This window comes from Brevibacillus sp. AG162, from assembly GCF_006715575.1.
Classification (GTDB): domain Bacteria; phylum Bacillota; class Bacilli; order Brevibacillales; family Brevibacillaceae; genus Brevibacillus; species Brevibacillus brevis.
The window spans coordinates 401638-458381 of the sequence record NZ_VFNO01000001.1 but is presented as its reverse complement, the minus strand read 5'-3'; the positions used below and the strand labels follow the sequence as shown (position 1 = coordinate 458381).

Below are 56744 nucleotides of genomic sequence, written 5' to 3'. Positions count from 1 at the left end.
TGTAACGAGGGTCAGCATTCAATCCCGTTCCTACCGCAGTCGCTCCCATATTGACTTCGTACAAATGCTGACGAGATTGCTTGATACGCTTGATGTCGCGCTCAAGCACACGACGGTATGCTTCGAATTCTTGGCCCAAGCGAATCGGAACCGCATCCTGTAAATGCGTTCTGCCCATTTTAATGACATCATCGAATTCTCTTGCTTTTTGGCCAAATGCATCATGCATCTTATCCATCGTCACGAGCAGCTTTTCCAACAGGGTCAGTGTTGCAATATGAATCGCTGTCGGGAAAGCATCATTGGTCGACTGAGACATGTTGACATGTGTATTTGGACTTAAGTGGAAATAATCGCCTTTTTTCTCACCAAGCATCTCAAGACCGCGGTTCGCGATCACTTCGTTGGCATTCATATTAATAGAAGTACCTGCTCCGCCCTGGATCGGATCGACGATAAATTGATCATGCCATTTTCCTTGCATGATTTCTTCCGCCGCAGCAACAATCGCATTGCCTAACCGCGGATTCAATCTGGAAACTTCCATATTTGCCATCGCAGCTGCCTTTTTTACCATTGCCATTGCATTGATGAGGGAAAAATGAAGACGATACCCGGTGATTGGGAAGTTTTCCGTTGCTCGCATCGTTTGCACGCCATAATAAGCATCTACTGGAATTTGCTTCTCGCCAAGAAAGTCTTTTTCCACTCGAAACGTCTGTTGTTCCATTCTTATCAGACCAGCCTTCTAGGAATAATGGTTGCTACTTCCTCTCCATTCTATCATAGTTTATGCAGGAAGACTCATCCACCTGAAACACTCTTATTTGTTTTTACGTCTTATTATTTGTAGGTACCATTTCATACCAGACAGAATCGAGGGATACCATGAAAAAAATGCTTTTGCTGCTGTTGACGATCGGCTTGCTGCAAGGATGCACGAGTGGCACAGATAGCCCATCCACTCCAACAGAACAACAGAAGCCACCCGTTGCAGCCGAGCCCGAGACACCTGCTTCTGAGCCACCCGCGACCACGCAACCACCTACAACGCCTGAGAAGCCAACAACGGAACAACCAGCTCAACAGGAGACTGTCTATGCCAATGATATTTTCCGCAATGTCACTGTGAAGAAAACCGCCCAAGACACATTCGAAATCAAAGGACAGGCGCGCGTGTTCGAAGCTGTACTCAATTATGTCGTAGAAGATGGACATAACGAGTTGACGCAAGGTTTCGTGCAAGCTTCGACCGCTGCTCCTGATTGGGGAGATTTTACCCATACACTGAAAGTGAAAAAAGCGGAGCCGAACAGCACACTGACACTGATCTTGTTTGAAACAAGCATGAAAGACGGCAGCCGAAGAATGGAACTCATCATCCCGCTCCCGGAATAAGGCCTGCAAAAAAATCAGGCCCTCTCAATTAAAAAGAGAGGGCCTGATTGAAAGGGTCTATTATTAGATAGCAGTAGACAGTCAGTTGCCGTATGCCTTGCTTTACTTTTATTCGCCTTGTTCTTCCTTGAAGCATTCCATGCAGAGCGCACCATTGTTCTCGATTTCATACTCGGTCAAGCGAGCCTGGCAAGACTTGCATTGTTTTTCCGTGAGCACTAAGTTCAAGACTATATCTCCTCTCAATGATGTAACGTAGTCTATTTATATTATAACCAAAGATTTATATCAGAAAAATAGTTATCTGTTAAAATTTCGTGAATTTTCAAATATAAAAAATAATAAACAAAAAGGAGATCATCATGACCTCACCCTATTTGTCACTTTTCCTGACAGGGGAGCCGTTTCGTCTGTTTTCCACTTCACACGTTATCACCTTGATTCTTGTGCTCTGTCTGGTCGTTCTCACCTATTTATTTCGGCAAAAGCTCCAAGCCCCGGCAAATCGACTCGCCACACGTTACGTGCTCGCAGGTGTCTTACTTTTGTCAGAGGCTTGTTATCAGCTTTGGCATGTTTATACCGAGAGCTGGACAGCCGCCTACACATTGCCCTTGCAGCTGTGTAGCGTGACTCTCCTTCTATCTGCCGTGATGCTGATGACGAGAAGCTACGGGCTGTATGAGATTACGTTTTTTGCCGGGATTGGCGGTGCCATGCAGGCATTGCTTACACCCGAGTTGTTTTATCCATTTCCGCATTTTCGCTTTGTGCATTTTTTTGTAGCCCACGCAGGAATCATTCTTGCTTGCCTGTACATGACGTGGGTAGAAGGCTACCGTCCGACTGTCCGTTCGATTTGGAAAACGATGGGCTTTTTAAACCTGCTTTTGCTCGTCGCACTTTTCGTCAACCAATGGACGGGCGGAAATTATTTATTTGTCTCGCGCAAACCGGACAATCCCAGTCTGATTGACTTTTTGGGCCCGTATCCGTGGTACATCCTTTCGTTGGAAGGCGTAGCGCTCGCGTTGTTTTTCTTGCTGTACCTGCCCTTTGTCCGAAAGCAGCCACTGGCGAAGGAAGTCAGGAGCGATTTGTCTGTCTGAATTACGCCTGCTGCTCGTTTACCCAATCGGTTACAAACTGCAAGAAGCGTTTGGCAGCCGGTGATTGCTTGGAAAAAGAGGTTGCTGCCACCCCCAGCGAACGGTAATGCTCCCCTTCAAGCGGGATCATCCGTATATTTGCAGGCAGACGGAACAAAATCATTTCCGGAAGAATGCTGATCCCGAGTCCATTTTGGACCATGGCAATAATCGCGTGATCATCTCCCACTTCATATTTGATTCGGGGCTCGATCTGATACTGGGCCAGCAAGCGCTGTATATCATTGTCACAGCCTGTCTTCGGCATGATAAATATCTCTTCGGCCAATCGGCTCACATGCACCCGCTCCTCTTTGTAGAGCGGGTGTTCCTCTGTCACCAGCAAATACATCTGATCCTTTTTTAAAGGGATACATTCCAAATCCTCTGTTGTTGGTAAGGAGACGAAGCCGAAATCAATCTCTCCTGTTTGAATCCAGCTCTCAATTCCATCGTAATACCCTTCCATCAGCCTAATCTCGATCGCCGGATACTGATCTTGAAACCGCTTGAGGATTCCGGGAAGCCATTGCGTGGATACACTCGTGAACGTTCCAATTCTCACCGTTCCGACCTCCAACCCGTTGATGGCAAACACCTCTTGTTTCATACGCTCATGACAGCGCAGAGTCTCACGCATGTATGGAAGCAGTCGCTCCCCATTACTCGTGAGGCTAATGCCTGATCGTCCTCTGGTCAAAAGTGAAAATCCAAATTCCCGCTCCAGACTCGCAATCGCATGGCTGACCGCTGATTGTGTCAGACCTAATATTTCTCCAGCTTTGGTTAAGCTCCCCGACTCAATAACGGTGATCACTACCTCAAACTTGTTCAAACTCACCTTTCTTCGTCCCCTTTACATGAATCCGATTCATGAAAATCATCACAAACATTCATTTTTCTTATTTAAACGATACTCGTATACTGTTTATGGCGCAACACTGATTAGGACCCGCTTTTTCCCGGGGAAGGAGACTTATCCATCATGAAACCGCAAGTGAAAGCCGATTTGGCTATGATTTTGGTCACCCTGTTTTGGGGAACCTCGTATGTGTTTATGCAAATGGGATTGAAGGATTTGGAGACTTTCAATCTGATCGGCATCCGCTTTGGCATTGCTTTTCTACTGGCAGCCGCCTTGTTCCATAAACGCTTGCGCAGCACGAATCGAAAAACATTACTTCATGCATTCGTACTTGGTGCTCTCCTTTTTGGGGTTTTTGCCACCATTACGAACGGAGTGAAATCAACGACGGCTTCCCAGGCAGGCTTTCTCGTTAGCTTGACCGTTATCTTTGTTCCGCTCTTATCTATTCTTTTAAGAAACCGTCCTGAAAAAAGAGTCTTTGTAGGCGCTGGACTGGCTATGATCGGCATCGGCCTGCTCACACTAAGCGCTGACTTTCGCATCAGCCAAGGAGACCTTTTGTGCATCGTTGGCGCCCTCTTTTACGCTACACATATTACCGTAACAGGTCGATGGGCCAATCAATCGGATACGATCCAGTTGGGGATTTACCAGCTTGGCTTTACGGCTCTGCTGGGCATTGTTTTTTCATTTGCGCTGGAGACTCCTACATTGCCGCAGACGACAGAGGCTTGGATCGCCGTGCTCGCCCTTAGCGTATTGTGCAGCGCAATTGGCTTTGTCGTACAAACGGTGGCCCAAAAATATACGACCGCCACGCACACGGGTGTTATTTTTTCCTTGGAGCCAGTCTTTGCTGCCCTGTTTGCCTTCTTAGTCACAGGCGAAACACTGTCTGTTCGCGGGTACATAGGCGCAGGTCTCGTTTTGATCAGTGTGCTGATTGCAGAAATCGATGTGAAGAGCTTGCTGCGCGGAAAGCAGCTGACCAAAAACCCGACTCACTTGTCCTGAAGGGACAGGAGTTTACTCTAAAACCGGGCGGTACATGGCAGTTTATCATGCACGGTCCTGATGGCGTTGATTTTCCCAACACCAATGTCTTCGTCGAGATCGTTCAACTTGAGCGAATCGATTGAAGAAACTGCCGCAGTATTCGATAAGGTGAAAACATATGCCGTCCCAGGTGCCGAACAGACCATGGATCGTCTTGAGGAGCATCTGGCAAGTACGTCTGAAAAGTAGATCCCACCATAAAACAGCGGCAGTCCAGGACTTTACTTTCTTGTCCAGGGCAGCCGCTGCTCTGATTTTCGGGTTATGTTTTCAAGACGTGTAGCAAACTTTTCCGCCAATGATGGTCATCATGACCTTTGTCGAGAGCAGCTCATCTGGATCGATGGTAAACAGGTCCTTCGAATAGACGGTCATATCCGCATATTTTCCACGAGACAGTGTGCCTTTGACATGCTCCTCATTCGTCACCTGCGCACTGCCCAATGTAAACAGATGAATCGCTTCCTCCATCGTCAGCTTTTCTTGCGGGAAGTATCCATCGTGTGTTTCACCCGGTGCTTTGCGCGTGACCGCTGCGTGTATCCCCAACAAAGGATCGATTGGTTCTACCGGTGTATCCGAGCCCGCAGCGCAAATGATTCCGTAATCCATCATCGTTTTCCAGATGTACGAGTGTTGAATCCGCTCCTGTCCTACGCGATCCATCACCCACGGGAAGTCTCCTGCAAGAAAACGCGGTTGGATATCTGCGATCCGATGAGGATGCTTCAAGCGGTCCAGCAGGTCTGGCCGCAAGATTTGTGTGTGAATGAGGCGATCCCGATAGGCGACTGCCGGGAACTGATCCAAGCTGTCTAGCACCATTTCCAGTGCTTTGTCTCCAATGGTGTGTACGGCAATGGGCATTCCGAGTCCACGCGCTTGTCGAACCAGCTCTGTCAGCTCGTCTTGCTCATGCACAGGATAACCGCTGGTGCTCGGATCATCAGCGTATGGAGCAGACAGATAAGCCGTCCTGCGTCCCAATGCTCCATCTGCGAAAATTTTCACCGCACCAATTTGCACATGAGCGTTGCCGTAACCTGCCGTCATGTTTAAGTCGTGCAGTTCATGCATATGCGGATAGTAGACAAGCAGGTTGCTGCGCAGCGCAAGCTCTTCGCCATTGATGAGCTCATCATAGAGCCGATACGTTTGCGCAAGTCCGCCCAATTCACGCAGATCCTCCGTATGTGCCCCTGTCAATCCATGCGCCATTGCATAGCGAATCGAGCTGCGCAGGCTTTCCTTTAACTGATCGTAGTCAGGTCTCGGAATATGCTTCGTAATCAGGTTGGAGGCTGTTTCTAATAGCATCCCCGTTGGCTTTCCGCTCACAGGATCATGTACAATGACTCCCCCCGCAGGCACCTCCATGTCACGATGATAGCCACATAGCTCCAATGCCTTGCTGTTTACCAGATTCGCATGTCCACATATTCGTGCCAGTAGAATCGGGCAATGCGGTGCAGCTTGATCAAGCTCTTCGATGGTAGGAATGCCGCCCCCATCCGCGAACAAATTCTCATCCCAGCCGTAGCCCTGTATCCACACATTTTCAGGTGTGGCTTGCGCTTTTTCTTTCAAGAGAAACAGCATTTCGTCCTTGGAGCGAGCTTTACTCAAATCCAGCTGCAAAAAGGTGAGACCGAGCCATCCCAAGTGCAGGTGGCTGTCAATCAATCCCGGCGTAACGGTATATCCTTGCAGATCAATGACCGTTGCATCACTGCCTCCGTATTGAAGAAGCATGTCCGCATCGCTGCCCAAGTCATGTACAATTCCATCTCGAACGACCAGTGCTTGTACGAACAAATGCCTGGAATCTCCTGTGTAAATGCGTCCATTTCGGAAAATGGTTGTCGCCATCTCGTGACCTCTTTTCTGTTCGCTTCTGTATTTTCGTATGACTATCCTCTCTTAATTTGTTTGCTGCTAGTCGTTTTCCTCCCTGAAATGAAATAACGTTCAAAAAATTGCGATCTTCGCTTTTCCTCTTGGAAAAACATGGTCTTTACTCACTTCTCTGTTGAAAGCAGCAACGGTAGGGCACGTTATGTTCATGTCCTATTTTTGCGCGGAGGGAACGTATGCAGCAAAAAACAAAAAAACGCCTTCCATCCTTCCTTCAAATTCAGGAGTCCATTGGTCTGAAAGTGTCCCGCCACGAGCCTTCTCAGCAAAAGCAATCAGGTCGTCTGGACAATCAAGCCAAGCTGCTGCTTTTGGTCAACGCTGTATTCATAGCCGCTGGCGCTCTTTCTGGCACGTTTGTAAACGTCTATTTGTGGAAGGTAAAAAGTCAATTTGCTCCGATCGCATGGTTTACTTTTTCTGCCCATCTCGCGGGTGCTCTGACCTTCTGGCTTGCAGGCTGGTATGTAAAGCAACTGAACAAAATGAATGTCTTGCGTGCTGGGATGGCGGTTTCTGCCCTCTTTTATTTGCTCGTTCTTTTGGCGGGTCCCCAAGCTGTTACTTACGCTGTCCCACTTGGTCTTGTTCAGGGCATGGCGAGTGGTTTTTTCTGGCTTTCTTTTAATGTGGTGTACTTCGAAATCACGAATGCCGATAACCGCGACCTTTTCAACAGTTGGGCCGGGTTGCTTGCTTCCATTGGCGGCATGCTCGCTCCATGGATATCAGGTATGCTTATTACGCGGCTTCCGGGCAATAGCGGCTACTCCCTTATTTTCGGGATTTCGCTTGCGCTATTTGTCGTCGGCGTTTTTATCAGCTTTTTTCTGAAAAAACGCCAATCGGAAGGGACGTATTCTTGGAGCTTTTCCTTACGTTGCTTGCGAGAGGAGCCCAAGTGGCGCTGGGCGGCAGGCGCTTTGGCTGGTCAAGGACTGCGTGAAGGCGTATTCGGCTTTGTGATCGGCCTACTCGTTTACATTTCCACGAGAAGCGAGATGACTCTCGGCAACTATTGGCTGACTACATCTGCCGTCGGACTTGTGAGCTACTTCTTGATCGCCAAATGGTTCGCTCCTCGCTATCGCAAGTGGGGAATGCTCACTGGTTCTGTCATTATGTGGGGGATTCTCTTCGTATTTTTTTGGCAGGTGAGCTTTACGACACTGCTTATTTTCGGGATTGCCGTGTCCATCGCGTATCCGCTGTTTTCTGTGCCCATGCTCTCTACGATTTTTGATCTGATTGGCACAAACGAGGAGAGCGCACGCAATCGGGTCGAGTATGTCGTGCTGCGAGAGTTCGCTCTGGACGTTGGTCGGCTGGTGGGGATTCTGGTCTTTCTTCTGGTAACGTCCTTGAGCGTCTCTCCTCTTACGCTGAACTGGTTGATCCTGTGTATCGGAATCGGCCCACTCATCGCGTGGGTGTGCATGACCAAGCTATTCCGCAACGTCCCTGCGACTAAAAAAACGGATACCTGATATGGAGAGTTTGCCCATGACAAAACCCGCTTCGGCTGACTTGCCCCGCGGGTTTTGTCACTGATTTAGGAAGACAGTCTCCAGCCGCCTGTCGCTTGCTGCAGCTTCCACAGCCGTGCATACAAACCGTTTTTCATCACAAGCTCATCATGCTGTCCCGATTCGACGACCGTGCCATTTTCCAACACGTAGATGTTGTCAGCATTACGAATGGTTTTCAGACGATGAGCAATAGCAATAACCGTTCTTCCCTCGATAAGCGTATCGATCGCTTTCTGAATTTGCGCCTCATTCTCGGGGTCTAGTGAGGCTGTTGCTTCATCCAAGAGAATGATCGGCGCATTTTTCAAGATCGCTCGGGCAATGGAAATGCGCTGTTTCTCCCCGCCTGACAGCGTGCTTCCTCCTTCTCCTACGAGCGTATCGTAGCCATCGGGCAGCTTCATGATGAAATCATGGCAGCACGCTTGTTTGGCCGCCTCCTCGATCTCAGCTTGTGTCGCATCCCTTTTTCCGAACCGAATGTTGTTTGCAATCGTGTCCTGGAATAAATACACGTCCTGAAACACCATCGACACGCGGGAGAGGAGTGCTTCCGGGTCCATGTCGACAAGTGGTTGATCGCCTAGCAGAACAGTGCCCTTCGACGGGTCATAAAATCTGGCAACCAGCCGCATCACGGTGCTTTTTCCACTGCCGGACGGCCCGACCAACGCTGTAAATGAACCGACTGGCATGTGCATGCTCACGTTGTTCAATACGTTCTTTTCGATATAGCCAAAAGAGACGCCTTCGAGCTTCACGTCGTTTTCCGCAGGCGGTTGCTGCACGCCTGTCATGATCGGCTCCGCCAGCAACTGGACAATCCGCTCTCCCGCCTGTTCGTGGTATCGGAATTCTGCATAGTTGACGAGTGCAGCTGTCAATGGATCAAAAATACGTGTCCCAACCAGCAGGAACATGACAAACGTGATCAGGTCTATGCTACCTGCTACGAGCAAATACACGCCGACCATGACCATGAGTGTAAGGCCAGCTCGGATAAAAGCGATGGCGGCGAGTACAATCGGTCCCAGCAACCCTTCGATCCGTATACTCTGTCGCATGAACTCCCGAAAGGATTGTTCCAGCCGTACAAAGCGTTCGCCTGTCAAATTGTACGCCTTGATGACACGAATGCCGTTCAAATATTCCTGCAAGCGATTGGCGGCGTCAATTTTGGCCCGCATGTGCTTCGCTCCGAGCCTGCGTTGAAGTCCTGATGTCATCAGCACCAAGAGAATTGCTATGGGAAACGCAGCAAACAAGGCCAGTGCCATGCGCCAATCCATGAAAGAAAGACCTACGATCGCCATGACAGGCATGATGATCGCCCCTAACATTTGTGGTACGAGATGGGAAATACCGTGCTCCACCATCGTAAAATCTCCCATCATCATATTGGCCAAATCCCCTGGGTCTCTTTTGTTCAAGTAACCGAGTGACAGCTTGCGAAGGTGCTCTGCGAGCTTGGTTCGCCCCTCGGCAGCCGTACTGTAGGCACCGCGAAACTGCGAGCGATACGCTGGAATTTCGCATAGAAACAAAAGGAGCAACGAGACGACCATCCATCCGCATACCCACCAGAGTCGCTCGCCGTTCAAGGGGGCACCCGGCTGGGCAAACGGCTCAAAAATCAATCGAGCAGCCTCCACGAGCAAGGCAAACGGCAATATTTGCGCAAGGTTGGCAAGTGTCGTGTAAATAACGGGTTTGATCAGCGCCCGCGGTTTACCTGCTGTGATATTGTTCAACATACTCATCGGCATCCACACTCCCCTTTCCTTCGCCCATTTTCCAGTCTTGCGCATCGGTGTAAGCCTTCCACATCCGGGCATAAAGCCCATTCGCCTCTACCAATGATTGATGCCTGCCTTGTTCGATCAGCTGCCCTTTCTCCAGCACCAGAATTTGATCTGCATCCCGAATCGTTGACAGGCGATGGGCGATGACAATGACGGTTTTGCCCTTCATCAGCTCTGCCAGAGCCAGTTGCATCTCATACTCATTTTCAGGATCGGCAAAGGCAGTCGCCTCGTCGAGGACAAGAATCGGTGCGTTTTTCAGGATCGCCCGTGCGACCGCCACACGCTGCTCTTCTCCCCCGGACAAGTAGACTCCCCCTTCTCCGATCAGGGTGTCGTAGCCTTGCGGGAGCTTTTGAATAAAATCATGGCATTGGGCTGCCTTCGCCGCTGCATAGACCGATTCTGGCGTTGCATCCGGCAATCCGATGGCAATGTTGTTGTAAACCGTGTCGTAAAACAAAAACGTATCCTGAAAGACAAAAGCAACAGTGTTCATCAAATCCGTGCTCGACAGCTCCCGCACATCTACCTGCCCAATGCGAATCGCTCCCTCCGAAACATCCCAAAATCTCGGAATGAGATTCGCTACCGTAGATTTCCCTGCACCAGATGGTCCGACCAGAGCTGTCACCTGCCCTTGCTTCGCCAAAAAAGATAGGCGAGAAAGTGCCTCTCCTCCTGTTCTTCCCTCTGCTGCATAAGAAAAAGAGACGTTTTCAAATGCGACATCAAAGCTCTGTGGACGCTGGGAGCTAATCGGTTCAGCAACGGGTTGCTCTGCCAAAATCCGATCCATGCGCTCCACCCCCTCGCCAATGTCACGCAGAGTAGAGGTCAAAAACAAGAGCTTAAACATCGGTGCAGATACACCTGGCGCCATTACGAGAAAAAAGAGCAGAACTGATGCAAACGCGACATTTTGCGGGTCTTGACTTAGCATGAACACCCCTACCGGGAGAATGAAGGCCGCAAATGAACTCAGGATCACCTTGAACACCAAAAATCCGTTTTGAAAATCATCGCTATGCTTGACGCAATAGTCTCGATAGCTGATCATATCCGCATAAAAACGCCGGAAGGAATGAACCGTCTGCCCGAATACCTTGATCGCTGGCATCCCGCGTACATACTGGACAGCAGATCCGTTCATCCGTTCTAGTGAATCGTAGTACCTCTTGATATTTTCTTTTGTTTTTGTCCCGGAAAAGGTAATGATCTGCACAATCAGTCCTAGGATGATCGGCACGACGCAGGCCAGCGCCAACCAGACGTTCAAGTAAAACATCACGCCGATCATGAGCACCGTCGTCACGACTACATGCACCAAATCCGGAAGCTGATGCGCGACAAACGTCTCGACTTTTTCCACATTTTGCTCCAATGTTTTTTTGACTGCACCGGTAGACGTTCCGTTCAGCCAGCCAAGCGGCAAACGGCCGATATGCGAAGCCAATTTGACCCGCATTCCGTATAAAATGCGAAACGCAGCGATATGAGACACCATCCCGCCTGCATACATCATGACCAGACTTCCCACGAGTCCCAAAAGCGCAATAACTCCCCACCGAATCATGTACGCCCCGTCTGCCATCGCGGGAGACGCTGCATGCGTTAACAGTTCGCGTAAAATGAAGTAGGCGGATGCATAAGGTACCAACATGCCTATTGCGCTCAAGGAAGACAATATTGCCGAGACGACGAGCAATCCGCGCTTCTCATCCGCAATCTCCAGCAAGCGACGCACGCCTTTTTTTGGCTGCATCCCCTCTTTGCTCTCCATTGTCGTCATTCCTGTTCTCCTCTCTCCTGCTTGCTTCTTTTGTCCTACCCCTTATCATAATGTGACCTTCTGCCTTCTACCGCCGATTGCCGGATAGCTCTTGCCCCTAGCCGGAGTATTCTTTTTTTAGGAACAACAAAACGGTCATGACCGTTTTGTTTGACCGCAAGCGGTTGCATCCACCTTTATGAAAAACGTCGAGACGTTTTTCACATAAAAAAACCTTTCCCACTTGGAGGCTAGCTCCCACAGGAAAGGTTGCGTTGGTTTTTCAATTATGGTTGGACTACTTTTTCTTTCGTTTTCGTTACGATGTGGTGACCGAGCGGCAAGCCGCGCTGCTCCAGCTCATCAGCTGTCACAATATGGAGCGTCTCACTTTTACACGGCATGGGCATCAATCCGCCCAATGGACTCATCACTCTTCCGATCGTGTCTGTCTCAATGAGCACGTACAGGCCTTTTTCCTCCAATTGTTGCATGAATTCTCCCCAACGCTTGGAAGTAATTTGATCGGCGTGCTTGGTGAATATGACACCCATTTCTTGTGCTAGCATGCAAAATCTCCTTTGTTCTATCCGTCAAATATATGCTTCAAAAGATAATCTAACAATACAGGGAAACCTCCCTTCTGGCAAAATCCGTGTAAGCCAAAAAAAGACGAAAAACGGTTGTTTTTGACCGCTTTTCGTTTCAGGAATCTCACATCTTCTTCGCACACACCGTTTCAGCATGGCACGCAGTTTTTTGCGACTTGCCTTTTTCAAAGGCGCCTTTTTTTTCATTATAGATAGCTAAGAGCCTGTTTACCCAGTGCTTCCCAGCTCGTTTTCATGGAGGTATGGGGCACCTGCCGCTGTTTGACTCCGGTAAGCGGATCATTGACATAGGCGTATTTTTCGTCATATCCGACCAGAAGAACGGCATGTTCATCAAAAGGAGCGACCACTTTTTTCCCGTCCTTGTACCAGCTCTCCCATTCCGTCGGCAATCTGAAATCCCCGGTAGTCCAGACGACGACAGGATGCCCCCCTGCAACACTATCCAAGAGAGCCTGATACGACCCTCCTGTCAAATTGACCGTCCGTTCGCCCATATACCGTCGCAGCAACTCTTCCAATGGCTTGTTATAAACAGCAAACCCTTTGCGAGCGCCAGTAATGTCTCCGACAAACCCTTTATTCGGATCTCCCCACTCTTTGATGTCACCCTTTGTTTGTACTAATGGCTCCGGATCTTTTTTGACCTGCTCGGCCAACAGCTGCTTATCTACGTTTTGACCCGCATATTGGAGCAGCATCGCCAGGCTCGTTACCTCACATCCATATTTCAGTTCTGGTTTCTGGTTGATGATCGGAACGTCCAGAATCATTTTCGCTGGTCTCGCTTTCTGTTCCGTGTCTAAAGAGGATGGCGTCTTTTCCTGCTGCATGCGTGCATGCGGAACGGAAAGCTGGGATTGTTCCATTCCCTCCTGCGGAGCCGTACAGCCTGAAGACATTGCGAGCAAGGCGGCCAAAAACAGTTTCCCTGTCCTTTCCAATTCGTGACACTCCTTTGGATGTTTGTCAAAGGGTTCCCGACTAGACAGGGTCTCATGTATGGAGCACCTAGAAAACCGCTGCCAGCTCCACATGCAGCAGTCGGGCAAAAGGAACCCAGTGAATCTCGGAGCCTGCCCGAAGTTTGAGGCGTCGCGCTGCTTGATCAATATGGATAACGTGGGCGGACAGGCGTCGCGGCTCTCGCCCGTCATAATAGGTCAGCGTCAGGATGCTCTCTGTCTGGAACGCCTGCCATACCAGCTCGCTCAATGCACTGAGCTGCTCCTGATCCAGCTCGGGCGGTACATAGCGGCGCTCTTCTTCCTTTATGCGCAAATACATTTCCCGATGCTCCGGCAGTACAAACCGACTGGCCACGAATACATTTTCCTTTTTGGACACGCGTTTTTCCCTCATCGCTTGTTCTCTCCTCGCTGTTCATATCGGGTCCACAAATGGACGAGCTCCTGACACTCTGCCCGCAATACCTCAATCGTATAGATCGCTTCTCGCACGTACCCGCGTTGTCGATAGTGGACGACATACATATGTCCCTGACGTCGTGAGCTGACGACTGTGCACCCTCGCTGACTCAAGATGCGACGCAGCTGGTGATGCTGTCGTTCCGCCCACCGCGAAAGCTCATCGAACATCATCTGATAAGAAAACTTCAACGGCACAATCCGCATCTGCCCCAGATCGGCCATGACTGCCCGAAACAAAATGCCAAATAAAATATACTGGCGTATCAATTCCTGCTCGTCTGACACCATGGGCTCCGTCACTTGTAGTGTCCTCCGATCTTACGTGCGCGCTCTTTCGCCTGTCCCGCTTCCATGACAGAGGCAGCACGCAAAATCGCGTCCTGACCGTATCGGCTCCGGATGTCATCCATTGCTTGTGCCAGCGAACGCCGCTTGTGATTATCCGTAAACAGATTCAGCTGAACGACGTTGTCAGGGACAAGCTGCCCCAAATTGACTCCGATACTGCGGACGGGCGTTTCCTGCCAGTGACGGTCAAACAGAAAGCAGGCCGCTTCGTACAAAGTCATGGCATCATTCGTCTGTTCCGTGAGCTTCATCTGCCGTCCAAAGCCCATTCCAGCAGCCAAATCGGCTCCACGACAGCCCACAGACAGAACGGAGCCCATCAGCTCCTTTTTCCGCGCCCGACGGCACACTTCCTCGCACAGCTCGAGCAGCACTACTTTGATTTCCGCTGCGGTATGGTAATCCCGAGGCAACGTCATGTGATGACCGATCCCTTTTTGTGAATCATAGGAATCCAAAGCCACAGGCGAATCATCGATTCCGTGAGCCGTGCGCCACAGCACTTCCCCATTCACTCCCCAATGTCGGGTAAGGATGGCTGGCCTCATATCTGCAAGCTGCCCGATCTGATAGACGCCCATTCGATGAAAATGACGCTTCATGCGTGAGCCTACCCCGAACAGCTTTTCAATCGGAAGCTTCCAGAGCGTATCCGCTAACGTTTCCCGCTTGAGCCAAAAAACGCCTTCTTCCCGTTTCTTGGCGAAATTGTCGCAGGCCATCTTGGCCAGTACCTTGTTCTCCCCGATGCCTACCCGACAGTTGATTCCCGTCTCCATCCAGACGCGCTGCCGAATTTGTGCAGCCATCTGCAACGGATCACCAAACAGATGGACGCTGCCTGTCACGTCGAGAAACTGCTCGTCGATCGAGTACGGCTCCACCTTGTCAGTAAATGCCTCGAATATGCGAGTGATTTGCATGGAGATGCGAATGTACATCTCCATGCGCGGACGAACAACGACGAGCTGGCGACACTTTTGCTGCGCCTGCCACAGCGCTTCAGCCGCGACCACTCCGTATGACTTGGCAATCGGACACGCTGCCAGCACGACTCCGCTGCGCCGCTCTGGATCACCCGCGACGACAATCGGTTTGTTTCGCAGCTCTGGATTGGCCCCTTTCTCGATACTGGCATAAAAGCTCTGCATGTCGATCAAAAACACGATCCGCTTGTTCGCATTGGACACACGATCATCCCCTAAATAAGAACTTATGTTCTCTTGTTGCTTTGTTCTTATTATAGCAAACAAACGTTCGCTTTTATGCCTGTCTCGGGTAAAAAAAAGTTGGTAATTATTTCTTCCCGGATAAGCACACATCGGTAGGGGTTCCGCAAGCGAAAGCGAATCCAATAAGGGGTTACTTTTTCATGACTGGAATCCAAATTTCGCTTCGGAAGGTTGGTGATGAAGTGTCTTTATTTTCGTTCCACAAAATCTCTGGACCCTCAGCCTGTTCATAACCGGAGGACAAAAACCATTCCGAATAAATCCGGGCCCAGACATCTTGCAGCGTGTCGGGGAAAGGACCTACGACTTCGAAGACGGCCCAGGTGGAAGCAGAAACCTCCAGTGCTGTCAAATTTTCCGGACATTCCTTTGTGGTGGCTACGCCAATATAGTGATCGAGCTCGCCATATTCCAGCCGACCTTCTGAAAAGTTCGTCGATGCACTAAGCAATCCTAATGGTTCAACATCGGATAGCGATTTCAATTGATGAATCGTCCCCATATCGAGCGAAGCCCACATGGCCGCAATCTCCGGATTGACCCCGTGATAAATCAACGGGACTCTTTTTTTCAAACCAACAATGCGAAATGCCTCTTTTTCTTCCATACGGTAGTTCATGGCACTGCCTCCTTTAATGGATAGATGAAAGGTCATTCGCGGATAAGCCTTCAAGGAATGGCCAATGTGTCTGGCTTCTGTCGGAGTGACTCCATGCACATTCTGAAAAGCTCTGGCAAAGGAATCAGCCGATCCGTATCCGTATTTGATCGCAATGTCAATAACCCGCTCGTTGCTGTCCGCAAGCTCAAAAGCTGCAAGCGTAATACGCCGACGCCGGATGTATTCGGATAGCGGAACACCAGCGAGAAAAGAAAACATCCTTTTGAAGTGATACTCGGAGCAGCAAGCCACCCGAGCGATTTCTTTGTAGTCAATCTCGCTTGTCAAATGGGCTTCGATGTAGTCCAGAGCCTCATTCAGCTTTGCAAGCAAATCCATGGTAATGACCTCCCTTTCTCCCTCAGAATAGCAGATGCAAAATCGGGCGATCCGACATTTCGTGCACGATTATGACGGGTCGACCTTGTGAAAAACACCTATTGAAAGGAGCTTTATCACAATGACAACCACTTCCCCCCTACTACCCAAAATCGGAGCCATTTTTGTAGCCGTCAGCGACATCGAGCGCGCACGCGACTGGTACTGCCGTCTATTGGGCATTCCCGCAGACGGTGAGATTATGTTCGGGCATCTATACTGCATTCCCTTGCAAAGCGGACTGACACTCATTCTGGACAGCAAAATCTTTCCGAAGCGCATCACAGATGATGCTCCTTTGTTTCATTTCAACACACAGGATATTGAAGCCTCTTATGCATTTCTCAAGGAGAGCGGAGTCGAAGTCGTCGTTCCTATCCAGCATGGCCACTGGTTCAACTTCCGCGATCCCGACGGCAATCTGATCATGGTAAGCCAATGTTAAACGGAAGAGGAGATACACGCATGACCATCCACTTGCGCCGCACTACACCGGCAGACATTCCCTTCGTTTTCGAAGTAGAAAATGCGCCAGAGAATACCCTGTTCATTATTCCGTGGAGCGAAGTTCGGCACCACAACGCTCTTGGCGACCCGGACATCCTCCATATGATTGCCGAAAAAAAAGAAACAGGCCACCCCGTCGGCTACGTCATCATCGCCGGGCTGACCAATCCTCATCAAAGTATTGAACTTATGCGTATTACGATCGCAGCGAAGGGGGAAGGCTACGGTCGCAACATCCTGCGTCAGATCAAGCATTGGGCATTCATCGAGCAAAAAGCCCATCGACTCTGGCTGGATGTAAAAGAAACGAACGACCGCGCCCGCAGCCTTTACCTATCGGAAGGGTTTCACATAGAGGGCACCTTGCGCGATTGCCTGAAATCGGGGGATACTTACGAATCCTTGATCATTTTATCGATGCTGGCAACGGAATATGACGCCTAGGGGGCAAATGCGTCCGGAGTCGTGACATACAGCCATTTTCCGTCGTTGCTAGCTCCCAAAATCGATACACTTGCTGGCAGTCCTTTCACCAGCACAGATTGTTGCTTGCGATCAGCATCGAACAGGAAGAGCGACGACAAAGACTCCGCTCCCTGCTCAGCTTTTTCCCAATCGATATAAACCAAATGGTGAGTGCCTGGAATCCATATCGCTTCTGGCTTCATTTCCATCAGTTTAACGTTGCCCTTAAACACCCCTGCATTCCAATACATTTGATAGGCGCCATCTGTCGACTGGATATAGCCAGACCACGCTTCTTTGGGAACCGGTGGATTCCAGCTGATCACCTTGCCTGACTGCCAATCGTAGCGTTGACGGAGCTCTTCAAAGCTTTCTTCCTCTGTTCTCATTTCAAACGTCGCGTAACGACCATCATCCATAAAACTGACAGGCTGGACTTGCCCATTCATCTCGTCTGTTGGAACCCATCCTTTGATGACACCTGGGAGGCGCCGTTCTTTCCCAGCCGCCAAATCGTACACGACCAGATCGAGATCCTTTTTCTGTTCGGTCTTGCCTACTGCCATCAATACATACTTGCGATCATGGCTAAAGCTGGCTCCGTGTACGTATCCATCTACCTTGACACGAGTGGCAAACTCGCTTTTCGGTACATCTGTCCCTTTCGGTGGATGAGCGAAAAAGAAGCCGCGACGATCTGCCATGAAGTCGCCTGCACCGCTATAATTGTCAGTCAGCTCGACTGGATACGCGGTCAGTTCTTTTGTCTGTGTGTCATAAATCGAATACAGCATGGGGAAACGGGCATCGCACTCACAATATTCTGTAAATCGCTCCAGCAGCACATACCGTTCCTCAGGGTCGATAAACTCCATGGGAGTCCTGACGGCAAAGTCCGTCATTTTTTCTTTCACCTTGCCATCGACTGAGACTCGCCAGATCTGAGACGGAGCAAACACCACCGCCGAGAACTCATTCGTATCGTCAAACACAGTTCCCTTTACCGTCTTCGCTCCTGCTACGTTTACAACATATTCCGTCCAGCTTCTATCTTTGGCAAGTGTATCAGGAAGGGTCGCCAGCAATTGCAGTTGACGGTCGTGCACCCAGTGAAATGTAAAAATCGGCTCCACGAAACCCAAGTCCTCATTTTTGGTCTCTTCCTGAGCATTTTTTCGGATAGCTACTTCGACTGTTCCTCGGTTCACAGCTTCCTTAAAAAAGAGGGTGTATGCCTGTGGTGCAGGTCCCACAACCGTTCTTCGAGGAGAGCGGAGCTGTGGAGCGTCGTTTAGCTGAATGACCACGTCTTCTTTCATCGCCGCGTAGTCGTAAGGCAGTTCCTTTTGCTTCCATTCCTTTGTCGTTTGGCTGGTCGTATGGGATGGGCCAGTCTGAGCAATCCGACTGTCCGTGGAAGTTGCTTGCGCGAAGTCGGATCCTGTCATGATAAGCAATGCGAACACAATGGACATACTCATTCCCCGAATTTTTCGCAAAGACAAAAAACTCGCCTCGCTTCCTAGAAAAATTTACCTTACAGAGGATAGACGTCGATAGCCTGCTTAAGGTTTCACCCCACAAAAGAAAAAACCTCCCCACACGCTTGAAGTGGGAAGGACTTCCTTTCTTTCTTAATCGAAGACGACGCCATCCAGCACGCCCTCATTCTTCAAATAGTCACGCAGCCAGTGATACTTTTCGTCGCGCCAGAAGGAGTCCTCTGCTACCAGCTTGACAGTCTCCTGTCTCGCTACCTCCAGCGCTTTGTAATCACTTAATAGATCAGCGACCTTAAACTCCGGCAAGCCGCTCTGCTTCGTGCCGAAAAAATCACCCGGTCCGCGCAATTCCAAATCGCGCTGCGACAGCTCGAATCCATCCGTTGTCTCGCACATGACACGCATCCGCTCTTTTCCGATCTCGGATTTCGGATCGGCGATCAGCACACAATACGACTGTTCAGAGCCACGTCCTACGCGCCCACGCAATTGGTGAAGCTGAGCAAGACCAAACCGCTCCGCATCATAAATGACCATATAGGTGGCATTCGGCACATTCACACCGACCTCTACGACCGTTGTACTGACCAGGACAGCGTGCTCTGCCGCAAGAAAGGCTTGCATGACTGCATCCTTTTCTTTCGCTGGCAGTCGCCCATGCATCAGGCCTACGCCAAATTCAGGGAAAATGTGTGTGAGCTGAGCATGTACATCAATCGCATTTTGCACATCGAGCTTTTCGGATTCCTCAATAAGCGGACAAATCACGTACGCCTGTCGACCTTTGCGCAGTTCATCCCGCATTTGCTCCAACACAGCCGGAAACTGATCATGCTTTTTCCATGTCGTCTCAATCGGTTTGCGCCCCGCAGGCATTTGATCAATCGTCGAGACGTCCATGTCGCCAAATGCCGTAATTGCCAGTGTTCTCGGAATTGGCGTTGCAGTCATAAACAAGACATCAGGTGACAAGCCTTTATTCCGTAAAATTCGCCGCTGCTCCACACCGAATCGGTGCTGCTCGTCCGTAATCACGAGACCAAGACGGGAGAAAAAGACATCCTCTTGAATGAGCGCATGGGTGCCGACTACGACATCGATTAACCCCATTTGCAGAGAGCCGATGACTTCGCGTCTACGTTTCGCGGTCAGTGAGCCAGATAAGAGCGCGACCTGAATGCCGTAATCGGACAAGAGCTTCGTCAACGACTGCACATGCTGCTCAGCGAGAATCTCCGTCGGAACCATCAGCGCTCCCTGATAACCTGCTTTCACGGCAGCAATCAGCGCGATCGCAGCTACGACGGTTTTTCCCGAGCCTACGTCCCCTTGGAGCAGCCGATTCATCGCATGAGGGGCACGCATGTCGTCCAATATTTCTTTTACCACTCGTTTCTGCGCATCTGTCAGCGGGAACGGTAACCCTTTGACAAATTCCCGTACCTCTTCCATCGGAATCGCCAAAGCAACACCTTCCGTTTGCTGCCGATTAATCTTGCGCAGTGTTTGCATTTTCAATTGGAATAAAAAAAGCTCCTCGAACATAATCCGTCGCCGCGCTTGACGGCCATCTTCCGCATTTTCCGGAAAATGAATCGAATGAAAGGCATGCACCCGCGGCATCAGTCGGTATCGCTCCACAATATCCGCAGGAAGGATCTCAGGAATCTCCTTGCCGTACTGACGCAACGCCTGTTGAATGGTTTTGCGCAGCAGTGTATGCGTCACATCGCCGCCAAGTGGATAGACAGGGGCGAGCTCGCCTCGTTTTGTCGCACGTTCGGAGTCTACTTCTGTCATCTCACTCACAGTGATCTGTAGCTTGTGCTTGTCCCATTTTCCTGTGACGAGTATTTCCTTGCCGGGCGACAGCCTGCTTTTGACAAACGTCTGATTGAACCAGACAGCCGTCACCACGACACGATCCATGACAACCTTGACCGACAGTCGTGATTTTCTTTTTCCATAAAAACGAACAGAGGGTTCGCCGTACACCGTACCTGCCAGCGTGACCCTCTCTCCGTCTTTTACTTCTGTCAAATCGCGCACACGGTAATCTTCATAGCGAGACGGGAAATACTCCAGCAAATCACCAATGCTGTTGATTCCCAGTCCTGCAAATGCCTTCGCCCGCTCTTCCCCTACCCCGTGCAAAAGGGAGACGGGCGATTGATATGCACCAGCCATCTTACTTCTCCATCCGTACGCCGAACACTTTGGCTTCGATCATGCGGCCCGTTTGCGTGGCAGCAAGACCACCCTGTGCGGTTTCCTTCAGCGCAGTCGGCATGGCACAGCCGATTCGGTACATGGCATCGATAACTTCATCTGTCGGGATTACGCTCTTGATGCCTGCCATTGCCATATCTGCGGCTACCGTCGCAATCGCTGCTCCCATCGCATTTCGTTTGACACAAGGTACTTCAACCAGTCCGGCTACGGGGTCACAGACCAGACCGAGCATATTTTTCAGCGCGATCGCCACTGCTTGGGCAGATTCCTCAGGCGTACCGCCAGCCATTTCTACAATCGCCGCAGCAGCCATGGCTGTTGCAGAGCCTACCTCTGCCTGGCAACCACCCGCAGCACCCGAAATGAATGCGTTATTGGCAATGCAATACCCGATAGCGCCTGCCGTGAACAAATAATTGACCATTTCCTCACGGGTCGGTTGCAGCTTGTCGGATACGGCAAACAGCGTCCCTGGTACAATGCCGCATGCTCCTGCTGTAGGCGTTGCGACAATCGTACCCATTGCTGCGTTTACTTCGTTAACCGCCACAGACATCGAGACGGCATTCAAAAGTGTGGGACCGGACAAAAACGTCTTGGTCTCCATATATGTTTGCAGCTTCTTCGCATCGCCGCCCGTCAACCCGCTATGCGAGCGAATATCTTCGGTAAGCCCGCGACGCACTGCTTTTTCCATCACATCGAGGTTGGCGTACATATCTTGCATAATGGCATCCCGACTGCGCTGGGAAACTTCCATTTCTGCTTCAATCATCACCTCGGAGATCTTCTTCCCCTGGGATTCGGCCAACTCTACTAGTTCAGCCACATTACGAAACATCTGGTTGTTCACTCCTCTAATCCTGCTCGTCCTTTTGCTTAGTTCAATGCGAGCAGGGATACGTCAAAGATATGGGGGATTTGACGAATTTCCTCCAGGACTTCCGGCGAGATCGTCGAATCCGTTTCGATTGCCATCAAAGCACGGGAACCGCGTGTGTGACGAGACACTTCCATGAGCCCCACATTAATACTGTGCTGGGTCAGTACTTTTGCCACAGCCGCAATCATCCCAAAGCGATCCTCATGCAAGACCAAGAGCGTCGGTGTATCGAAGCCCAACTGAAAGGAAAACCCGTTCAATTCCAACACTTCGATCTTCCCGCCACCAATAGAAACACCGACGAGTTCAATTTGATGCTCATCATCGGACAGCTTGATCCGCGCAGTGTTCGGGTGTTCTGTCAAAACCTCAGAAGTGGTCAACTCCACTTCCATGCCGGCTTTTTCTGCAATCACCAGCGAATTTTTCAGACGCAAATCCGACGTGTCAAAGTCAAGAATTCCTGCCACTGTCGCCACATCAGAACCATGTCCTTGATACGTTTTTGCAAATGAGCCGTAAAAAACAATTTCTGCTCGCGAAGGCATTCTGCCAAACAGCTTGCGAGCCACACGACCGATACGAGCTGCACCAGCCGTATGGGAGCTAGATGGCCCAACCATAATTGGACCGATAATATCAAATACGCTTTTGTACTTCAACCGGTTCTCCTCCCGAATCACAAGGGGTTCAACAAGATTCACTCTCATTGTATCCTACAGCCTTTGAAAGCGCTACAGAGGAAACTGTACGTAAAGCAATCATAACCGATTTACGCAGACAACATGCGGTCAAATCAAGATAAATGAAAAAACTCCCTCTAAAAAGATGGTGTTCGTCAGGGATCGTCGAGCAGGTATCTTTTGGGTCCCACAACCAACATGTAATCGTGCAAACTTCATGAATTTCATTTTATTTCTTTGGAAGTGAAATTAGGAATACCTTGACGGGATCTAGTTCTCGGTTGAAATCTGCTTGAACATCATTTCCTTCGTTTGCTGTTTCTACTATTGGAATTCCATCATGATAAGGAAAGTGAATAAACTCGTTAATGATTGGTTCAAGCTCATCAAGGATTTCAATCTTTCCGCTAAAAGGGAGTCTTTCATGAATCTGAGATATAAGATTAAATCTTAGTTGCGAAGCCTGCCAATCGAACCAAACATATAACTGCATTCCATGATCACTATTTGATTTTAAAATTTGCTGTTGTCTATTCTCTATCACTTTATGGAAAAAGTTCATGAAATCAGAAACTGTGAACTGACTAGCTAACTGCATACTTAAAGAAATAGACCACCTATTAGCAGAAATTTCTTTGTTCAAATCATCTTTATGACCGCCAATAAATAGAGAATCATACACAATATCCTCCAACTCAATAAGGAAATCATCCTTATTCACCAAAACCTCCCCCTTATTTTTTATGACTTTTAAATAGTTTTAACAGTACCTCTCTATAAAAAAGAAGCCCCCTACCCTCAGGGAAGCTCCTCTCCAAACTATATAAGCTTTACTTATCTTTTACCATGACGATCCCAAGTAGCCCTGGACCTGTATGCGTTCCGATCACGGGACCAATCTGTTCCAACCAAGAATCCGTTACCGTAAACTCTTGCTTGAGTCGCTCCAAGAGCTCAGCCGCTTGATCTGGAACACTGCTGTGCAGCATGGCGACTTTCACAGGCTCGCCTTGCGCGTATTCCTGCAAAGCTTCAAATACACGATTCAGAGCTTTCTTTGTCCCTCTTACCTTGTCAAAAGCAGACACGTACCCGGCGGCATCCAGTGTCAAAATCGGCTTGATGTTCAAGAGCGAGCCGATGACGGCAGATGCTTTGCCAATTCGACCGCCTTTTTGCAGGAACTCCAGTGTATCCACAATAAAGTATACCTGCACCTCATCCAAATAACGATCAATCTGATCCAGAATCTGCTCCTTGTTCTTGCCTGCTTGTGCGGCTTTGGCAGCCTCCACGCAGATCATTCCATGAACAAACGAAGCTTTGCGAGAATCGATCACCGTAATGTCGATATTTTCATCCAACATCGACTTGGCGATCATCGCTGATTGATACGTACCTGACAAGGAACCGGACAAGAGGATGGCAATGATTTGCACGTCCTTGCCATATTTCTCATAGATCGCTTTGTACGCTTCGGCAAATTCAAGCGGAGAAGGCTGCGAGGTCGTCGGCATCACACTCGATTCCTTCAGCTTATCGAAAAACTCCGAAGACGAGATAGTGACTGCGTCCACATACGTTTCCGCCCCAAACATGATTTTCAACGGGACGGCCACGATCCCCAATGACTGCCTCTCAGACGCATCGATATCAGACGCGCTGTCGGTAAGAATCACAATTGGCATTCTCGATCGCTCCTCTCCCTATTCGTTCTTGTTCAATAAGATGGCGTTTACTCGACGGAAAAAATGAATGGATACAACGGCTGACCGCCTGCCTGAATCTCTACTTCCACATCCGGGTAGGCATCGGCCAAAGCTTTTTCTAAAGCATGAGCCTGATCTTCTGTCGCATCTTCTCCCAAGAATATCGTAATGATTTCGGAGTCTTCATCCACCATTCCCAAGAGCAGCGTTGTTGCGCATGCTAGCAAGTCGGGGCCAGCTGTGACGATTTCTTTCTCAGCCATGCCGATAAAATCGCCTTCTTTGATTTCTACCTCACCCATTTGCGTGTCTCGAACCGCATGCGTCACCATACCCGTTTTCACTTGGGCAATCGCCTTGGTCATTGCTTGCACGTTCGTTTCCGGCTGGACATCTGCGCGGAAGCTGACCAGTGCTGCCAATCCCTGCGGAATGCTCTTCGTCGGTACGACAGAAACAGGAACTTCAGCGAGCTCAGATGCCTGCTGTGCTGCCATGATGATGTTGCTGTTGTTTGGCAGGATGATGATGTGCTGGGCATTCAGACCTGCGATGGCCTTCATAAAGTCCTCTGTGCTCGGGTTCATCGTTTGGCCGCCCTCTACTACCACATGCACACCCATGCTGCGCAGAATTGTAGCGATTCCCCCACCAGCAGCTACCGCGATCAATCCGTATGGAACCAGCTCTTTGGCAGGTTGAGCAGTTGATTCTGGCTTCGCCTGTCCTTTGCTCTCTTCCGCTTTGAGAATGTTCGCATGCTGCTCGCGCATGTTTTCTATCTTCAGTCGATGCAGGCTGCCGAATTGCTGAGCGTATTGCAGTACGCTTCCCGGATGCTCTGCATGAATATGTACCTTGACGACTTCATCATCAGAGACGACAAGCAATGAGTCTCCCATCGTATCCAGATGGTTTCGGAACATCGCTTCTGAGAACGGCTTTTTGTTCGGCTCAGTGCTATGTGCGACATGAACCATAAACTCCGTGCAGTACCCGTACGTGATGTCTTCTGTTTTCATGTGAATTTGTGCATGATGCTGCTCGGAAATGAGCTTGTCCAGCTCTTCTTGGCCGATTTTGGGTACCGAACGCTCACGATCTGCGGATAGCTCTTCCCCGCGCAATGCTCGCAAAAACCCTTCATAAATAAACAAGAGACCTTGTCCACCTGAGTCGACTACGCCCACTTCTTTTAGAACAGGCAGCATTTCCGGCGTACGCAACAGCGTAGCTTGCGCCTGCTCGTATGTTTTTTCCATGACAGAGATAATATCATCTGACGTACGCGCTGCACGCACAGCCATCTCCGCCGCTTCACGGGCAACAGTCAAAATCGTGCCTTCTACCGGCTTCATCACTGCCTGATACGCAGAGTCAACTCCAGCTTTCAAGGCATCGGCAAACTGACGGGCGTTAACCTCGTCTTTTCCATTGACTGATTTGCTGAAGCCGCGGAATAACTGGGACAAAATCACGCCGGAGTTACCGCGCGCGCCCATTAACAGACCTTTTGCCAAAGCAGCTGCCGATTCAGTGATTCGGGGGGATTCTTTTCGAGTCAACTCCTCCACACCGGAAGAGAAAGTCAAATTCATGTTTGTCCCCGTATCGCCATCCGGCACAGGAAAGACGTTTAATCCATCCACTACTCTGACGTTGTCGGATAAAAGGTTCGCCCCCAGGTAAACCATCCGGCTAAACAGCACGCCATCTAGACGCGTATGTACCAACTGATGTTCCTCCTTACATATCCCTGTCTGTACGAACTCCCTGCACAAAAATATTAACAGCAGTCACATCAATGCCTACTGTTTGCTCCAAGGTATAGCGAACACGTCGTTGAACGTTGCCTGCCACCTCGGAAATTTTCACGCCATAGCTGACGATAATGTGCATGTCCAATACTACTTCGCCATTTGTGTTATGAACGACGACACCTTTGCTCAGGTTATCTCTTCCTAACAACTCAGCGATTCCATCTTTCAATGCTTTGCGAGAAGCCATGCCCACAAGTCCAAAAACTTCCATGGCCGCTCCTCCAGCAATCCGTGCGATCACGTCTTCTGTAACATCGATCTTTCCTAGCGATGTATTCATTTCCACTGTCATGCAAGGACTCCTCCTCTGTTAAACAGCTTGACCGTCATAGGTAAGCGTAACCATGCTTCCTTACAATTCTACACTAACACAAAAGAGAAATGAAGCGTTTTGTCGATCCTATCAACCCTACGAGAAAGACTGGGTAAATCATCTTGTCAAGTATTGCAATTGACAGCAATGTTGTGCTAATATAGTCAAGTATTTGTATTTCCCACAAAGGAAATCCCGTTTAGATGTAACAAGGGAGGTGGATCGTAATGGCACGTCGTTGCTTTGTAACAGGTAAATCTGCTAAAGCTGGAAACGCTCGCTCCCACTCCATGCGCGCAACTCGCCGCACCTGGGGTGTCAACGTACAAAAAGTGCGCATTCTCGTAAATGGAAAACCGAAGCGCGTTTATGTAAGTACTCGAGCACTGAAATCCGGTCTCGTAACTCGCGTATAGTTGCTCTCAACTATGCGAAAAAAAGCACCCTCGAGGTGCTTTTTTACATTTCTCCCGTTTCTCCACTCTTCTCCTAAAGGAGGCTCGAGGCCGAAGCGTCACTTTTTCTTGTTGAACGCCTCGATAATGCCCCGAATCATGCCACCCAGGAACTTCGGCAACTTGATGGTGTAAAACCGCATGCTACCCCTCCTCACCGAAATTACTACACACGATACAAATACACGCCGGCCCCTATGAGTGCTAATGCCAATAGGCTATACCAAACCCACGGAGGTGCCCAATACAGGAAAATGGTGATTCCCCCGACAGCCAACGCAACCCCGAGAACACGTCGCAAGGCGCCCCCCTGTCGCAGGCGATAGGAGCGCAATCCCATTTCGCGTAAGCACCTCCTTTAGGTGTTCTCAAAAACGTGCATATTACATCATATTCTGCTGTCGGATAAACATGTATCCTGCCACATGAAAAAAGTATGTGTCTGAGAAGTAAAAAATCAGGCAACGGAACTCGCTGCCTGATTACATTATGTGGATAGTTTGTACATGATACCGATTTTTTCCTATTTCTTACGCAACTCGATCGCGTGCGGGGAACAACAGCTGTGATGCGCTGCTAAGCACAACGGTCAAGACGACTCCCGCGATAATCATTTCTGGCAACAGATACGTGATGTTATAAATGAGGGAATATTGCCAGACTGGTACACCTTCTGGCGCGTAGCTGCCAAACCAAATAATACCCGATAGAAAATGGCAGACAAATCGACCAATCACGCCGATGAACAAGCCGCTCCACAATACCATGATTCGCTGCTTCGTTCCTTCGTAGCCAGACAGGCGAACGAGACCAGCCAAACCCAGCACCCCAAATGCAAGCGGATAATCGAGTAGCAGCTGTACCGGGTGGACAACCGTACTGCCCAGCAACAATTGCAGAAAGCCGACAACAAGACCTGTAATAACACCTGCGGCGAGTCCGCGGCGAACTGCAATCAGCGCGATCGGAACCATCACCAGGGACACAGAGCCGCCCTGCGGCATATCGAAAACCTTGATTTGACTAAATACAATTGCAAGAGCCGCCATCATCGCCATTTCCAACAAAATGACCAACCGTTGACGATCCAAAATAGTCACTCCTCAAAATAGAATAAATAAAAATTTTTTACACTGATAATGTTTCTGATTCTAGCCCAAGTCTATGCTCGTGTCAAAGAAAAAAGCCGCTGCCTCATCGGCACTGCGGCTAGTTTTATTACCGAACCTTCTCCAAGAACTGCTGGGCACGTTCACTTCGTGGCTTTTGGAAAAACTCTTCTGGTGGCGTATCTTCCAAGAGACGACCATCATCGAGGAACAAAATACGGTCTGACACCTCTTCGGCAAAGCGCATTTCATGCGTGACGATTGCCATGGTCATTCCGCTATCAGCCAGCCCCTTCATAACCTCCAAAACCTCCTTGACCATTTCTGGGTCGAGGGCAGAGGTCGGCTCGTCAAACAGCATGATTTGTGGCTCCATCACAAGCGAGCGGGCAATAGCTACACGCTGCTTCTGACCGCCTGACAAGCGCGATGGAAAAACATCCGCTTTGTCTGCCAGGCCTACACGGGCCAATAGCTCGCGAGCCTTCTGTTCTGCTTCGGCTGCAGACATGCCTTTTACTTTCATCGGAGCATAGGTCAAGTTTTTCAATACCGTCATATGCGGAAACAGGTGAAAATGCTGGAAAACCATCCCGATTTGCTGACGAATGCCCATCACGTCAGCCTTTGGAGCCGTGATTTCCTGTCCGTTGATCGTAATCGCACCCGTCGTTGGTGTCTCCATCAGGTTGATGCAACGCAATAGCGTTGACTTCCCCGATCCAGATGGACCGATGATGGCGACAACCTCCCCTTTACCGATGTTCGTCGTGATGCCCTTCAACACATTCAGTTGTCCAAATGACTTCGTTATGTTATCGATCTTAATCACTGAGTCTCATCCTCCGTTCCAATACGCGAGCTACCCAAGTCAGGATCATAACCATGACATAGTATAGGATACCGGCGATCATGTATGGCTCAAAATAGCGGAAGATGGTGCCTTTGACCACATTCGCGTTCTGCATGATGTCTGCAAGACCAATCGTGGAAACGAGTGCGGATTCCTTCAAGAGTGCAATTGTTTCATTGACAAGAGCAGGCAAGATATTTTTGACAGCCTGCGGCAAAATAATGTCAAGCATCATCCGATGATAAGGTACACCAAGCGCTTTGGCCGCTTCCCACTGCCCTTTATCGACCGCCAAAATTCCACCGCGAATCGTCTCGGAAATGTATGCTCCTGAGTTTAGTGTAAACGTCAGTACAGCTGCTTCCAGTTGCGAAATGTTGTAGCCAGTAAGCTGTGGCGTTGCAAAATATACAAAGGTCAGCTGCAAAATCAAAGGTGTCCCGCGGAAAACAGAGGTATAGGCAACCGCGAGCCAGTTCAGCAATTTTACATTCGAAATTTTAATGAGTGCGAGGATGGAGCCCCAGACAAAGCCCAAAACAACAGAAATCAACGTAACGAGAAGCGTGCCCTTAATCCCTTCCAAAATGAAAGGAATATAGGGCACGATTTGTGCAAAATCCAAATTCATGCCCGTTCTCCCCTCTTGCTGCTAATACAGGTAGTCTTTGTTGAATGAAGAGATTATTGACCGAACCATTTTTGGATCAGCTTGTCCATTTCTCCATTGTCTTGCATCTTTTTAATCACTTCATTAAACTTCTCTACGTGCGGAGATCCCTTAGGGAACGCAACAGCAGAGCCATTCTTTTCATTTTCTTCCATTGTGGTGAATTGCAGAGAGTCATTGTTTGCCACAAAGCCCTTCGCTACTGTGTCCTCGATAATAGCAGCATCTACACGGCCCGCTTTTACTTCTTCGACAATCTCAGGCAGCTTGTTCAGCGAAGTGATCTGCAAGCCGGAAACAGTCTTTGCAAGCTCCTTTGCTGCCCCTTCCTGAATAGAACCGAGCTGTACCGCCACTTTTTTTCCAGCCAATTGCTCAGGCTTGGTCAGATTGCTGTCTTTCTTTGCTACGATCGTATTTTTCGCATCGTAGTAGATGGTGGAGAAGTCAGCGTTCTTCTCGCGCTCAGGTGTTGCTGTCATGCCAGCCATAACGAAGTCCGCGCGATTCGTTTGCAGTGCCGGAATAAGCCCGTCAAAGTTCATGTCATTAATTTGCAGTTCGTAGCCGAGCTCTTTTGCAATGTATTTCGCGATATCAATATCAAAGCCGACGATTTCATCCTTACCGCTGCTCAGGTCGTGATATTCATACGGCTTATAGTCAGCAGAAGTAGCCATTACCAGTGTTTTCTTGTCGCCAGCAGAAGCCGCAGGCGCTTGTCCTGTTGCGGTTTGATTGCCTGTACCGCATCCGGCGATTACGACTGCCGCAAGCATGGAAGTAAGTGCAAGTGAAATGAATGATTTTTGTTTTTTCATGATGAACCCCCGTTGTTATGATTTCCTGCATAAAGCAGTCTATTTGAAGCATTAATTTGCATAAAAACTTATATTTATGCATCACAATGATTATTTTACTCATAATCTGAACAATTTCAATCATTTTTTACTCACATTTTAAATGCGGAATATACAGAATTTTATGTGCAAATCTTTATTTTTGTGGCAGAAAAGCAAACAAGGCTTTATAGTGCTAGTAAAAGGAATCACAGGAGGCTGACATGGAGAAAAATTGGACGTCCTATTTTCGGCAGCAGCTCCCAGAAATTATCGAGGAACTGCGTACTTATGTAGAGATGGAAACACCCACCCATAACAAGCAAGCTGTCGATCAATTGGGCAGCCTGATTGCAGAACGTTTTCGCCAATTGGGGTGTCGGGTGGAGAGCCTGCCACAAGAGCAATACGGAAATCAGCTGCGAATGGAGTACGGAGATGGCGACGAACAAATCCTCATTCTCGGTCACTTCGATACCGTAAAAGAGATTGGAACACTAGCCGTTGAGCCTTGTCGCGAGGAAAATGGCCGACTCTACGGGCCTGGTACATACGACATGAAAGCTGGGATCGTTTTTAGCTATTTCGCCCTGCGCGCCATGATGGAACACAAGCTTTCGCCCAAAAATAAGCTTGTCTTTTTTTGGAACACCGACGAAGAGATTGGCAGTGTTTCCTCCGAAATGCTCATTAGAGAGGAAGCAAAAAGAAGTAAATATGCATTGGTACTGGAGCCTGCCGCTGGAGATGGCTCTTTGAAAACAAGCCGCAAAGGCGGCGGAGACTTCATTTTAAAAGTAACAGGCCGTGCTGCACATGCAGGCAATGATCACGCCAAAGGAATCAATGCGATCGCTGAGCTGGCTCACCACGTCCTCGATATTCAATCGTTTACGAATTATGAGGCGGGCACAACCTTGTCTGTCGGTACCATTACAGGCGGAAGTGCATCGAACGTCGTACCTGACTTTGCCATGACAGAAATTGATGTGCGTATCCAAAGCCGCGAGGAAAGCGAACGTATCACCCGATTGATGAGTCAGCTGACCCCTGTTCATCCAGAAGCCAAGCTGATCGTAGAAGGTGGAATCACCAAGCCTCCTATGGAACGAACAGCTGGTACCGAGCAACTGTTCTTGCATGCACAGGAACAAGCGCGTCTGGAAGGTTTTGAATTGACGGAGCAAGGTGTCGGTGGAACAAGCGATGGAAACTTCGCCGCTGATGCAGGAACACCAACACTTGACGGTTTGGGACCGGTTGGTGATGGAGCCCACGCTTCCCACGAGCATATCGTCATTGACGCCATTCCTGGCAGGATTGCCGTGATGCTGCGGATGTTTTTAACCTTGTCATAATAAATTTACAGGTGTATAATTTTATGGAAATTTAAGGCTCCGTCTACTTAACGACGGAGCCTTATCTGCACTATTTTCGAATGGGCAGTCATATATAATTCCTATTCGAATAACAAGGAGAGGGAAAACATGGAATCAATCGCCACATTGCCAAGCAATCCCGTAGGATTTTGGCGTCGGCTCGGTGCCGGTCTGCTAGATGCACTCATTATCGGACTACCGCTACTACTGATCACCTATATCATTACAGGCAGCACAGAAGACAATCTTGTTACCAATATCATCTCCTCGCTGTACAGCCTCCTCGTGCCTGTATTTTGGCATGGCTATACGGTGGGCAAACGAATTGCCGGTATTCGCATCGCTCGAGTCGATGGAGAGCCTTTAGGAATCGGAACCATGCTGTTACGCAACCTCGTAGGAGGAATCGTGTATGTCATTACACTTGGTCTTGGTGTAATCATCAGCGCCATCATGGTCATTGTTCGTCAGGATAAACGCTCGATCCATGATCTGATCGCGGGTACGTATGTAACATCGAATCATCCTTAATTTACCAAAATAGCCTGTCTCGACTAAAAAAAGTCCGGATGAATTATATCCGGACTTTTTTCATTTCTATCCATTAAGCAGTTTATCGGAACAACACTTTATCTGTTTTTGCATCCATAAACACCATGGTTGTGTACGGTGGTAGGCTTGCACGCACAATGATATAAGGTGTGTGCACCGCTGGCATTGTAATATCTTCTGGAGCAGGATTTGTCAGCTCTACATAAACCGTGACCATTTCCCATCCTTGCTGAGTTCCAACAACCTTCAAACTATAGCCAGAGGTAGGCATTTCACCACGGGAGACTACATACAGGTCGCCTTGGCGATGTACACCCTTCTTCGCTTTTACTTTTCCTACGAATGCTCGTTCAGCCGCTGACAATGTACCTTCTTTTTCGATAGATAATTTTTTCGTTTGCACGTCTACTTGAGAACTCGAGATCGGCTCCGAATGTTTTTGTTCAGCGTGCACGGCAGTTTGTGAAAATGGCAGAATGGAGAGAATGGTGAGAACCGCTACACTGTTTTTCCATAACGATTTCATACATGATCAACTCCTGATTTTTTTAGAGGGCGACAACATTTCTTGATACTGGCCAGTATCTCTCAGATAGGAAATATTTACCACTATCTGGATAATTTGATTTAATCATTATATTTATTAAAAAGCAATATTTTCCAAAATGTTTTATTTTTGTTAATTAACCCTTACCACATATCGCCAGTAATCCTTGTTGGAGTAAGATTAATTCGATTTTATTCTATTTGTAGTATGAACTATAATTATACTTTTATTTTTATTATTAATTGATTTATCACATAATTAGTTATAATATTCAGATGATTACGAACGAACTATCAACAGAGGAAAGCACAAAAAAGCTGACGCCGATTGCATATCGTCGTCAGCTTACAGCAGCTAAGTGTTATTCCTACTGTCCACGAATCGCAGCGATTGCCTGACCGCGATCTGCTTGATTGAATACTGCGCTTCCCGCAACGAGGACAGTCGCTCCTGCTTCCTCGCACAAACGTGCTGTTTGTGCATTGACACCGCCATCGATTTCGATCTCCACATGCCCCAAGCCACGCTCGTTCAGCATTTGACGCAACTGGGCAACCTTTGGTACAACGCTGTGAATAAATTTTTGTCCACCAAAACCAGGGTTCACTGTCATGAGGAGAACCATATCCAAATCGGCAAGGACTGGCTCGATCGTGGAAATCGGTGTGGCCGGGTTCAATACCACTCCCGCTTTCACGCCTTGCTCCTTGATCAAGTGCAGCGTGCGATGCAGATGACGGCATGCTTCCTGATGAACAGTAATCCAGTCTGCCCCACTTTTCGCGAATTGCGGAATGTAACGATCTGGTTCCTCGATCATCAAGTGTACATCGAGCGGCAGCTTGGTCACTGGGCGAATCGCTTCCACAATCAGAGGGCCGATCGTAATGTTTGGAACGAAGTGTCCATCCATTACATCCACGTGAATCCAGTCTGCTCCTCCCTTCTCGACATCGAGAATTTCTTCACCCAGACGGGCAAAATCAGCAGATAGGATAGAAGGTGCGATTTTTACCATGGTTTGTTCCTCCGTTGGTATTCTTTTAGCTCTTCGCGGAATTGTTTGTAGTGTTCATAGCGCTGTTCACTGATCTCACCGGCTTCCAGTGCGGCCTGCACAGCACAGGCTGGCTCACTAACGTGAAGACAGCCACGGAACTTGCATTCCGAGCTGCGGTCGGCAAAGTCCCGGAAGGCTTCCGCCAGATCAAGCTCGGAGAAATCGATAAACTCCAGTGAACTGAAGCCCGGTGTGTCTGCCACATATCCGCCGCCCTCAAGCGGAATCAGCTCCACGTGACGCGTTGTATGCTTTCCGCGTCCGAGCTTTTGGCTGACATCTCCTGTCTGCAGGCTGACACCCGGAAACAGCATATTGATCAGGGAGGATTTGCCTACACCTGACTGACCTGCAAAAACCGAAATACGGTCCCGTAAAATCTCACGCACGTCCTCCACACCACGTTCATCCTTTGTTGAGGTGGGAATCACGCGGTACCCGATCGCTTCATACGTCTCCACGATTTCGGTTACCTCTTCTTCCGACACTTGATCGGCTTTCGATAGGACAATCACGGAATCAATCCCTGCATGCTCCGTGTGCGTCAGGAACTTGTCCAACAGTAACGGACTAAACATCGGCTTGTACATCGAAAAGACGAGTACCGCCTGATCCACATTGGAAATGGGCGGACGAACCAACTCATTCGTCCGTTCGCCCACCTCCATGATATAGCCTTCTTCCTCATTGATCGCATCGTAGACGACCCAATCCCCAACCAGTGGATTTACTTTTGCATCTTTTTTCTTAAAGAGCCCTCGTGCACGGCAACTGTAGATTCGCCCTTCGTCGGCTACATAATAGAAACCGCTGAGCGCTTTCACAATCCGTCCTTCTGGCATTCATGTCCCTCCACTACACTATGGCAAGCTGCTATAGGAAATCGAATACTTTTGTGCCTCCATAAAGTTGTTCATGTTCGGCCCTTTGACCAACAGCCTGATCAACGCATCTTTTTGAGGCGACACTACGTATGGCACGTTGTATTCTTTGCTTTCGGATACAGGCTCAGTCAGCACAACCTTCGTTCCACTAGCATCCGTTACTTCAATTTGCACTTCCAACGTATCACCTGGCATCACATCCACATAGACAGGTGAAGTTCCAGTCTTGGCGTCTTGCGGGTATTGGCCATTGCTGACCTCAAGCGGAATCGCTACGTCCTTTTGCACATCCATTCCCGGATCGTATGGGTGAGTGCTGAGAACAATGCCTGGTTTGTCGGTCGTATAAGTAGGCACTTCGGTGATTTTCCCGACAGACAGCCCTTTTTTGAACAATTCTACTTGCGCAGCCTCTACAGATTTATTCCGGACATCCGGCATTTTCACGAAGGCTTTTCCTTTACTAATCGTGACTGTCACATTCGTTTTGGTCGGGAACACCTTTTCATTTGCGGCTGGAGACTGCTTGATAACCGTTCCTACCTCGGCCTTGTCGTCCTCTTCCTCTACAAAAGTGACATTCTCCAGTTTGAAGCCATTGCTTTTCAATGCTTCCTCTGCGGTTGCTCGCGGCAACGTAACCAAATTCGGCATGCTGATCTCTTGTTGTCCTTTGCTTACAAACAAGGTCACAACGGAATTTTCCTTTAACCGCATGGGAGGTGCAGGGTCCTGGCGTATCACCATTCCCTTTTCTATTGTATCATTGGCTTCTTCCACGATACGGGCAACAAGTTTGGCATCCTGAATCTTCTTCTCAGCGAGCGTCACTTCGATCCCTTCCACATGAGGTACCTGTGCCTCTGGAACGGACGGGAACAGATTCAACAGTAAGTTAAATCCGAAGAATGCCAGTACGAAAAACAGTCCGATACCACCTACCCACAACAGGGCTTTGACCCACCATTGTTTCTTGGCTGGTTTGGCATCTTCTTCTTCCGAACGCTGCTCATAGCGGCTACGCCCCGCTCCTCCGGTTTTGCCATTGGTATGGCCTTCGAGCATGTCAGGTGTGATGATCGGCACCACTCGGGTCATCTCTTCATCCACCGGGAACGTCAGCTTTTCTTCGTTTAATCGTTCTGGGAACAGGCAGGTCTCCAAATCTTCTAGCATTTCACTCGCAGATGCGTATCTGAGAAACGGATCCTTTACCAGCGCCTTCAAAATGACATTTTCCACACTCTGTGGGATAGCCGGATTGACTTGGCGCGGCTCTGGAAGCGGCTCCTGCAAATGCTTGAGCGCCACTGATATAGGGGAATCACCGGAAAACGGCAGTTCACCTGTCACCATTTCGTACAAGACGATCCCCAGCGAGTAAATATCGGATTTTTCCCCGGTAATCCCACCGCGCGCCTGCTCTGGTGAAAAATAATGGACAGAGCCAAGCATCGCATTCGTATGCGTAATCGTTGCTGAAGTAACGGCTCGCGCAATCCCGAAGTCCGTAACCTTCACCCGACCATTTTTTCCAATCATAATGTTATGCGGCTTGATATCTCGATGAATGATCTGGTTTTGATGCGCATGATCGAGTGCATCGCAAATTTGCTCGGCGATCCGCACTGCCTCTTCTACCGGCAGCGCACCACGTTGAATGATGACCTCTTTCAACGTATAGCCTTCTATGTACTCCATCACCATGTAATGGGTATCGCCTTCCTGACCGACATCATACACCCCAACCACATTGGGGTGAGATAAGCTCGCCACCGCCTGCGCTTCACGTCGGAAACGATTGACGAAATCTTCGTCCGTACCAAACTGTGAACGCAGCACTTTGACTGCCACTGGACGATTCAAAATTAAATCTTTGGCCTTGTATACAATGGCCATACCGCCCCCACCGACGCGGGATTCTATTTGGTATCGTCCTCCCAGTCGTTGACCTTCCATCTCTCTCACCCCTCTTTCTGACCGGCATCAAGCGTATTTCGTACGGCAACCAGCGTTATGTTATCTTCCCCACCGGCATCCAGTGCTTCCTGCACCAAACCGTCCACCTTCGCTTGTAACGATATCTGTTTCTGCATACTTTCTTCTAAGGAAGGATGACTGACTTTGTTGCTCAGTCCATCTGAGCAAATCAAGACGATATCACCCTCTGACCATTCAAACTGCCCAAGATCAATGAGCACATCCGGTTCAGTCCCGAGCGAACGCATAATAACGTTGCGGTGAGGGTGGACAGACGCCTCCTCGGATGTAATCTGTCCACTTTTCACCAGCTCATTTACAAGGGAATGGTCTTCTGTTTTCAAGACCAGTCCGTCTTGGTTGTAAAAATACAGACGGCTGTCGCCAATATGCGCGGTAATCACGGAGGATTGGTCGAACAAGGCAGCAACCACAGTTGTGCCCATGCCACTGCACTCCGGATGTTCAACCGCATATTCATAGACTTCTTTATTCGCAAGTAGGACGGCGTTCATCAATTGCTCACGCACATCCTCTGCTTCGAGGTCTCCATCTAGGTGACGCAGTTCTTTTACTATTCGCTCAACAGCAAGGCGACTGGCGATATCACCAGCCTGATGGCCACCCATACCATCTGCTACAATGGCGAGCACGCGTCCGTTTAAATCGGTCACACAGGCATAATAGTCCTCGTTAACCTGACGAACGCGGCCAACATGGGATTTCATCGCGATTTCCATGGCATCACCCCACGGTTTCTTTAGCGTGTTGTGCCCTCAATTGTCCGCAAGCAGCAGCAATGTCACTGCCTTGCTCGCGTCTGATGGTCACATTGATTCCTTTTTCTTCTAAAATGCGTTTGAACTGAAAAATCTCATTGCGTGGCGTACGCACATAATCACGCTCTGGTACGTAGTTCACCGGGATCAGATTCACGTGGCAAAGCATGTCGCCAATGAGTTCGGCCAGTTCCTCTGCATGCTCAGGCTGATCGTTTTTCCCACCAAACAGACCATACTCAAAACTAATGCGGCGCCCTGTTTTGTTAATGTAATGGTGACATGCTTCCATCAGCTTCGCAAGCGGGAAGCCCCGGTTGATCGGCATCAGCTGGCTTCTCAGCTCCGTGTTTGGAGCGTGCAGGGAAATCGCCAGGTTCACTTGTCCGCCTCGCTCAGCGAACTCGTAAATCTTCGGCACAATTCCACTGGTGGAAACCGTAATGTGTCGAGCACCGATATTCAGTCCACGGTTATCGTTGATGACGGACAAGAACGCCATCAAGCTCTCGAAGTTCTCGAAAGGCTCCCCGATCCCCATGACGACTACGTGACTGACACGCTCACCTTCCGCATCCAATCTGCGTTGTGCTGTCAATACTTGAGAGACGATTTCACCTGCATCCAGGTTACGCTTTAATCCACCTAGTGTAGACGCACAAAACGTACATCCAATACGGCAACCAACCTGTGTCGTAACACAAATGCTGTTTCCGTAGTTATGACGCATAATCACGGTCTCAATCGCATGGCCATCGACAAGCTGGAACAAAAACTTGATCGTCCCATCCTGCGACTCCTGATGCGTGATTTCTTTGAGTGGCTCCATGCGGAATGTTTCTGCCAGCTTTTGGCGCAACTCCTTGGACAAATTGCTCATCTCTTCAAAAGAAGTGACGCGCTTTACATATAGCCAGTCAAAAATTTGTTGCGCGCGAAATGCTTTGTCGCCGGCACTAACCAGCCATTCCTTCATTTCATCTTGCGTCAAACTGTAAATAAGCGGCTTTGCGCCAGTAAATGTCGTTAATGGCATTCTATCTCCACATCCTCAAAATCATTGCTTGCCTAAATCCATTCTATCATTGTACCTCGTGGGGCGTCTCGCTTCAAACGGTTTTGACATCCAGATTCATAAATGCGTCACTTTTCCTAGTGTAAACCAATCCGAGCGCTCGCAAACAAAGGCAAAGGAGTGGCATTTTCCACCAGTTGGTGCGCCACCCCTTGTTTGTACGTCCGTTTCCTTACCCTCTTCGTTTCAATCGCGCGATAAAGAATCCATCACTCTCGAAATGGTGAGGCAAAATTTGTACGCAGGCTCCGGTTTCATCGATATGCACTCTGACAGCCTCAGGCAGGTCTTGTGCCAGTGTATCATCGAATACGAAATCAGGGTGTTCTTCGACAAAGCGGCGAACTATCTCCTGGTTTTCTGCCGGCTCGATCGTACATGTGCTGTAAACCATCACACCACCCTGAGCAAGCATTGGCGCCAATGTCTTGAGCAGTTCGTACTGTAGCTGAGCAATCGCACGGACATCTTCAGGCGTTTTGTTCCATTTTAGATCAGGCTTGCGACGAATCACGCCAAATCCGGTGCATGGCGCATCCAGAAGGATTCGATCGAAAGTTCCCAGCGCTTTTTCTGGTAGGTCCAGCGCATCACTAACGATTGGCTCGATGATCGTAATTCCGAGTCTTTTCGCTGCACCAGCAATCAGATCGCGTTTGTGCGGATGCACGTCACTCGCAATGATTTGCCCGTGGTTTTCCATCATTTCCGCTATGTGCGTTGTTTTTCCACCAGGTGCCGCGCAAGCATCCAGTACACGCATGCCTGGCTGGGCAGCAAGAGCTGGTGCTACGAGCATGGAACTCTCATCCTGGATCGTGAAGTAGCCTTCCTTGAACAAGCGAGAGCCTGCTGCATGTCCGCCTTCCATCAGAATGGCATGAGGACTGACAGACGATGCTTGTCCTTCCAGTCCTTCCTCCGCCAGCTTGTCCAGCACTTGATCCTTCGTCGTTTTCCATGCATTGACCCGGACAGAGCTATGCGGAGTTCTGTTGTTGGCTTCGCAAATCGCAATCGTCGTCTCTTCGCCATATACGGCAAGCCACTGACGCACAAGCCATTCTGGATGAGAATACGCTACGGCGATTTGCAAGGCACGGCCGCCTTTTGGCTGACGCTCCCACACATCCGGCTGGCGCAATACATTGCGCAAAACACCGTTGACCATCGAAGCAATCCCTTGATGACCGCGTTTTTTGGCAATTTCAACCGCCTGGTGTACGGCAGCACGCTCAGGAATACGGTCCAAAAAGCGAATTTGATACAAGCTGAGACGCAGCAAATTACGGACCCAGGTCTGGACCTTTTTATTCCCGACAAAATGGGACAGGACATGATCCAGCGTCAACTTGCGCTGAATGGTACCGTACACAAGCTCTGTCACCAGCCCTGCATCTGCTGCACTGAGATTTTCCCGGTCCAAAACATTGCGCAGCTCAAGATTGCTGTAGGACTTATGTTCTTCTACCCTGTTCAAAACATCGAGGGCAATATCGCGAGCTCCCTTTTTTGCCACGGACTATTCTCCTACCTTTGTGCCGATTTCAATGCTGCTGCCCGCTCCGCGCAAAAAGTCGAGTGCACTCATACGTTTTTTGCCTTCTGGCTGCAATTCGGTTATTTTCACTGCACCGCTTCCGCAAGCGACAACGATCCCGTCTTCCTCGCGGGCGATGATCGTTCCCGGCTCTTTTCCTTCACCGGACGAAGACATTTTCTCTACCCACCACAACTTCCAAATTTTGCCTTCGCATGTGGTAAATGCGACAGGCCACGGATTCAAGCCGCGGACTTGGTTGTAAATCTGTTCCGCAGAACGGCTCCAGTCGATTTTTTCGTCTGTTCGCTTAATATTCGGGGCAAAAGTCGCTGCCGAATGATCCTGTTGCGCTGCTGCGAGCTCACCAGCCAACAGGCGCGGAACGGTAGAAATCAACAGCTCAGAGCCTGCCGCAGCCAATTTGTCATGCAAGGTCCCCACGGTATCGCGCTCCTCAATCGGCACGACTACCTTGGACAACATATCCCCTGCATCGAGAGCTTCCACCATGTACATGATGGTCACGCCTGTTTCCGCTTCTCCCTCGACAATCGATTTATGAATCGGGGCACCCCCGCGATATTTCGGCAAAAGAGAGGCGTGCACATTGATGCAGCCATATTTCGGTGCATCGAGCAGTTTTTTAGGCAAAATCTGTCCATACGCCGCGGTAATGATCAGATCAGGCTCTAGTGCCAACACTTCATCCAAGGCTTCTTCTGCCTTGATTTTCTCCGGTTGCAATACCAAAAGTCCATGACGCAAAGCCGCCTCCTTCACGGGGGGCGGCGTCAATACTTGCTTGCGTCCAACGGGACGATCGGGTTGTGTGACGACTCCAATCACGTTGTAGCCTGCTTCGAGTACAGCCGTAAGACTCGATACAGCAAAGTCAGGCGTACCCATAAACAGGATGCGAGCATCTTTCAAATGGTTACTCCCCTTCCTGGTTCGGGTTTACTTTGTACACCTTGTCAGCTACATCGATAAAGAGGACACCGTTCAAATGATCGATCTCGTGTTGAGCGCAGCGGGACAACAGGTCGTCTGCCTCGAGCTCAATCACATTCCCGTCACGATCATGACCGCGCAGCTTGATCCACTTGTGGCGGCGAACGTCTCCTTGCAGACCTGGAATGCTCAGGCAACCTTCTGGATAATCGTATTGCTCCCCTTCATGCTCCACGATTTCCGGATTGATCATTTCAATCAGTCCATCACCGCAATCCATCACGATGACACGCTTGGAGATGCCCACTTGTGGAGCAGCCAAGCCAACACCGTCTGCATCGTACATCGTATCTGCCATATCATCAAGCAGCTTGTGCAAGTTGGAATTAAATTTGGTTACAACCATTGCCTTTTCACGCAAAATCGGATCTGGATGTTTTACAATTGTGCGAATAGCCATGTGTTTCATATCCTCCCTAAAGCAGTACGTAAGGGTCGACGTCAATCGTCATCAATACTTTCTGCTGTTTGTTCCATTCTTCAAACGCAGCCGTCGCCTGAGCGAGCAAGTCTGACAGTTGCGGTTCATCACGATATTTTAGCATGATCTGAAAACGAAATCTATCCTTCACCCTTGCAATGGGCGAAGCGACTGGGCCCAAGAGGATTGTTGTCTGTGCCAAACGCTGCCGCAAATAGTCAGCCATTGTATGCGCACCGCGGATAACAACAGGTACATCCTCGTGGCTAAACGTAATTAATACGAGACGGAAATACGGCGGGTAGCCTGTTCGTCTGCGCTGCATCATTTCATCCTGATAAAATGCGGGATAATCATGCTTGGTCGCATGAACAATGCTGTAGTGCTCTGGCGTATACGTCTGAATTACGACATCGCCGTCCAGCTCATGCCGTCCTGCCCGTCCACCTACCTGCGTCAAGAGCTGAAATGTCTTTTCCGCTGCACGGAAGTCAGGCAGATGCAAGGAAGTATCCGCTGCAATAATTCCCGCCAGCGTTACTCGTGGAAAATCAAGGCCCTTGGCAATCATTTGGGTACCGAGCAAAACGTCGCCTTGACCCGAACGGAATTTGTTTAGCAGCTCTTCGTGAGAGCCTTTTCGCGAGGTCGTATCCACGTCCATTCGGATGACCCGGATTCCCGGGAACAGTTTTGCCAGCTCCGCTTCCACCTTTTGCGTTCCGGTACCAAAAAAGCGTATATGCTCACTCTGACACTCCGGACAATGCTTGGGCTGTGTGATGGTGTATCCACAGTAATGGCAGCGCGCTGTATGATTCGTTTTATGGTAAGTAAGCGAGATGTCGCAATGAACGCAGCGCATCGTATAGCCACAGGAGCGGCACATGACAAAGGTAGAAAAGCCTCTTCGGTTAAGGAAAATGACCATCTGTTCTTCTTTTGCCAGTCGATCTGCAATCATCTCATGCAGCTTCCGGCTGAACATCGAACGATTCTCGGCCTGAAGCTCCTCGCGCATATCTACAACATGTACCTCCGGCATCGGGCGATTCCCGACACGCTCCGGCATGCGCAACAGCTCGTATCGGCCTCGTGTAGCCAGTGCATACGTCTCCAAGGCAGGAGTCGCGCTTCCCATGACGAGTACACCCTGATTTTCTTTCGCTCGCCACAGGGCTACTTCCCGTGCATGGTAGCGCGGGGTCTCTTCTTGCTTATACGAGCTCTCATGCTCTTCATCGATCACAATCAGACCAACATTCCGAAACGGAGCAAAGATGGCAGATCGTGCACCTACCACCACTTTGACCTGATTGCGAATGATTTTGCGCCACTCGTCATAGCGCTCTCCTTGTGACAGCGCACTGTGCAAAACAGCTACGTCTGCACCAAAGCGAGCTTTGAAGCGCTCCACCATTTGCGGAGTCAGTGAAATTTCCGGAACGAGAAAGATCGCCTCGCGACCTTTTTCCAACGTGCGTTCGATCGCTTCGAGATACACTTCTGTCTTACCGCTTCCAGTGACGCCGTGCAGCAAGTAAGAAGCATAGGTTCCCGATTCAATCGATTGCAAGATAGGTTTCAGTGCCGCTTCCTGTACCGGGGTAAAGACAGGCTTCTGCTTATCCTGGAAACGTCGATTGGCGTACGGGTCCCGGTAGACCTCCACTTGCTCGATCGCGATCCAGCCTTTTGATTCCAGGCTTTTTAGCGGAGAGCGCGTAATTCCGTATTCATCCCGCAGCATTTGTACAGATAAGGACTGCTCCTTGTGCATGAGCATCAGTTGAAGGACACGGCGCATCTGCTCCGCCCGTGCTGGCAACGAACCAATCGCTTCTTCCAGCTTACCTTCATCCAATAAGCTCCGCACAAATGATTGCTGCTTGCGGGTAATTTTGTCCCTTACTTGATACTCCGTAGCAAGCAGACCACTCTGTATCCAACCGGGAACGAGCAAATACTCCTCTGCAAATTGTTTCTCCACTTCAGTCAGCGGAATTTGCCGTTTGCGAAACATTTCCCACAGAAGCCCCGATCTCCCGCATGCTTCTTCGTCTAATGCGTCTGTCGCCGTCAGCCACTTCTCCGACTTCCCTTTTAGCACAGCCGGAAGCATCGCCTGTACAGCTGTTACCCACGGACACAAGTATTGCTTGGACATCCATTCGCTCATCTTTAGCAGCTCTGGCGTAAGAGGAGGAGTGTCGTCTTGTACTTGCACAACATCTTTTAGACGCGAACGATCTGGTATGGCTTCGTCATCCTCTACAATCCCGATGACATAGCCTTGCAGTTGGCGGGGACCAAAGGGGACAACCACACGACTACCAATGCGAATCAGTGGACGCAGCCAAGGCGGAACATGGTAATCAAAAGGTCGATTCGTTCGATTGACCGGTACGTCCACGATAATTTGGGCAATCATGACAGGTCTCGGAGCGGTTTATGCTCTTGCACGGCAAGGACAGCATCAAACAGCTTGTCTGCCACAGCCCGCTTGCTCAATTTATCCAATGCCAGTTGCTCTCCGCCACGGGTTAGCAAGGTCACGATATTCGTATCGCTCCCCATTCCTGCTCCCTCAAGCAATACGTTATTGGCTACGATCATATCGAGGTTTTTTCGCTCCAGCTTGGACTGGGCATGCTGTAACACATTTTGGGTCTCTGCTGCAAAGCCCACGACGAATTGCTTCGTTTTCCGCTCACCAATGGTCTTTAAAATATCGGGTGCTTTCTCTAGCGAAAGTTCGAGTGGACCATCACCCTTTTTCATCTTATGTTCAGCTACATGCTTTGGTCGATAATCGGATACGGCTGCTGATTTGACGACGATGTCACAGTGCGGCAACTGCTCCATAACGGCATCAAACATTTCTTGTACCGATTCCACCGCGATGAATTCTACTCCATCAGGACGTGCCAAGGTAGTCGGCCCACTTATCAGTGTGACCTTCGCCCCTCTGTCTCTTGCCGCTTCCGCGATGGCGTAGCCCATTTTTCCTGAAGCATGATTGGTTATGTAACGAACGGGATCAATTTTTTCACGCGTCGGTCCCGCTGTGATCAGTACGTGCTTATCCTGCAAATCTTTTTCTCGGATCGTTTGTCTGGTCTCATCGGAAGCAAACCACTGACGAACAGCTTCGACGATTTCCTCTGGCTCCGCCAAACGTCCTTTGCCAATCCAGCCACATGCCAAGAGCCCGACACCCGGTTCAACAAACCGATAACCATAGGCCGTAAGCTTATCCATATTTGCGATAACCGCCGGGTGATTGTACATATTGACGTTCATGGCGGGTGCGACCATGACAGGCGCCTTCGTAGCCAGTACTGTCGTCGTCAGCATATCATCCGCAATGCCATTCGCCATTTTGCCAATCACGTTGGCCGTTGCTGGCGCGATTAAAACGAGATCAGCTCGATCAGCCAGTTCGATATGGCTAATCACATGCGGATCTGGCTCCGTAAACGTATCTGTATAAACAGGCAGGTGAGACAAGGCTTGAAACGTCAAAGGCTGAATAAACTGTAAAGCGCTCTCTGTCAAAATGACATGCACCAATGCACCTGCCTGTGTCAGCTTGCTGGTCAGTGCAGCAGCCTTGTAAGCAGCGATGCCGCCAGATACTCCAAGAACAATTCGTTTTCCTGCAAGCGAATGCATCTGCACTCTCTCCTTTCTCCCCTATCCGAAATCCGAAAAAAACAACCTCGTGAGGTTGTTTTTAAAGGTGACTGCTTATTTGCGACCGTCCAAAAACTCGTGAACGAGCTCGTCGGAGATGAACTCTTCCAGTGCCAAACCTACAAACTTTTTGGATTTTGGTCTCACCACTTGAATTTCGCTGTTTTCGCGAAGCTGACGCGCACGCTTGGATGCTACTGTCACCAGGATGTACTTGCTCTCCGCTTTTTGGGTCAATTCGTCAATAGATGGATACAACATAATTCTATTCAACCTCCTGTAACCATTTGCGATATTTGTGAACCTGACGATCTTTTTTCAGATGCTCCGCTGTAATAATCGCTTGAATTCGATCGCAAGCCGATTCGATGACGTCATTGACAACTACATAATCGTAGTGGTCCATGAGCTCGATTTCAGCACGCGCCACTTCCATGCGCTTGCGAATGATCTCTTGTGATTCTGTCCCGCGTCCCACGATCCGGTTTTCCAGTTCGTTTAAATCAGGCGGAGCCAGGAACAGGAATGTACCTTGCGGGAATCGCTCTTTCACTTGAAGAGCACCCTGAACTTCAATCTCAAGAATAACATCGCGCCCCTCATTCAGCATATCGTCCACGAACTGACGAGGTGTTCCGTAGTAATTTCCTACGTATTCTGCCCATTCCAGAAGAGCATCTTCTTCAATCATCTGCTTGAACTCTTCCTGGCTTTTAAAAAAGTAATTAACTCCTTCCACCTCTCCAGGACGCGGCTGGCGTGTGGTAGCGGAAACAGAATACACCAGATCAGGCATTACTTCACGAAGTGCCTTGCAAACTGTTCCTTTTCCCACACCAGCTGGTCCGGAAAGAACCAAAAGGAGACCACGATCAACCATACTCATTGTTTACACTCCTACTTTATTCGTCCGATTCGTCATCCTTCGTAGTCAAACGCTGTGCCACTGTTTCTGGCTGTACCGCTGACAAAATCACGTGATCGCTGTCTGTAATAATTACCGCACGTGTGCGTCTCCCATAGGTCGCGTCCACTAGCATGTTGCGATCACGCGCTTCCTGGATGATCCGTTTGATAGGAGCGGACTCCGGACTTACAATTGAAATAATGCGGTTGGCATTGACGATGTTGCCAAAACCGATATTGATTAGCTTGATTGCCATGACGGCCCAGCCCATCCTTTCATGCTACTCAACATTCTGTATCTGCTCCCGCATCTTCTCCAGTTCTGTCTTGATCTCGACAGCTAGATGCTGAATGCGCAAATGATTCGCTTTGGAAGCAATCGTATTGGCTTCCCGATTCATTTCCTGGAGCAGAAAATCCAGTTTTCGACCAATTGCTTCTTCTTTGCCTAATTGATTGGCAAACTGTTGGCAATGACTATCTAAACGGGTCAACTCTTCACTAATATCACTTTTATCAGCGAAAAAGGCAACCTCTTGCGCTACACGAGCAGGGTCCAATTCAAAAGGTGTCAACCCGGCCCACTCACTTACACGTTGCTCAAGTCGGCCCTTATAATCTTCCCTACAAAGTGGGGCCAACTGGGAGATCTCCCGCGTCCATGTGTTGACGGCAGTCAGGCGACTGGCTAGATCAGCGTGCAGCAGATTACCCTCGGTCTCTTTCATCGAAACGAGATCCATTGCCGCGCCCCTGACCAGGTCTTGGAGCCACTCTGCCAGCTCCTCCACATTGTCTTCTGACTCTTTGGTATGTATCACGCCTGGAAAGTGCAGCAGATCCTTGACGGTTAAAGGCGTCTCTAGCGAAAAACGCTGAGTCATCTCGCGGGAAATGGAGACTAGCTGTTCAGCTACATCCCAGTCAATGTCCATAACCGTAGCAGAAGAACTTTTGCCTTCCACTGAGACAGTAACATCGACTCGTCCTCTTCTGACGTACTGTGCGACCAGCTTTCGAATCGAATCCTCAAGCATATTCCATGCTTTGGGCAGGCGCACGACAATCTCAGAAAAGCGGTGATTCACTGCGCGAATCTCGACTGTTGCTCGAATGGAGCCTCTGCTATCTTCTTTTCTACCGTAACCAGTCATGCTTCGAATCACAAGTTTTCACTTCCATAGACGCAAAATCGTTAATTTATTATAGGAGACAACTCTTGGCAGTGTCAACCGAAGCAACCCCACCACGATAAGATTCCTCCTTGCTCTGACTTATGCTACACTGTGACTGGCAGCTCTCTATCTATTATTCTAGCCATTTTTTTGATCTGAGGTGACCTTTGTGGCGTTTGATGGCGTAGTAACCCGCTCCGTTGCGCGGGAATTACATAAACTGGTAGGAGGACGCATCTCGAAAATCCACCAGCCCCACCATAGCGATATTGTTATGCAAGTACGGACACAAGGAGAAACAGTAAAGTTCCTCCTGTCTGCAAACCCGACCTATCCGAGGCTTCATATCACGACAGAAGAATTCACGAATCCGCTGGAAGCTCCGATGTTTTGCATGCTATTGCGCAAGCATTGTGAGGGCGGCGTAATTGAATCTGTCCAGCAAATCGGGATGGAGCGAATCATTCACATCGACGTACGCACCCGGGATGAGCTGGGTGACACGGCTGTCCGCCGAATTATTGTAGAGATCATGGGCAAGCACAGTAACATCATCCTCATCGATCCTGCAACCGGAATGATTTTGGATAGCGCCATGCATGTGACGCTCGCCATTAGCCAATACAGACAAGTTACGCCTGGCAGACCTTATGTCTCTCCTCCGAGCCAAGATAAACGCGACCCTCTCACTGTAACCGAGCAAGCGTTTATTTCTTCCCTCGACTGGAACGGCGGCCGTTTGGACAAGCAAATCGTAGAAGGCTATACCGGGATCAGTCCCTTATTGGCAAAAGAAATTTTGCACAGAGCTGGCCTCGCGAATCGTGAAACACTGTGGGCTGCCTTTTCACAGGTGATGAAGGCAATCAATGCTCATGAGTATGTGCCATCCATTGTAGAGGCAAACGGCAAAGCGTATTTTCACGTCGTCGAGCTGACTCATCTCTCAATCGGAGTTACCACCCCCTGTTCTTCCGTCCAAGAATGCTTGCAGGCATTTTACGAGGGAAAGGCACTCCGTGACACAGTCAAACAACGCGCGCACGATTTGATTCGCTTTGTCACCAGTGAGCGCAATAAAAATGAAAAGAAAATCGAGAAGCTCGAGCAAACGCTGCAAGATGCGCATGAAGCAGATCAGTTCCGCCTGTACGGTGAATTGATCACCGCCAATATGCACCAAATGAAGCGAGGAGATCGCGAGCTCGTCACAGTCAACTGGTATGACGAGTCGGGAGGTACCATCACGATCCCGCTCGATCCGTTAAAGACCCCGTCGGAAAATTTGCAGTCGTATTACAAGCGGTATAACAAGGCCAAAAACAGCCTTTCTATCGTGAGTGAGCAGATTGAGCAAGCGCAGGCTGAACTCTTGTATTTGGATGGCGTATTGGTTCAACTGGAACATGCCACCTTAAAAGATGCCGAAGAAATTCGCGAGGAGCTCGTTGAGCAAGGCTACATGCGAGATCGTAAAAAACGCGGCCCGCGCAAGAAAAAAGATACCAGACCAGAGCTCGATACGTACCTATCTTCGGACGGCATTGAAATTTTGGTCGGCAAAAACAATAAGCAAAATGAATACTTGACCAACAAGCTCGCATCGTCGCAAGAAACATGGCTGCACACCAAGGATATCCCTGGGTCCCATGTTGTCATTCGAGCGCGTGAATTTTCGGATGAGACGTTGCTTGAAGCAGCGAATCTGGCGGCTTATTTCAGTCGTGCCAAAGAGGGCAGTCAAATTCCCGTAGACTACACGCTCATCAAGCATGTAAAAAAACCAAGCGGGGCCAAGCCTGGCTATGTGATCTACGAGCAGCAGCGAACGCTGTATGTGACACCAGATGAAGCACTTATCCGCCGTTTAAAATCAAACACCTCTTCTACGAATAGTGCGACTACCTAAGTTCATACTAAGGGCATGAAAGGTGGTGTTCGCTCTTTGAACATCGTTCTCAAGCTCTTGTTTAACGGAATTATTGCCATTCCAGGGCTTTGGTGGTCGGGAACGTCCCTTATGTTTGCAGTGCTCGCAAGCGTGATTGTCAGTTTACTGGGTTATGTCCTTGATTTGACGATCCTCCCCCGAACGAACAATACGTTTGCGAGCTCCGCTGATTTCTTGTTCGTGTTTGCCTCCTTGTGGCTTGGCTGTTACTTGTTTGGTCAGACTATATCCTTATCTGGTTTGTTGTTGACGGCATTTGCCATTACGGTGGTGGAATACTTTTTCCATGGTTATCTACAACGGCACGGTGTCCATCATTCCAAACATCCGGGCTGAAGCATCATTTCTATTTTGGAAGGAGGATCAGGATGAACGTCATTGGCATCATCCAGACCGATCTTAACGAATTCAACGTGCTGTTTGAGCAGCAAGGCGGACAAGGCGGAAACGGACAAGGACAGCAATCACAGGACAGCGGACAAAACAACCAACAAAACCAAGACAGCGACTCGATGTTTCTCAGCTTTCTCGATGAGCAGCCCAGTTCAAATGAAAACAGCGGGCAAGGGAACAGCCAAGGCGGACAGCAGCAAAATGGCAATAGCCCGCAAGAGCTGACCGTTCGCATTAAAGGAATTCCTGAGGGACAAAAAGCTAACTTCCTGCAAATGTATCAAATTCTCCAAGATGCCCAAGACTCCCAATCACTTGAAAAAGACCTGACCATAGTTGATCACGGAGACCAAGACCAGGGTAGCCAAAAACAAGGACAGGGTCACGGCTCGGGCAAGCAAAACAAAACCACCCATTAATCTAGGTACAAAAACAAAAACCACCTGGAAGCAAATTCCAAGTGGTTTTTGTTTTTGTACTATCGGCAATTCATTACATTCATAAACGGCCAAGTCCCCGCTCTGCCGTTGACCTCATGTTTCTATAACCTGCGCTCACACAGGTGGGCGACCCTTCTGCACTTCAGCCTTCCCATGCATCCAAAAAGGAGGTGGGCCTGACATCCATCACAGTTTCCGTCTCCCAAAAAACACGTATAAGGTTAGAAACATTTACGGCCTATCGTACATCGCAGGATCTTGATATCCCTACTTTATCACAGAATGGTCCTTTGCTCAACGGATAAAGTTCCCTAAGAATAGTTCCATTCCAATTTCGCCAACCTAGAGAGGAAAACGAATGAAGGGAAGGAAAAACATGCAATTTCGAACAAACATGCTGACAACCTGCTTACTCGCCATGAGCTTGACTGCTGTCTCATTCCCCGCCATCATTCCGTCCACAGCAGCTAATACACATTCTCATCCTGTTGGCGAGGATAAGGGACGGTACGAGAATGAATCATTTCGGAATATTACGATCACCAAAACAGGCGAAGGGCAATATACGATCAAGGGGGAAGCCCGCGTGAACGAAGCCAACGTACGATTCGTCGTAACGGACGGAGACAAGACATTGGCAAATAGCTTTGTAACAGCAAGCATGGGCGCTCCCGAATGGGGGAGCTTTTCCATCGATCTCAAGCTGGACCCGAGCGCAAAATCACCTGTGCTTTCTTTATTCGAGGAAAGTGCAGCGACAGGACAGCGGATTCATGAATTAACCATTCCACTTCCTAAATAAAACGCTACGTCCGCTTTAGCTTCGCTTGTACAAGCGTCTGAAATTCAGGGCGTGCGATCAGGGACGGCTGCTGTTGCTTTTCCCAGGCCAGAGCATATTCTAGGCCGTTTGCCTGGCAGCGTCCCAACCCCTCTTTTGTTACGGCATACGCTTGCTTCGGCAGGCGCCGTACCGCAGCAACCATTTTTTCAACCTCACTTTCGACTTGACTGGCTTCTGCCGCTCGATAGATCAAGCCGATTTCCTCCGCTTTTTTCCCTGTAATCCTTTCTCCCAGCAGTGCAAGCCTCTTCGCCCACGCTGTACCAACAAGTCTCGGCAAAAGGTATGTCCCGCCAAAATCCGTTGTCAGACCGATTTGGACAAAAGGCTCCTGCAACAGGGCATCTTCTGTCGCAATGACAAAATCAGCATGCAACGCGAGATTGAGTCCCGCTCCGACGGCAACTCCCTCGATGACAGCAATTACAGGCTTTGGCATTTGATGCAAGTTGGTGATGAAATCATTAATGATCGTCAATGATTGATCAGCGTCACTCTTATCCGTCAGCGCGGTCAACACGCCTAAATCAGCACCGGAGCAAAAGTTCCCCCCTGCTCCCCGCAAAATAAGCACATCGACTTCCTCATCTGCTGAAGCTTTTGCGATAGCGTCCTGCAAAAGGGAAAACATTTCTACCGTCATCGCATTGAGGACGTGTGGTCTGTTGAGCGTAATCGTGCAGATTCCATCACCTTTTGTTACGATCAGTTGCGTATGATGATCCTGTTCCATCATTTTTCTCACCCTTTCCTATGAAGAAGCGGCAGGAATAACCCCCTGCCTTTGCAGCCTGCTCAAATCTTCCTCTGTGAGGTGCAGCTTGCGTTTGAGCAACTCGTGCGTGTAATCGATGTGCCATGGGGGTGACAATCTCTCCGCCCTGAAACGATGCGCGAAGCTCCCCTCTTGATCGGGCGACTTCTTTTCCAAATAAGGAAGCGTATACGCTATCTCCCTGTTCGCAACGTATGGATTGTCTGCCCAGTTCTCCCAATCTTCAACGGCAGTCAGACAGCAATCCACTTCACTGCCCAGCTCACTCCACTCGGCTTGGGTTCTGGACAGAAACAGTGCCTTCATATCGTCAAACACTTCTGGATGCTCAGCAACGCTCGCCAGGTGGCATAGCTCCCAGTCTGCTCTTCCTACCGCGCGGCAAAAATTGAGCCAGAACTTCTCTTCCAACGCAGCAAGTGCGACATACTGACCATCTGCTGTCTCAAAGACCTGGTACGCCAGCAAATTTCCTCTCCCTGTCTCCCGTCCAATCGAGGAGCTGTACGACATAAACAGTGCATGCAGCCCTGTCCAAGAACTAAACAAGTCAGCCGAAGAAACATCCAAATATGCTCCTCGTCCTGTCCGCGCACGTTGCACGAGCGCCGCGCATATTTGTTCACTGGCATACAACCCGAGCGCATAATCAGAAAGCGGAATATCTGCAACGACAGGCTTGCCTTCCAGATCGCGAATCAGTGAGAGAAATCCGCTTACTGCCTGGACATTCAAGTCATGCCCCCCTATTTGATATAGCTCCCCGCTTTGACCATAGCCCGTCACGGAGCAATAAATAACCGCAGGGTGCATCTCCCATAGGCGATCGTAATCAAGTCCCAAATGTCGCATCACACCTGGTCGATAGCTTTCCACCACGACATCAGCCTGTCTGGCCAGAGCAAACGCGAGCGCTTTTCCCTCATTCGTCCGCAAATTCAAGGAAATACTTTTATGATTGCGATGTGAACGCAGGTAAAACGCTCCCGTCTCTCTAGCTTCCGGATGAGAAGGCCTGGGTAACGGTGAGTGAGCTTTGTCGTAAAACGGCTCCACCTCAATGACCTCTGCCCCCAAATCAGCGAGGCGCATCGTACAAATCGGACCTGGAAGATGGCGAGAAAAATCAACTATCGTCACTCCCGTCAACATGATTTGACTCCCCCTTCACCGACTACACTCTCTTGTAATTCGAGATGAACGGCTGTTCACCCTCTTTTTTAATAGAAAATTCAAACAAATACAAAAAGCCGTCCCAAGCGGAACGACTTTTCCAAGAACGGTTATTTTATAAAACGGAGAGTGAGCGGGTAACGGAATTCTTTTCCCTCATTCGCTTTCACCGCAGCAATAATAACGAAGATCGCCCAAAAAATAAAGAGGGCTCCCAATAATAGTGCACCGATAAAAATGATGATCAACAAACTTGAAATTGCGGCATAAATCATTACCGAGATGCTAAAATTCAGTGCCTCTTTTCCATGCTGATAAAAAAAGGCTCCCTCTTCACGCTTGATCAACCATACGATTAAAGGTCCTAGTACGTTGCCGAACGGAACGATAAAACCAAGGAAGGCGGATAGATGTACGATCATCGCCCACATTCGTTCCTCTTTCCCATTCAGGAATTGCATATCCATACCTCCATTAACCCTTTTCCTCTATTGTACGACAAATTGCGCAAAACTTGCGAAAAAACGAAAAAAGCGCCATCACGGCGCCTTTCTCTATTAATACTTGCTCTCGTGACTTCCACCGTACCCGCCACTAGAGGAACCGTAACCATCATAGCCGCCATAGTGGCCACAATGTCCGTGTCCATATCTACGACCGTATGGTTTACAATACGTTTTGTAGTGTGGCTTGTAGTAGCAATGCTTTTTGTACACTTTCTTTTCGCAACATTTATAGCATTTGCGACGAGATCTTTTGCATCCGCAACTCATTAACCTCACCCCCTCCTGTTCGTTACATCTACAAGGTATGAAGGTGAAGACATATCGGCATGGACAGAAGTCTATACACTAGTCAAAATCAGCGGATGTCTCGTAGGCTATTCGATAGTATGAGGGGCGCATCGCTGATGATCGCGCTTTTTCCGACCACCATCCCCGAAAAAATGACTTAATGGGTAACGAGCTTGCGCAGCTCATTAATACCATGGTGGTCAGGGATTTCTTGAAATTCCTTTACTTTTGGCAACGTCAGCAAATGAGGCTTCACCATATAGCCAGGTTTGGAAATATACACGACGTCACAGGTTGTAATCAAATCAAACACTTCGGCATGGTTCGCTTCTATTGTCCGAATGTCCAAATGCGTAATGCCCGCGTTGTAGAGATCATTGATCATGCCTGCTCCACCGCGTATGGTCGCACAGATCAACCCGACTTTCGTATTTCGTGGGTAGGCCTCCATGGCAGGGATCACCGTCGTCGGGTCCGGGATAAAATCAAGGCTAACGATCGGAGGAGCATCCTTCGGGAGTTTCAGCTTAACACAAGGTGGGATAACGATGGCTTTGTACTGCTGCAAAAAATTCGCATCGCCTTCTACCTGCTGGGAAAAATCCTCGATGGTTCTCCCTTCGACCATCACACTCGGAAGATGGTATTGTACCAAACGCATATATTCAGTGACCTCCAGCTCTGTGAACCGCAAAAAAAGAACCGGAAACTGATTGATTTCTTGCAACACACAGGACAGGACGCGCGAGAATTCATCCATGGAATAGCCCATTGCTTTTACTTTATGAATGGTTTCTTTGGCAAGTAAAGCAAGATGGATCGGATTACGCGTCAAGAGCGCGTCACTTGCGCTATTGCTTACGATCGTCCCCCTGCCTTGCCGAGAATCCACCAGCCCTTCTTGCTGGAGGCGCAAATACACGCTGCGAACGGTGTTGTAATTGACTTTCAACTGTGCCGCCAACTCCCTAACCGTTGGCAGCTGCGCTTGGGAGGGAAGCTCACCGCTTCGAATCGAAGATGAAATTTGTTGATATAATTGCTCGTGATAAGAGATATTTGATTCCTTTTTCAAGGTCAAAGGTAGCATGAATTCACCTCCCCCAAAAGTAAATGAAATGATCGTATAGGAATTCAAAATCTATCGTCAATAGAAGGGAGGGCATGAAGCCCCCGTACCGGGTCATACTAATTCAGATGACAATTCCTTAGGAAGAAGGTGCTTTCGTGGGAGAACACAGCCGTTTTCGTGAAGGAGAAAAGTCTCCAAAAAATGCCGTATACATGGAGATTGGTGAGTCCGGTGCAAGTGTGCAAAACCCGATGATAATCGAACTTTCCAGAGGGGAAAAGTTCCCCGCTACACGAAATAAAAATCGCGTATGGACACAAAAGTAAGGAATGCAAAAACCAACCTGGCACCATGCACAAGGTTGGTTCTCTTTTTTACTCATTGTCGTCTTCGTCGTCTTCTTCCTCTTCGTCTTCTTCATCGCCGCTCAAGTAAATAATCGTGACACCCAAGCTCTCCAATAACGAAAGGACTTCTTTGTTCAACTCCTGATCCATGAGCAATCCCAGGCTTTCCACGAGCTCGAGCTCTTCCAGTTCTCCCTGTTCAGCATCCTCGATCAGTTCTATGATTTCGGTCATTCGCTTTTTTTCCAATACGGCTACGAGTTCATCTCTTGTCATAAATGGTTTTACACCTCATTTTCTACTCTCTATGCTTTATAATAGTACATAAACGAACCATTGAAAACCAAGCAGTGAGGTGAAGATCACCATGTATCCGCAACCGTATCTGGATTATTTGATCCAGTTTCATGTAGAACGCGATTATTTTGAGTGTCATGAGATTCTCGAGGAATATTGGAAAAGCGCTCCTCCACATGAGCGACAGCCAGTGTGGGTTGGCTTGATTCAAATCTCCGTCGCTCTTTATCACCAGAGACGCGGGAATCAGTCAGGTGCAATCAAAATGCTCACAAGCGCCATATCCCTTGTCAAAAAGCATCATGTAGACATCCAAAAGCTTGGGTTGGAAAGTGACAGTCTGGCGAGCCTGCTTGAAGAGCGCCTGACGGAAATGCAGAATGGTCAGCCCTATCGAAGCCTGTCCTTACCCATGTCCGATGCTTTGAAACAGGCGTATCAAGAGGCTTGTACGATGCAAAATCACCCTGAACATCGGGATAGCGATATGCAAGACGCCTACTTGCTGAATAAGCATACCCTGAGGGATCGAAGCGAAGTCTTGGCAGAACGCAAGGCCCAGTTGCAAATGCGCGAAGCACGTCGAAACAACGAGTCGAACTAATCTGCGTACAGCTGCAAATAACTGGCAGGGATCGCATCGCTCAGACAATAGTGCTCACCCACTCGGTAAAAGCAAATGCCGGCTTCATGGGCCTCCTTTGCATTCACAGTGACGAGGCGCAATGTGTCTGTCGGCTCTCCAATGTGCTCCGGTCTTACCGCAAGCTGCACATACTCACTGGCAATCGGCAACAGGCCGCCAGTGAGTACCTGTTTCAATAACTTTCGATGTGTCCCGTAATAAAGAACATCAGGTGGTATGATCTCGATGAGCCTGCTTTTTGCAATTGAGGGCAAAAATCCGTAGGTAACTCGAATGAGTGCTCCACCGTCCCACTCGATACTCCGCTCCGGATCGAATTCAACGACTTGATGAAGATCTTGCCTGGTTATGTATGCGCACCCTTTCAGCGTATGAAGATAATCCAGCAACGGCTCAATTGGGGTATAACCATACGTGTCATAGTAGAGTTGAAATTCTTCACTGTTTTGCCGAAGTATACTGAGCAATCGCTTGCGAAGTCTAGCTTCTTCATGAATCGCCAGCATCAGTTTCGCCCTCCTATCCGATCAATAAATCCAGAGAACCACAGCTAGTGCGAGGCCCAAATCCGCGAACAAATGACTAAACCAATTTGGATAAATCGAAGGAAACATTCCTTTCATCCATCCCCAAATCAGCCCTGCACCAAAAACCATCGACGTAATGAACAAGCCATTTCGAAAACCAAATAAGATTGTAGAGATAATCAGGTGATACAAGGAATAAAAAAAGCTGGAAAGAAAAATGGACATCAAGTGGGATAAGGATGCACGCAACCGCTGCAATACGAAGCCTCGCCAGAACAACTCTTCCAGCAA

Annotated in this window: 62 protein-coding genes, 1 other RNA gene and 1 pseudogene (2 of these 64 only partly in view); 16 read left to right on the top strand and 48 right to left on the bottom strand. The window is 49.1% G+C overall.

Annotated elements, in window-relative coordinates; genetic code table 11:
• On the bottom strand, positions 1–730 hold the 5' portion of the coding sequence (aspA, locus tag FB479_RS02170) for an aspartate ammonia-lyase (protein WP_370511668.1). The gene continues 695 nt to the left of window position 1, outside the view; the window shows 730 of its 1425 coding nt (coding positions 1–730); its start codon is at positions 728–730; its stop codon lies beyond the left edge, outside the window.
• A 158-nt stretch (positions 731–888) separates the two neighbouring features.
• Between aspA and FB479_RS02165 the strand changes: the two genes are divergently transcribed.
• Together FB479_RS02165 and FB479_RS02160 are read left to right on the top strand one after the other, a co-directional pair.
• Entirely contained in the window at positions 889–1398 is a 510-nt protein-coding gene (locus FB479_RS02165) for a Gmad2 immunoglobulin-like domain-containing protein (protein ID WP_106653350.1), read from the top strand.
• Positions 1399–1760: 362 nt separating this feature from the next.
• Positions 1761–2507: a YwaF family protein gene (locus FB479_RS02160; RefSeq protein ID WP_142061996.1), complete on the top strand. Its 747-nt coding sequence runs from the start codon at positions 1761–1763 to the stop codon at positions 2505–2507.
• A gap of 1 nt (position 2508) precedes the next feature.
• On the opposite strand, the gene FB479_RS02155 is transcribed toward FB479_RS02160, so the two are convergent.
• Positions 2509–3387: a LysR family transcriptional regulator gene (locus FB479_RS02155; protein ID WP_142061993.1), complete on the bottom strand. Its 879-nt coding sequence runs from the start codon at positions 3385–3387 to the stop codon at positions 2509–2511.
• Positions 3388–3531: 144 nt separating this feature from the next.
• On the opposite strand from FB479_RS02155, the gene FB479_RS02150 reads away from it, so the two are divergent.
• Together FB479_RS02150 and FB479_RS02145 are read left to right on the top strand one after the other, a co-directional pair.
• The gene (locus FB479_RS02150; protein ID WP_106653347.1) at positions 3532–4428 is read left to right on the top strand and encodes a DMT family transporter; all 897 of its coding nucleotides are present in this window, start codon (positions 3532–3534) and stop codon (positions 4426–4428) included.
• Positions 4410–4659, top strand: a pseudogene (locus FB479_RS02145) (SRPBCC domain-containing protein); the annotation flags it as partial. The gene FB479_RS02150 and the pseudogene FB479_RS02145, both read left to right, overlap by 19 nt.
• An 81-nt stretch (positions 4660–4740) precedes the next feature.
• Here FB479_RS02145 and FB479_RS02140 read toward each other — a convergent pair.
• Positions 4741–6339: an amidohydrolase gene (locus FB479_RS02140; protein WP_142061990.1), complete on the bottom strand. Its 1599-nt coding sequence runs from the start codon at positions 6337–6339 to the stop codon at positions 4741–4743.
• 221 nt (positions 6340–6560) lie between these two features.
• Between FB479_RS02140 and FB479_RS02135 the strand changes: the two genes are divergently transcribed.
• Positions 6561–7871, top strand: a complete 1311-nt coding sequence (locus FB479_RS02135; protein WP_142061987.1) for an MFS transporter — start codon at positions 6561–6563, stop codon at positions 7869–7871.
• A gap of 65 nt (positions 7872–7936) precedes the next feature.
• Here FB479_RS02135 and FB479_RS02130 read toward each other — a convergent pair whose 3' ends face one another.
• The 8 genes from FB479_RS02130 to FB479_RS02095 form a co-directional block, all read right to left on the bottom strand.
• Positions 7937–9673: an ABC transporter ATP-binding protein gene (locus FB479_RS02130; RefSeq protein WP_142061984.1), complete on the bottom strand. Its 1737-nt coding sequence runs from the start codon at positions 9671–9673 to the stop codon at positions 7937–7939.
• Positions 9642–11480, bottom strand: coding sequence for an ABC transporter ATP-binding protein (locus FB479_RS02125; protein WP_185746331.1), 1839 nt, complete (start codon positions 11478–11480; stop codon positions 9642–9644). Before FB479_RS02125 ends, FB479_RS02130 begins: the two co-directional genes overlap by 32 nt.
• A 293-nt stretch (positions 11481–11773) precedes the next feature.
• Positions 11774–12055, bottom strand: coding sequence for a hypothetical protein (locus FB479_RS02120; protein WP_142061978.1), 282 nt, complete (start codon positions 12053–12055; stop codon positions 11774–11776).
• 227 nt (positions 12056–12282) lie between these two features.
• Positions 12283–12999 carry a C39 family peptidase gene (locus FB479_RS02115; RefSeq protein WP_142062915.1) on the bottom strand — a complete coding sequence of 239 codons (717 nt, stop codon included), beginning with the start codon at positions 12997–12999 and terminating at the stop codon, positions 12283–12285.
• Positions 13000–13108: 109 nt separating this feature from the next.
• Complete coding sequence (locus FB479_RS02110; protein WP_106653342.1) at positions 13109–13459, bottom strand: YolD-like family protein; 351 nt, start codon at positions 13457–13459, stop codon at positions 13109–13111.
• Entirely contained in the window at positions 13456–13827 is a 372-nt protein-coding gene (locus FB479_RS02105) for a YhjD family protein (RefSeq protein ID WP_106653341.1), read from the bottom strand. Before FB479_RS02105 ends, FB479_RS02110 begins: the two co-directional genes overlap by 4 nt.
• Positions 13824–15065: a DNA polymerase IV gene (locus FB479_RS02100; RefSeq protein WP_142061975.1), complete on the bottom strand. Its 1242-nt coding sequence runs from the start codon at positions 15063–15065 to the stop codon at positions 13824–13826. The genes FB479_RS02105 and FB479_RS02100 overlap by 4 nt, the downstream gene beginning before the upstream one ends.
• A gap of 172 nt (positions 15066–15237) precedes the next feature.
• Entirely contained in the window at positions 15238–16107 is an 870-nt protein-coding gene (locus FB479_RS02095; protein ID WP_106653339.1) for an AraC family transcriptional regulator, read from the bottom strand.
• Between the two features lie 121 nt (positions 16108–16228).
• On the opposite strand from FB479_RS02095, the gene FB479_RS02090 reads away from it, so the two are divergent.
• Both FB479_RS02090 and FB479_RS02085 read left to right on the top strand, forming a co-directional pair.
• Positions 16229–16591, top strand: coding sequence for a VOC family protein (locus tag FB479_RS02090; RefSeq protein ID WP_142061972.1), 363 nt, complete (start codon positions 16229–16231; stop codon positions 16589–16591).
• A 20-nt stretch (positions 16592–16611) separates the two neighbouring features.
• Positions 16612–17097, top strand: coding sequence for a GNAT family N-acetyltransferase (locus FB479_RS02085; protein ID WP_142061969.1), 486 nt, complete (start codon positions 16612–16614; stop codon positions 17095–17097).
• Here the strand turns inward: FB479_RS02085 and FB479_RS02080 are convergent.
• The 8 genes from FB479_RS02080 to FB479_RS02045 all read right to left on the bottom strand — a co-directional run bounded on the left by FB479_RS02080 (position 17094) and on the right by FB479_RS02045 (position 26239).
• A complete protein-coding gene (locus FB479_RS02080) occupies positions 17094–18593 on the bottom strand; it encodes a hypothetical protein (RefSeq protein WP_142062912.1) in 1500 nt (499 codons plus the stop codon). The genes FB479_RS02085 and FB479_RS02080 overlap by 4 nt on opposite strands.
• A gap of 159 nt (positions 18594–18752) precedes the next feature.
• Positions 18753–20807, bottom strand: a complete 2055-nt coding sequence (gene recG / locus FB479_RS02075; RefSeq protein ID WP_142061966.1) for an ATP-dependent DNA helicase RecG — start codon at positions 20805–20807, stop codon at positions 18753–18755.
• A 1-nt stretch (position 20808) separates the two neighbouring features.
• Positions 20809–21693, bottom strand: a complete 885-nt coding sequence (gene sdaAA / locus FB479_RS02070; RefSeq protein ID WP_106653334.1) for an L-serine ammonia-lyase, iron-sulfur-dependent, subunit alpha — start codon at positions 21691–21693, stop codon at positions 20809–20811.
• A 38-nt stretch (positions 21694–21731) separates the two neighbouring features.
• On the bottom strand, positions 21732–22397 hold the full coding sequence (sdaAB, locus tag FB479_RS02065) for an L-serine ammonia-lyase, iron-sulfur-dependent subunit beta (RefSeq protein WP_106653333.1): 666 nt from the start codon (positions 22395–22397) through the stop codon (positions 21732–21734).
• A 250-nt stretch (positions 22398–22647) separates the two neighbouring features.
• Positions 22648–23139: a hypothetical protein gene (locus tag FB479_RS02060; protein ID WP_255438248.1), complete on the bottom strand. Its 492-nt coding sequence runs from the start codon at positions 23137–23139 to the stop codon at positions 22648–22650.
• A gap of 109 nt (positions 23140–23248) precedes the next feature.
• On the bottom strand, positions 23249–24106 hold the full coding sequence (locus FB479_RS02055) for a DegV family protein (protein WP_142061959.1): 858 nt from the start codon (positions 24104–24106) through the stop codon (positions 23249–23251).
• Between the two features lie 47 nt (positions 24107–24153).
• The gene (locus FB479_RS02050) at positions 24154–25860 is read right to left on the bottom strand and encodes a DAK2 domain-containing protein (RefSeq protein ID WP_142061956.1); all 1707 of its coding nucleotides are present in this window, start codon (positions 25858–25860) and stop codon (positions 24154–24156) included.
• 13 nt (positions 25861–25873) lie between these two features.
• Positions 25874–26239, bottom strand: coding sequence for an Asp23/Gls24 family envelope stress response protein (locus FB479_RS02045; protein WP_007728362.1), 366 nt, complete (start codon positions 26237–26239; stop codon positions 25874–25876).
• Positions 26240–26487: 248 nt separating this feature from the next.
• Here FB479_RS02045 and rpmB point away from each other — a divergent pair, with 248 nt between their 5' ends.
• Positions 26488–26676: a 50S ribosomal protein L28 gene (rpmB, locus tag FB479_RS02040; RefSeq protein ID WP_005831020.1), complete on the top strand. Its 189-nt coding sequence runs from the start codon at positions 26488–26490 to the stop codon at positions 26674–26676.
• 98 nt (positions 26677–26774) lie between these two features.
• Here the strand turns inward: rpmB and spoVM are convergent, their stop codons facing one another.
• The 6 genes from spoVM to FB479_RS02015 all read right to left on the bottom strand — a co-directional run bounded on the left by spoVM (position 26775) and on the right by FB479_RS02015 (position 30168).
• Complete coding sequence (gene spoVM / locus FB479_RS02035) at positions 26775–26858, bottom strand: stage V sporulation protein SpoVM (RefSeq protein ID WP_005831022.1); 84 nt, start codon at positions 26856–26858, stop codon at positions 26775–26777.
• Between the two features lie 23 nt (positions 26859–26881).
• Positions 26882–27055 carry a hypothetical protein gene (locus tag FB479_RS30285; protein WP_007728365.1) on the bottom strand — a complete coding sequence of 58 codons (174 nt, stop codon included), beginning with the start codon at positions 27053–27055 and terminating at the stop codon, positions 26882–26884.
• Positions 27056–27245: 190 nt separating this feature from the next.
• Positions 27246–27806 carry an energy-coupled thiamine transporter ThiT gene (thiT, locus tag FB479_RS02030; protein ID WP_106653329.1) on the bottom strand — a complete coding sequence of 187 codons (561 nt, stop codon included), beginning with the start codon at positions 27804–27806 and terminating at the stop codon, positions 27246–27248.
• 127 nt (positions 27807–27933) lie between these two features.
• Positions 27934–28656, bottom strand: coding sequence for an amino acid ABC transporter ATP-binding protein (locus tag FB479_RS02025; RefSeq protein WP_142061953.1), 723 nt, complete (start codon positions 28654–28656; stop codon positions 27934–27936).
• Positions 28649–29308, bottom strand: a complete 660-nt coding sequence (locus FB479_RS02020) for an amino acid ABC transporter permease (protein WP_106653327.1) — start codon at positions 29306–29308, stop codon at positions 28649–28651. Before FB479_RS02020 ends, FB479_RS02025 begins: the two co-directional genes overlap by 8 nt.
• A gap of 53 nt (positions 29309–29361) precedes the next feature.
• Positions 29362–30168 carry a transporter substrate-binding domain-containing protein gene (locus FB479_RS02015; RefSeq protein ID WP_106653326.1) on the bottom strand — a complete coding sequence of 269 codons (807 nt, stop codon included), beginning with the start codon at positions 30166–30168 and terminating at the stop codon, positions 29362–29364.
• Positions 30169–30410: 242 nt separating this feature from the next.
• Between FB479_RS02015 and FB479_RS02010 the strand changes: the two genes are divergently transcribed.
• Positions 30411–31544 carry a M20 family metallopeptidase gene (locus FB479_RS02010; protein WP_106653325.1) on the top strand — a complete coding sequence of 378 codons (1134 nt, stop codon included), beginning with the start codon at positions 30411–30413 and terminating at the stop codon, positions 31542–31544.
• A 129-nt stretch (positions 31545–31673) separates the two neighbouring features.
• Complete coding sequence (locus FB479_RS02005; RefSeq protein WP_142061950.1) at positions 31674–32096, top strand: RDD family protein; 423 nt, start codon at positions 31674–31676, stop codon at positions 32094–32096.
• Positions 32097–32178: 82 nt separating this feature from the next.
• On the opposite strand, the gene FB479_RS02000 is transcribed toward FB479_RS02005, so the two are convergent.
• From FB479_RS02000 to FB479_RS01930, 15 genes are all read right to left on the bottom strand, one after another.
• On the bottom strand, positions 32179–32643 hold the full coding sequence (locus FB479_RS02000) for a protease complex subunit PrcB family protein (RefSeq protein WP_106653323.1): 465 nt from the start codon (positions 32641–32643) through the stop codon (positions 32179–32181).
• A 388-nt stretch (positions 32644–33031) separates the two neighbouring features.
• A complete protein-coding gene (gene rpe / locus FB479_RS01995; protein ID WP_106653322.1) occupies positions 33032–33682 on the bottom strand; it encodes a ribulose-phosphate 3-epimerase in 651 nt (216 codons plus the stop codon).
• On the bottom strand, positions 33676–34566 hold the full coding sequence (gene rsgA / locus FB479_RS01990; RefSeq protein WP_106653321.1) for a ribosome small subunit-dependent GTPase A: 891 nt from the start codon (positions 34564–34566) through the stop codon (positions 33676–33678). Before rsgA ends, rpe begins: the two co-directional genes overlap by 7 nt.
• An 18-nt stretch (positions 34567–34584) precedes the next feature.
• The gene (pknB, locus tag FB479_RS01985) at positions 34585–36567 is read right to left on the bottom strand and encodes a Stk1 family PASTA domain-containing Ser/Thr kinase (protein WP_142061946.1); all 1983 of its coding nucleotides are present in this window, start codon (positions 36565–36567) and stop codon (positions 34585–34587) included.
• 5 nt (positions 36568–36572) lie between these two features.
• Positions 36573–37328: a Stp1/IreP family PP2C-type Ser/Thr phosphatase gene (locus FB479_RS01980; RefSeq protein WP_106653319.1), complete on the bottom strand. Its 756-nt coding sequence runs from the start codon at positions 37326–37328 to the stop codon at positions 36573–36575.
• A 4-nt stretch (positions 37329–37332) separates the two neighbouring features.
• Entirely contained in the window at positions 37333–38403 is a 1071-nt protein-coding gene (gene rlmN, locus FB479_RS01975; RefSeq protein ID WP_106653318.1) for a dual-specificity RNA methyltransferase RlmN, read from the bottom strand.
• Positions 38404–38614: 211 nt separating this feature from the next.
• Positions 38615–39961 (bottom strand): 16S rRNA (cytosine(967)-C(5))-methyltransferase RsmB, encoded by a 1347-nt coding sequence (gene rsmB / locus FB479_RS01970; RefSeq protein WP_142061943.1) that lies wholly within the window; start codon positions 39959–39961, stop codon positions 38615–38617.
• 3 nt (positions 39962–39964) lie between these two features.
• On the bottom strand, positions 39965–40915 hold the full coding sequence (gene fmt, locus FB479_RS01965; RefSeq protein WP_142061940.1) for a methionyl-tRNA formyltransferase: 951 nt from the start codon (positions 40913–40915) through the stop codon (positions 39965–39967).
• Positions 40916–40919: 4 nt separating this feature from the next.
• Positions 40920–41396: a peptide deformylase gene (gene def, locus FB479_RS01960; protein WP_106653315.1), complete on the bottom strand. Its 477-nt coding sequence runs from the start codon at positions 41394–41396 to the stop codon at positions 40920–40922.
• Between the two features lie 16 nt (positions 41397–41412).
• The gene (gene priA / locus FB479_RS01955; RefSeq protein ID WP_142061937.1) at positions 41413–43848 is read right to left on the bottom strand and encodes a primosomal protein N'; all 2436 of its coding nucleotides are present in this window, start codon (positions 43846–43848) and stop codon (positions 41413–41415) included.
• Positions 43845–45092, bottom strand: a complete 1248-nt coding sequence (coaBC, locus tag FB479_RS01950; protein ID WP_106653313.1) for a bifunctional phosphopantothenoylcysteine decarboxylase/phosphopantothenate--cysteine ligase CoaBC — start codon at positions 45090–45092, stop codon at positions 43845–43847. Before coaBC ends, priA begins: the two co-directional genes overlap by 4 nt.
• A gap of 75 nt (positions 45093–45167) precedes the next feature.
• Complete coding sequence (gene rpoZ, locus FB479_RS01945) at positions 45168–45374, bottom strand: DNA-directed RNA polymerase subunit omega (protein WP_106653312.1); 207 nt, start codon at positions 45372–45374, stop codon at positions 45168–45170.
• Between the two features lie 4 nt (positions 45375–45378).
• Positions 45379–45999 (bottom strand): guanylate kinase, encoded by a 621-nt coding sequence (gene gmk, locus FB479_RS01940; protein WP_047068199.1) that lies wholly within the window; start codon positions 45997–45999, stop codon positions 45379–45381.
• 16 nt (positions 46000–46015) lie between these two features.
• On the bottom strand, positions 46016–46276 hold the full coding sequence (gene remA / locus FB479_RS01935; protein WP_015891999.1) for an extracellular matrix/biofilm regulator RemA: 261 nt from the start codon (positions 46274–46276) through the stop codon (positions 46016–46018).
• A 24-nt stretch (positions 46277–46300) separates the two neighbouring features.
• Entirely contained in the window at positions 46301–47185 is an 885-nt protein-coding gene (locus FB479_RS01930) for a YicC/YloC family endoribonuclease (RefSeq protein ID WP_106653311.1), read from the bottom strand.
• A gap of 178 nt (positions 47186–47363) precedes the next feature.
• Here FB479_RS01930 and FB479_RS01925 point away from each other — a divergent pair, with 178 nt between their 5' ends.
• From FB479_RS01925 to FB479_RS01915, 3 genes are read left to right on the top strand one after another with little or no spacing between them, the layout of a single operon-like run.
• Positions 47364–49103, top strand: coding sequence for an Rqc2 family fibronectin-binding protein (locus FB479_RS01925; RefSeq protein WP_142061934.1), 1740 nt, complete (start codon positions 47364–47366; stop codon positions 49101–49103).
• Positions 49104–49139: 36 nt separating this feature from the next.
• Positions 49140–49481 carry a DUF2512 family protein gene (locus FB479_RS01920; RefSeq protein ID WP_007728396.1) on the top strand — a complete coding sequence of 114 codons (342 nt, stop codon included), beginning with the start codon at positions 49140–49142 and terminating at the stop codon, positions 49479–49481.
• Between the two features lie 32 nt (positions 49482–49513).
• Positions 49514–49957, top strand: coding sequence for a hypothetical protein (locus FB479_RS01915; RefSeq protein ID WP_106653308.1), 444 nt, complete (start codon positions 49514–49516; stop codon positions 49955–49957).
• 90 nt (positions 49958–50047) lie between these two features.
• Here FB479_RS01915 and ssrS read toward each other — a convergent pair.
• A non-coding RNA gene (gene ssrS, locus FB479_RS01910) (6S RNA) lies at positions 50048–50238 on the bottom strand.
• A gap of 116 nt (positions 50239–50354) precedes the next feature.
• Here ssrS and FB479_RS01905 point away from each other — a divergent pair.
• Entirely contained in the window at positions 50355–50780 is a 426-nt protein-coding gene (locus tag FB479_RS01905; RefSeq protein ID WP_106653554.1) for a Gmad2 immunoglobulin-like domain-containing protein, read from the top strand.
• A gap of 4 nt (positions 50781–50784) precedes the next feature.
• Here the strand turns inward: FB479_RS01905 and FB479_RS01900 are convergent, their stop codons facing one another.
• From FB479_RS01900 to FB479_RS01880, 4 genes are all read right to left on the bottom strand, one after another.
• A complete protein-coding gene (locus tag FB479_RS01900) occupies positions 50785–51555 on the bottom strand; it encodes an enoyl-CoA hydratase/isomerase family protein (protein WP_142062909.1) in 771 nt (256 codons plus the stop codon).
• Positions 51556–51573: 18 nt separating this feature from the next.
• Complete coding sequence (locus tag FB479_RS01895; RefSeq protein WP_142061931.1) at positions 51574–52749, bottom strand: CaiB/BaiF CoA transferase family protein; 1176 nt, start codon at positions 52747–52749, stop codon at positions 51574–51576.
• Between the two features lie 131 nt (positions 52750–52880).
• Positions 52881–53231, bottom strand: coding sequence for a DUF4870 domain-containing protein (locus FB479_RS01890; RefSeq protein ID WP_106653305.1), 351 nt, complete (start codon positions 53229–53231; stop codon positions 52881–52883).
• A 490-nt stretch (positions 53232–53721) separates the two neighbouring features.
• Positions 53722–54654, bottom strand: coding sequence for a GntR family transcriptional regulator (locus FB479_RS01880; RefSeq protein WP_106653304.1), 933 nt, complete (start codon positions 54652–54654; stop codon positions 53722–53724).
• Positions 54655–54791: 137 nt separating this feature from the next.
• Between FB479_RS01880 and FB479_RS01875 the strand changes: the two genes are divergently transcribed.
• The gene (locus FB479_RS01875; RefSeq protein ID WP_017249478.1) at positions 54792–54962 is read left to right on the top strand and encodes a YjzC family protein; all 171 of its coding nucleotides are present in this window, start codon (positions 54792–54794) and stop codon (positions 54960–54962) included.
• A 48-nt stretch (positions 54963–55010) separates the two neighbouring features.
• Here the strand turns inward: FB479_RS01875 and FB479_RS01870 are convergent, their stop codons facing one another.
• Positions 55011–55259: a hypothetical protein gene (locus tag FB479_RS01870; RefSeq protein WP_142061928.1), complete on the bottom strand. Its 249-nt coding sequence runs from the start codon at positions 55257–55259 to the stop codon at positions 55011–55013.
• Positions 55260–55350: 91 nt separating this feature from the next.
• Between FB479_RS01870 and FB479_RS01865 the strand changes: the two genes are divergently transcribed.
• Positions 55351–55884 carry a DUF309 domain-containing protein gene (locus FB479_RS01865; protein ID WP_106653302.1) on the top strand — a complete coding sequence of 178 codons (534 nt, stop codon included), beginning with the start codon at positions 55351–55353 and terminating at the stop codon, positions 55882–55884.
• Here the strand turns inward: FB479_RS01865 and FB479_RS01860 are convergent.
• Positions 55881–56432: an RNA 2'-phosphotransferase gene (locus FB479_RS01860; protein ID WP_142061925.1), complete on the bottom strand. Its 552-nt coding sequence runs from the start codon at positions 56430–56432 to the stop codon at positions 55881–55883. The genes FB479_RS01865 and FB479_RS01860 overlap by 4 nt on opposite strands.
• A 21-nt stretch (positions 56433–56453) precedes the next feature.
• Positions 56454–56744 carry the 3' end of a CPBP family intramembrane glutamic endopeptidase gene (locus FB479_RS01855; RefSeq protein ID WP_142061922.1) on the bottom strand. 390 nt of this gene lie beyond the right edge of the window, so the window shows 291 of its 681 coding nt (coding positions 391–681); the start codon falls outside the window, past its right edge; the stop codon is at positions 56454–56456.

Excerpts from the sequence above, each read along its gene's own strand:
- FB479_RS02165 (WP_106653350.1), top strand. The coding sequence starts at position 889 with ATGAAAAAAATGCTTTTGCTGCTGTTGACGATCGGCTTGCTGCAAGGA.
- FB479_RS02160 (WP_142061996.1), top strand. The coding sequence starts at position 1,761 with ATGACCTCACCCTATTTGTCACTTTTCCTGACAGGGGAGCCGTTTCGT.
- FB479_RS02150 (WP_106653347.1), top strand. The coding sequence starts at position 3,532 with ATGAAACCGCAAGTGAAAGCCGATTTGGCTATGATTTTGGTCACCCTG.
- FB479_RS02140 (WP_142061990.1), bottom strand. The coding sequence starts at position 6,339 with ATGGCGACAACCATTTTCCGAAATGGACGCATTTACACAGGAGATTCC.
- FB479_RS02135 (WP_142061987.1), top strand. The coding sequence starts at position 6,561 with ATGCAGCAAAAAACAAAAAAACGCCTTCCATCCTTCCTTCAAATTCAG.
- FB479_RS02130 (WP_142061984.1), bottom strand. The coding sequence starts at position 9,673 with ATGAGTATGTTGAACAATATCACAGCAGGTAAACCGCGGGCGCTGATC.
- FB479_RS02125 (WP_185746331.1), bottom strand. The coding sequence starts at position 11,480 with ATGCAGCCAAAAAAAGGCGTGCGTCGCTTGCTGGAGATTGCGGATGAG.
- FB479_RS02120 (WP_142061978.1), bottom strand. The coding sequence starts at position 12,055 with ATGCTAGCACAAGAAATGGGTGTCATATTCACCAAGCACGCCGATCAA.
- FB479_RS02115 (WP_142062915.1), bottom strand. The coding sequence starts at position 12,999 with ATGTCTTCAGGCTGTACGGCTCCGCAGGAGGGAATGGAACAATCCCAG.
- FB479_RS02110 (WP_106653342.1), bottom strand. The coding sequence starts at position 13,459 with ATGAGGGAAAAACGCGTGTCCAAAAAGGAAAATGTATTCGTGGCCAGT.
- FB479_RS02095 (WP_106653339.1), bottom strand. The coding sequence starts at position 16,107 with ATGGATTTGCTTGCAAAGCTGAATGAGGCTCTGGACTACATCGAAGCC.
- FB479_RS02090 (WP_142061972.1), top strand. The coding sequence starts at position 16,229 with ATGACAACCACTTCCCCCCTACTACCCAAAATCGGAGCCATTTTTGTA.
- FB479_RS02085 (WP_142061969.1), top strand. The coding sequence starts at position 16,612 with ATGACCATCCACTTGCGCCGCACTACACCGGCAGACATTCCCTTCGTT.
- FB479_RS02080 (WP_142062912.1), bottom strand. The coding sequence starts at position 18,593 with ATGTCCATTGTGTTCGCATTGCTTATCATGACAGGATCCGACTTCGCG.
- recG (WP_142061966.1), bottom strand. The coding sequence starts at position 20,807 with ATGGCTGGTGCATATCAATCGCCCGTCTCCCTTTTGCACGGGGTAGGG.
- sdaAA (WP_106653334.1), bottom strand. The coding sequence starts at position 21,693 with ATGTTTCGTAATGTGGCTGAACTAGTAGAGTTGGCCGAATCCCAGGGG.
- FB479_RS02055 (WP_142061959.1), bottom strand. The coding sequence starts at position 24,106 with ATGCCAATTGTGATTCTTACCGACAGCGCGTCTGATATCGATGCGTCT.
- FB479_RS02045 (WP_007728362.1), bottom strand. The coding sequence starts at position 26,239 with ATGACAGTGGAAATGAATACATCGCTAGGAAAGATCGATGTTACAGAA.
- rpmB (WP_005831020.1), top strand. The coding sequence starts at position 26,488 with ATGGCACGTCGTTGCTTTGTAACAGGTAAATCTGCTAAAGCTGGAAAC.
- spoVM (WP_005831022.1), bottom strand. The coding sequence starts at position 26,858 with ATGCGGTTTTACACCATCAAGTTGCCGAAGTTCCTGGGTGGCATGATT.
- FB479_RS30285 (WP_007728365.1), bottom strand. The coding sequence starts at position 27,055 with ATGGGATTGCGCTCCTATCGCCTGCGACAGGGGGGCGCCTTGCGACGT.
- FB479_RS02020 (WP_106653327.1), bottom strand. The coding sequence starts at position 29,308 with ATGAATTTGGATTTTGCACAAATCGTGCCCTATATTCCTTTCATTTTG.
- FB479_RS02015 (WP_106653326.1), bottom strand. The coding sequence starts at position 30,168 with ATGAAAAAACAAAAATCATTCATTTCACTTGCACTTACTTCCATGCTT.
- FB479_RS02010 (WP_106653325.1), top strand. The coding sequence starts at position 30,411 with ATGGAGAAAAATTGGACGTCCTATTTTCGGCAGCAGCTCCCAGAAATT.
- FB479_RS02005 (WP_142061950.1), top strand. The coding sequence starts at position 31,674 with ATGGAATCAATCGCCACATTGCCAAGCAATCCCGTAGGATTTTGGCGT.
- FB479_RS02000 (WP_106653323.1), bottom strand. The coding sequence starts at position 32,643 with ATGAAATCGTTATGGAAAAACAGTGTAGCGGTTCTCACCATTCTCTCC.
- rpe (WP_106653322.1), bottom strand. The coding sequence starts at position 33,682 with ATGGTAAAAATCGCACCTTCTATCCTATCTGCTGATTTTGCCCGTCTG.
- rsgA (WP_106653321.1), bottom strand. The coding sequence starts at position 34,566 with ATGCCAGAAGGACGGATTGTGAAAGCGCTCAGCGGTTTCTATTATGTA.
- pknB (WP_142061946.1), bottom strand. The coding sequence starts at position 36,567 with ATGGAAGGTCAACGACTGGGAGGACGATACCAAATAGAATCCCGCGTC.
- FB479_RS01980 (WP_106653319.1), bottom strand. The coding sequence starts at position 37,328 with ATGGAAATCGCGATGAAATCCCATGTTGGCCGCGTTCGTCAGGTTAAC.
- rlmN (WP_106653318.1), bottom strand. The coding sequence starts at position 38,403 with ATGCCATTAACGACATTTACTGGCGCAAAGCCGCTTATTTACAGTTTG.
- def (WP_106653315.1), bottom strand. The coding sequence starts at position 41,396 with ATGGCTATTCGCACAATTGTAAAACATCCAGATCCGATTTTGCGTGAA.
- priA (WP_142061937.1), bottom strand. The coding sequence starts at position 43,848 with ATGATTGCCCAAATTATCGTGGACGTACCGGTCAATCGAACGAATCGA.
- coaBC (WP_106653313.1), bottom strand. The coding sequence starts at position 45,092 with ATGCATTCGCTTGCAGGAAAACGAATTGTTCTTGGAGTATCTGGCGGC.
- rpoZ (WP_106653312.1), bottom strand. The coding sequence starts at position 45,374 with ATGTTGTATCCATCTATTGACGAATTGACCCAAAAAGCGGAGAGCAAG.
- gmk (WP_047068199.1), bottom strand. The coding sequence starts at position 45,999 with ATGAGTATGGTTGATCGTGGTCTCCTTTTGGTTCTTTCCGGACCAGCT.
- remA (WP_015891999.1), bottom strand. The coding sequence starts at position 46,276 with ATGGCAATCAAGCTAATCAATATCGGTTTTGGCAACATCGTCAATGCC.
- FB479_RS01915 (WP_106653308.1), top strand. The coding sequence starts at position 49,514 with ATGAACGTCATTGGCATCATCCAGACCGATCTTAACGAATTCAACGTG.
- FB479_RS01905 (WP_106653554.1), top strand. The coding sequence starts at position 50,355 with ATGCAATTTCGAACAAACATGCTGACAACCTGCTTACTCGCCATGAGC.
- FB479_RS01900 (WP_142062909.1), bottom strand. The coding sequence starts at position 51,555 with ATGGAACAGGATCATCATACGCAACTGATCGTAACAAAAGGTGATGGA.
- FB479_RS01895 (WP_142061931.1), bottom strand. The coding sequence starts at position 52,749 with ATGTTGACGGGAGTGACGATAGTTGATTTTTCTCGCCATCTTCCAGGT.
- FB479_RS01890 (WP_106653305.1), bottom strand. The coding sequence starts at position 53,231 with ATGCAATTCCTGAATGGGAAAGAGGAACGAATGTGGGCGATGATCGTA.
- FB479_RS01880 (WP_106653304.1), bottom strand. The coding sequence starts at position 54,654 with ATGCTACCTTTGACCTTGAAAAAGGAATCAAATATCTCTTATCACGAG.
- FB479_RS01870 (WP_142061928.1), bottom strand. The coding sequence starts at position 55,259 with ATGACAAGAGATGAACTCGTAGCCGTATTGGAAAAAAAGCGAATGACC.
- FB479_RS01865 (WP_106653302.1), top strand. The coding sequence starts at position 55,351 with ATGTATCCGCAACCGTATCTGGATTATTTGATCCAGTTTCATGTAGAA.
- FB479_RS01860 (WP_142061925.1), bottom strand. The coding sequence starts at position 56,432 with ATGCTGGCGATTCATGAAGAAGCTAGACTTCGCAAGCGATTGCTCAGT.